Origin of the sequence: Actinocatenispora rupis (assembly GCF_016861975.1) — a bacterium.
GTDB lineage: Bacteria > Actinomycetota > Actinomycetes > Mycobacteriales > Micromonosporaceae > Actinocatenispora > Actinocatenispora rupis.
The window spans coordinates 115,343-163,847 of record NZ_BOMB01000026.1; the positions used below are offsets into that span (position 1 = coordinate 115,343).

General features: G+C 73.7%; 45 protein-coding genes (1 of these 45 only partly in view). 30 read left to right on the forward strand and 15 right to left on the reverse strand.

The annotated features are described in order from the left end of the window. Together Aru02nite_RS23075 and Aru02nite_RS23080 are read right to left on the reverse strand one after the other, a co-directional pair. Positions 1-1,189, reverse strand: the 5' portion of a protein-coding gene (locus tag Aru02nite_RS23075; protein ID WP_203661080.1) for a DNA repair helicase XPB. Its footprint begins 482 nt before the window's first position; only the first 1,189 of its 1,671 coding nucleotides appear in the window; the start codon lies at positions 1,187-1,189; its stop codon lies beyond the left edge, outside the window. 437 nt (positions 1,190-1,626) lie between these two features. Further along, positions 1,627-4,044, reverse strand: coding sequence for a M28 family peptidase (locus Aru02nite_RS23080; RefSeq protein ID WP_203661082.1), 2,418 nt, complete (start codon positions 4,042-4,044; stop codon positions 1,627-1,629). Positions 4,045-4,239: 195 nt separating this feature from the next. Between Aru02nite_RS23080 and Aru02nite_RS23085 the strand changes: the two genes are divergently transcribed. Further along, on the forward strand, positions 4,240-4,551 hold the full coding sequence (locus Aru02nite_RS23085) for a hypothetical protein (protein ID WP_203661084.1): 312 nt from the start codon (positions 4,240-4,242) through the stop codon (positions 4,549-4,551). Between the two features lie 87 nt (positions 4,552-4,638). Continuing rightward, positions 4,639-6,090 carry a cation:proton antiporter domain-containing protein gene (locus Aru02nite_RS23090; protein ID WP_203661086.1) on the forward strand — a complete coding sequence of 484 codons (1,452 nt, stop codon included), beginning with the start codon at positions 4,639-4,641 and terminating at the stop codon, positions 6,088-6,090. 525 nt (positions 6,091-6,615) lie between these two features. On the opposite strand, the gene Aru02nite_RS23095 is transcribed toward Aru02nite_RS23090, so the two are convergent. Next, entirely contained in the window at positions 6,616-8,913 is a 2,298-nt protein-coding gene (locus Aru02nite_RS23095; RefSeq protein ID WP_203661088.1) for a helicase-associated domain-containing protein, read from the reverse strand. A gap of 108 nt (positions 8,914-9,021) precedes the next feature. Between Aru02nite_RS23095 and Aru02nite_RS23100 the strand changes: the two genes are divergently transcribed. From Aru02nite_RS23100 to Aru02nite_RS37295, 4 genes are all read left to right on the forward strand, one after another. Then, complete coding sequence (locus Aru02nite_RS23100; RefSeq protein ID WP_203661090.1) at positions 9,022-9,207, forward strand: hypothetical protein; 186 nt, start codon at positions 9,022-9,024, stop codon at positions 9,205-9,207. Positions 9,208-9,351: 144 nt separating this feature from the next. Then, on the forward strand, positions 9,352-10,149 hold the full coding sequence (locus tag Aru02nite_RS23105; protein ID WP_203661092.1) for a glycerophosphodiester phosphodiesterase: 798 nt from the start codon (positions 9,352-9,354) through the stop codon (positions 10,147-10,149). A gap of 32 nt (positions 10,150-10,181) precedes the next feature. Then, entirely contained in the window at positions 10,182-11,675 is a 1,494-nt protein-coding gene (larE, locus tag Aru02nite_RS37480) for an ATP-dependent sacrificial sulfur transferase LarE (protein WP_203661094.1), read from the forward strand. 141 nt (positions 11,676-11,816) lie between these two features. Beyond that, positions 11,817-12,203 carry a cold-shock protein gene (locus Aru02nite_RS37295; RefSeq protein ID WP_203661096.1) on the forward strand — a complete coding sequence of 129 codons (387 nt, stop codon included), beginning with the start codon at positions 11,817-11,819 and terminating at the stop codon, positions 12,201-12,203. A gap of 287 nt (positions 12,204-12,490) precedes the next feature. On the opposite strand, the gene Aru02nite_RS23120 is transcribed toward Aru02nite_RS37295, so the two are convergent. The 3 genes from Aru02nite_RS23120 to Aru02nite_RS23130 all read right to left on the reverse strand — a co-directional run bounded on the left by Aru02nite_RS23120 (position 12,491) and on the right by Aru02nite_RS23130 (position 15,778). Further along, a complete protein-coding gene (locus Aru02nite_RS23120) occupies positions 12,491-13,309 on the reverse strand; it encodes a 1,4-dihydroxy-6-naphtoate synthase (RefSeq protein WP_203661098.1) in 819 nt (272 codons plus the stop codon). Positions 13,310-13,334: 25 nt separating this feature from the next. Beyond that, positions 13,335-13,997, reverse strand: coding sequence for a futalosine hydrolase (locus tag Aru02nite_RS23125; RefSeq protein WP_203661193.1), 663 nt, complete (start codon positions 13,995-13,997; stop codon positions 13,335-13,337). Between the two features lie 140 nt (positions 13,998-14,137). After that, the gene (locus Aru02nite_RS23130) at positions 14,138-15,778 is read right to left on the reverse strand and encodes an MFS transporter (RefSeq protein ID WP_239076886.1); all 1,641 of its coding nucleotides are present in this window, start codon (positions 15,776-15,778) and stop codon (positions 14,138-14,140) included. Positions 15,779-15,867: 89 nt separating this feature from the next. Between Aru02nite_RS23130 and Aru02nite_RS23135 the strand changes: the two genes are divergently transcribed. Together Aru02nite_RS23135 and Aru02nite_RS23140 are read left to right on the forward strand one after the other, a co-directional pair. Continuing rightward, positions 15,868-16,650: a DUF3027 domain-containing protein gene (locus tag Aru02nite_RS23135; protein WP_203661102.1), complete on the forward strand. Its 783-nt coding sequence runs from the start codon at positions 15,868-15,870 to the stop codon at positions 16,648-16,650. Then, positions 16,643-19,423, forward strand: a complete 2,781-nt coding sequence (locus Aru02nite_RS23140) for a sacsin N-terminal ATP-binding-like domain-containing protein (protein ID WP_203661104.1) — start codon at positions 16,643-16,645, stop codon at positions 19,421-19,423. Before Aru02nite_RS23135 ends, Aru02nite_RS23140 begins: the two co-directional genes overlap by 8 nt. A gap of 6 nt (positions 19,424-19,429) precedes the next feature. Here the strand turns inward: Aru02nite_RS23140 and Aru02nite_RS23145 are convergent, their stop codons facing one another. Continuing rightward, positions 19,430-19,696 carry a DUF2530 domain-containing protein gene (locus Aru02nite_RS23145; protein WP_203661106.1) on the reverse strand — a complete coding sequence of 89 codons (267 nt, stop codon included), beginning with the start codon at positions 19,694-19,696 and terminating at the stop codon, positions 19,430-19,432. A 165-nt stretch (positions 19,697-19,861) separates the two neighbouring features. After that, positions 19,862-20,065, reverse strand: a complete 204-nt coding sequence (locus Aru02nite_RS23150; protein ID WP_203661108.1) for a hypothetical protein — start codon at positions 20,063-20,065, stop codon at positions 19,862-19,864. Between the two features lie 35 nt (positions 20,066-20,100). On the opposite strand from Aru02nite_RS23150, the gene Aru02nite_RS23155 reads away from it, so the two are divergent. Then, a complete protein-coding gene (locus Aru02nite_RS23155) occupies positions 20,101-20,784 on the forward strand; it encodes a response regulator transcription factor (protein WP_203661110.1) in 684 nt (227 codons plus the stop codon). Positions 20,785-20,997: 213 nt separating this feature from the next. On the opposite strand, the gene Aru02nite_RS23160 is transcribed toward Aru02nite_RS23155, so the two are convergent. After that, on the reverse strand, positions 20,998-22,287 hold the full coding sequence (locus Aru02nite_RS23160; RefSeq protein WP_203661112.1) for a sensor histidine kinase: 1,290 nt from the start codon (positions 22,285-22,287) through the stop codon (positions 20,998-21,000). 97 nt (positions 22,288-22,384) lie between these two features. On the opposite strand from Aru02nite_RS23160, the gene Aru02nite_RS23165 reads away from it, so the two are divergent. The 13 genes from Aru02nite_RS23165 (at position 22,385) to Aru02nite_RS23225 (ending at position 33,778) form a co-directional block, all read left to right on the forward strand. After that, entirely contained in the window at positions 22,385-23,833 is a 1,449-nt protein-coding gene (locus Aru02nite_RS23165; RefSeq protein WP_203661114.1) for an NCS2 family permease, read from the forward strand. Beyond that, on the forward strand, positions 23,833-24,318 hold the full coding sequence (locus tag Aru02nite_RS23170; protein ID WP_203661116.1) for a GNAT family N-acetyltransferase: 486 nt from the start codon (positions 23,833-23,835) through the stop codon (positions 24,316-24,318). Before Aru02nite_RS23165 ends, Aru02nite_RS23170 begins: the two co-directional genes overlap by 1 nt. A 78-nt stretch (positions 24,319-24,396) precedes the next feature. Beyond that, positions 24,397-25,686, forward strand: a complete 1,290-nt coding sequence (locus tag Aru02nite_RS23175) for an ABC transporter substrate-binding protein (protein WP_203661117.1) — start codon at positions 24,397-24,399, stop codon at positions 25,684-25,686. Continuing rightward, positions 25,679-27,142 (forward strand): sulfatase family protein, encoded by a 1,464-nt coding sequence (locus tag Aru02nite_RS23180; RefSeq protein ID WP_203661119.1) that lies wholly within the window; start codon positions 25,679-25,681, stop codon positions 27,140-27,142. The genes Aru02nite_RS23175 and Aru02nite_RS23180 overlap by 8 nt, the downstream gene beginning before the upstream one ends. Positions 27,143-27,498: 356 nt before the next feature. After that, positions 27,499-27,753 (forward strand): hypothetical protein, encoded by a 255-nt coding sequence (locus Aru02nite_RS23185; protein ID WP_203661122.1) that lies wholly within the window; start codon positions 27,499-27,501, stop codon positions 27,751-27,753. A 340-nt stretch (positions 27,754-28,093) separates the two neighbouring features. Then, entirely contained in the window at positions 28,094-28,552 is a 459-nt protein-coding gene (locus Aru02nite_RS23190; RefSeq protein ID WP_203661124.1) for a MarR family transcriptional regulator, read from the forward strand. Between the two features lie 73 nt (positions 28,553-28,625). Then, positions 28,626-29,939 (forward strand): MFS transporter, encoded by a 1,314-nt coding sequence (locus Aru02nite_RS23195; RefSeq protein ID WP_203661126.1) that lies wholly within the window; start codon positions 28,626-28,628, stop codon positions 29,937-29,939. A 30-nt stretch (positions 29,940-29,969) separates the two neighbouring features. Continuing rightward, positions 29,970-30,719, forward strand: coding sequence for a maleylpyruvate isomerase family mycothiol-dependent enzyme (locus Aru02nite_RS23200; protein WP_203661128.1), 750 nt, complete (start codon positions 29,970-29,972; stop codon positions 30,717-30,719). 143 nt (positions 30,720-30,862) lie between these two features. Beyond that, positions 30,863-31,186 (forward strand): hypothetical protein, encoded by a 324-nt coding sequence (locus tag Aru02nite_RS23205; protein ID WP_203661130.1) that lies wholly within the window; start codon positions 30,863-30,865, stop codon positions 31,184-31,186. Then, a complete protein-coding gene (gene thpR / locus Aru02nite_RS23210) occupies positions 31,183-31,842 on the forward strand; it encodes an RNA 2',3'-cyclic phosphodiesterase (RefSeq protein ID WP_203661132.1) in 660 nt (219 codons plus the stop codon). The genes Aru02nite_RS23205 and thpR overlap by 4 nt, the downstream gene beginning before the upstream one ends. Positions 31,843-31,932: 90 nt before the next feature. Next, positions 31,933-32,268 (forward strand): PadR family transcriptional regulator, encoded by a 336-nt coding sequence (locus tag Aru02nite_RS23215; protein WP_203661134.1) that lies wholly within the window; start codon positions 31,933-31,935, stop codon positions 32,266-32,268. Beyond that, positions 32,265-33,089, forward strand: coding sequence for an ATP-binding cassette domain-containing protein (locus Aru02nite_RS23220; RefSeq protein ID WP_203661136.1), 825 nt, complete (start codon positions 32,265-32,267; stop codon positions 33,087-33,089). The genes Aru02nite_RS23215 and Aru02nite_RS23220 overlap by 4 nt, the downstream gene beginning before the upstream one ends. After that, positions 33,086-33,778: an ABC transporter permease gene (locus Aru02nite_RS23225; protein ID WP_239076887.1), complete on the forward strand. Its 693-nt coding sequence runs from the start codon at positions 33,086-33,088 to the stop codon at positions 33,776-33,778. The genes Aru02nite_RS23220 and Aru02nite_RS23225 overlap by 4 nt, the downstream gene beginning before the upstream one ends. A gap of 89 nt (positions 33,779-33,867) precedes the next feature. Here the strand turns inward: Aru02nite_RS23225 and sepH are convergent, their stop codons facing one another. From sepH to Aru02nite_RS23240, 3 genes are all read right to left on the reverse strand, one after another. After that, on the reverse strand, positions 33,868-35,106 hold the full coding sequence (sepH, locus tag Aru02nite_RS23230) for a septation protein SepH (RefSeq protein ID WP_203661138.1): 1,239 nt from the start codon (positions 35,104-35,106) through the stop codon (positions 33,868-33,870). Positions 35,107-35,247: 141 nt separating this feature from the next. Further along, positions 35,248-36,363 carry a phosphoserine transaminase gene (gene serC, locus Aru02nite_RS23235; RefSeq protein ID WP_203661141.1) on the reverse strand — a complete coding sequence of 372 codons (1,116 nt, stop codon included), beginning with the start codon at positions 36,361-36,363 and terminating at the stop codon, positions 35,248-35,250. A gap of 94 nt (positions 36,364-36,457) precedes the next feature. Next, a complete protein-coding gene (locus Aru02nite_RS23240) occupies positions 36,458-37,561 on the reverse strand; it encodes a citrate synthase 2 (protein ID WP_203661143.1) in 1,104 nt (367 codons plus the stop codon). Between the two features lie 229 nt (positions 37,562-37,790). On the opposite strand from Aru02nite_RS23240, the gene pdxH reads away from it, so the two are divergent. The 4 genes from pdxH (at position 37,791) to Aru02nite_RS23260 (ending at position 41,501) form a co-directional block, all read left to right on the forward strand. After that, on the forward strand, positions 37,791-38,468 hold the full coding sequence (gene pdxH, locus Aru02nite_RS23245; RefSeq protein ID WP_373324953.1) for a pyridoxamine 5'-phosphate oxidase: 678 nt from the start codon (positions 37,791-37,793) through the stop codon (positions 38,466-38,468). After that, positions 38,465-39,748, forward strand: coding sequence for an MFS transporter (locus tag Aru02nite_RS23250; protein WP_239076888.1), 1,284 nt, complete (start codon positions 38,465-38,467; stop codon positions 39,746-39,748). The genes pdxH and Aru02nite_RS23250 overlap by 4 nt, the downstream gene beginning before the upstream one ends. Before the next feature lie 93 nt (positions 39,749-39,841). After that, a complete protein-coding gene (locus Aru02nite_RS23255) occupies positions 39,842-40,741 on the forward strand; it encodes an aldose 1-epimerase family protein (protein WP_203661198.1) in 900 nt (299 codons plus the stop codon). Between the two features lie 469 nt (positions 40,742-41,210). After that, positions 41,211-41,501, forward strand: coding sequence for a type II toxin-antitoxin system VapB family antitoxin (locus Aru02nite_RS23260; RefSeq protein WP_203661145.1), 291 nt, complete (start codon positions 41,211-41,213; stop codon positions 41,499-41,501). A 12-nt stretch (positions 41,502-41,513) separates the two neighbouring features. Here Aru02nite_RS23260 and Aru02nite_RS23265 read toward each other — a convergent pair whose 3' ends face one another. Beyond that, positions 41,514-42,404, reverse strand: a complete 891-nt coding sequence (locus Aru02nite_RS23265; RefSeq protein WP_203661147.1) for an alpha/beta fold hydrolase — start codon at positions 42,402-42,404, stop codon at positions 41,514-41,516. Between the two features lie 195 nt (positions 42,405-42,599). Here Aru02nite_RS23265 and Aru02nite_RS23270 point away from each other — a divergent pair, with 195 nt between their 5' ends. Next, positions 42,600-43,247, forward strand: a complete 648-nt coding sequence (locus Aru02nite_RS23270) for a DUF4230 domain-containing protein (RefSeq protein ID WP_203661149.1) — start codon at positions 42,600-42,602, stop codon at positions 43,245-43,247. On the opposite strand, the gene Aru02nite_RS23275 is transcribed toward Aru02nite_RS23270, so the two are convergent. Together Aru02nite_RS23275 and Aru02nite_RS23280 are read right to left on the reverse strand one after the other, a co-directional pair. After that, on the reverse strand, positions 43,228-43,719 hold the full coding sequence (locus Aru02nite_RS23275) for a MarR family winged helix-turn-helix transcriptional regulator (RefSeq protein WP_203661151.1): 492 nt from the start codon (positions 43,717-43,719) through the stop codon (positions 43,228-43,230). The genes Aru02nite_RS23270 and Aru02nite_RS23275 overlap by 20 nt on opposite strands. Then, on the reverse strand, positions 43,697-45,136 hold the full coding sequence (locus Aru02nite_RS23280; RefSeq protein WP_203661153.1) for an MFS transporter: 1,440 nt from the start codon (positions 45,134-45,136) through the stop codon (positions 43,697-43,699). Before Aru02nite_RS23280 ends, Aru02nite_RS23275 begins: the two co-directional genes overlap by 23 nt. Before the next feature lie 189 nt (positions 45,137-45,325). Between Aru02nite_RS23280 and Aru02nite_RS23285 the strand changes: the two genes are divergently transcribed. The 3 genes from Aru02nite_RS23285 (at position 45,326) to Aru02nite_RS23295 (ending at position 47,931) form a co-directional block, all read left to right on the forward strand. Next, positions 45,326-46,696 (forward strand): L-serine ammonia-lyase, encoded by a 1,371-nt coding sequence (locus Aru02nite_RS23285; RefSeq protein ID WP_203661200.1) that lies wholly within the window; start codon positions 45,326-45,328, stop codon positions 46,694-46,696. Between the two features lie 50 nt (positions 46,697-46,746). Continuing rightward, positions 46,747-47,427, forward strand: coding sequence for a PAQR family membrane homeostasis protein TrhA (gene trhA / locus Aru02nite_RS23290; protein ID WP_239076889.1), 681 nt, complete (start codon positions 46,747-46,749; stop codon positions 47,425-47,427). 84 nt (positions 47,428-47,511) lie between these two features. Next, a complete protein-coding gene (locus tag Aru02nite_RS23295) occupies positions 47,512-47,931 on the forward strand; it encodes a hypothetical protein (protein WP_203661155.1) in 420 nt (139 codons plus the stop codon). Positions 47,932-48,505: the final 574 nt, after the last annotated feature.

Below are 48,505 nucleotides of genomic sequence, written 5' to 3' on the forward strand. Positions count from 1 at the left end.
CCTTGGTACGGGCGGTGGCGGCCATCCGGTAACGCTCGTCGGGCTCGGCCGTCGCGTACGCCATGCGCTCGGCGTCGGTGAGGGTCACCCGCACCTCGACGCACTCGGCCGGCGCGATCCAGCCCTGCGCCTCGATGTCCTTCCACGGCGCGTCGTACCGCTTGGGGCCGATGAGGGAGAAGACGTCGCCCTCCCGGCCGTCCTCGCGTACGAGGGTGGCGGTGAGGCCGAGGCGGCGGCGGGCCTGGAGGTCGGCGGTGAACCGGAAGATCGGCGCCGGCAGCAGGTGCACCTCGTCGTAGATGACGAGGCCCCAGTCGCGCGCGCCGAACAGGTCGAGGTGCGGGTAGGCGCCCTTCCGCCGTGCCGTGAGCACCTGGTACGTGGCGATCGTGACGGGGCGGATCTCCTTGCGCTCGCCTGAGTACTCGCCGATCTCGTCCTCGGTGAGCGACGTGCGGGCGACCAGCTCGCGCTTCCACTGCCGGCCGGCGACCGTGTTCGTGACCAGGATCAGCGTGGTGGCCTGCGCCTCCGCCATCGCGGCCGCGCCGACCAGCGTCTTGCCCGCGCCGCACGGCAGCACCACCACGCCGGAACCGCCCGCCCAGAACGACTCGGCCGCCTGCCGCTGGTACGGCCGCAGCTCCCAGCTGGACTCGTCGAGCGCGATCGGGTGCTGCTCGCCGTCCACGTACCCGGCGAGGTCCTCGGCCGGCCAGCCCAGCTTGAGCAGGGCCTGCTTGAGCCGGCCGCGCTCGGACGGGTGCACCAGGATCGTGTCGTCGGCGACGCTGCCGCCGAGCATCCCGGCGAGCTTCTTCGACTTGGACACCTCGACCAGGACGGCCCGGTCCAGACCACGGAGTACGAGACCGTGCGCGGGGTCGTTGAGCAGCTGGAGCCGACCGTACCGGTCCATGGTCTCGGCGACGTCGACGAGCAGCGCGTGCGGCACGGGGTAGCGCGAGAAGCGGATGAGGGCGTCGACCACGCTCTCCGCGTCGTGCCCGGCGGCCCGCGCGTTCCACAACCCGAGCGGCGTGATCCGGTACGTGTGGACGTGCTCGGGCGAGCGCTCCAGCTCGGCGAACGGCGCGATCGCCATCCGGCAGGCGTGCGCGTCGGGGTGCTCGACCTCCAACAGCAGGGTCTTGTCGGACTGCACGATCAGCGGGCCATCGGACACGCGGAGCCTCCTGCGAATGACGCGGACTCTCCATAGTGCCTCGCGCGCCGGTGAACGTCCGCCGCCGGACGCGGGCAGCCGCCGCCGGCCTGGTACGAGCCATTGGGAGGAAGAAACGGTCCGTCCGGACCGGCGGCCACCGACCGGGCCGACCTTGTGGCCAGGCCGACCTGGTCAAGAGGTGCTGGCAGCCAGGCTGTCAGGCCCTCAACAGCCGGCCGCCGGTGCCACCGCAATCCTCGCGCCCCTGCGGTGGCACCGGCTCGAAGCGCCCCTGGATCCCCATCAGGGACGCGGCCGTCACCGTGTGGAATCGCTACCCCCAGCGACCCATCCGGTTGTTCGTGCCGGCTGACTTACACGTATGACTCTGGCCCCCGTTCCTGCACTGAAGCTGGCCCACACCTAGGAGTTCGCTGAAAAGGGCAAGAGGACGGTTAGGGGCCGGCGGGTAGCGTCACGGTGCGTGCCACCACCGCCTCGTCCGCGTCGTGGGCGGGCGCGACGCCCACCCCGGCCGGGCGCGGCCGGTACCCGGGGAGGTCGGTGAGACCGTCGCTCTCGTCCAGGATCCGGGCCCGCGCCGGCCCGCGCAGCGTCACCGTCACCGCGACACCCTCCGCCGGTACGGCGAAGACGGTGGCCGCGACCGCCCACCGCTCGCCGTGGAGTACCGGGACGGGTTGGCCGGCGACGGTGGCGGCGCGGACGTTGACGCCGCGCGGCAGGTACAAGCCGAGGATCGGGGCGTGCCGCGGCGACGCCAGCCACAACCGCACCGTCCGGTACCCGTCGGCGTCCGGTGCGCCGGTGGAGCGCACGGTCAGCGTCGGCGCGGGCAGGTCCGCCGCGGTGGCCCGCCCGGTACGCATCCGGCCGCCGGATCGGTTGCCCAGTACCGGAAAGCGGTTGTCCACAGTGGACCGTGTGGCCCCCACGTACCGGGCCAGCCAGGTCTGCGCGGCGCCGTGCCCGCCGGTCGGCTGCGAGCTGGCCCAGATCGCCCGCCCGCTGTCCGCGTCCAGCGCGTACGTCAGGTGCGCCGGCTCGGGGTGCGCCGCGTCGAACCCGGACCGCGCGTACCCGACCGCGCCCGCGACGAGCGCCAGGACGAGCAGCCCGGCCGGGACCGCCGCCGCCCACCGCGCCGGTACGCCCTGCCCGCCCGCGCCGCCCGCGCCGCCCGCGGAAACGGCATTCGCGGCCGGATCCGCGACGGACGGGGCGGCCGGGGTTGGCAGGAGGTCGTGCAGGAGGGGCAGGAGCGCGAGGCCGGCGAACAGGACGAGCAGCGCGCCGGCCGCGGCGAGCGTCAGCCCGAGCGCGGGGAACAGCAGCGCAACGGTGGGTGCCAGGAGCACCGCCGCGGGCACCGCGCCGACCGCGTACGCGAGGGGCGACCAGCGCGGCCACCGCAGCGCCGCGAGGCAGCCGGCCGCGCCGAACAGTGCCGGCAGGACCGTCAGGTACGCGCCGCCGGGGACGGTCGCGGCGAGCAGCACGCCGAGCAGCGCCAGCCACACCAGCCCCGCGTACGCGCAGGCGAGGCCGAACCGGCGGCGCAGCGGCACGTACCAGGCGGTGAGGACGGCGAGGGTGAGCAGCACGACGGCGATCCGGTACCAGCCGGGGTGGTAGGGGTCGCCGGTCATCATCCCCGCGTACCCGGGGCGCAACGCGGTGAGCAGCGCCCAGCCGCCCTGCGCGAGGCCGGCGGCGACGGCGACCGGGAGTACGAGGAGGGCGGTGGCGGCGGCGACCCGGCGGACCGGAACCCGCCGGCGGGCGAGCAGCACGAGGGCGGCGACGAGCAGGACGGCGAGGACCGCGAGCGGCCAGGTGAGCGCGCCCGGGTAGCGGACCAGCAGGCCGAAGACCGAGAAGTACGTGGCGTCCGGGCCGGACCGCGGCGCGCGCAGGTCCTTCCCGCCGAACGCGCGGGTCAGCGCGAGCGCGTTCGCGCCGTGCTGCTGGAGGCTGCCGCGGTCCATCGCGGCGGGCGTGTCCAGCGGCGTGTGGTAGACGGCCGACCCGTCCAGGTACGCGGAGTTCAGCCCGGCGAAGCCGGCCTCGCGGAACATCGTGAAGTCCGTGTCGTTCGGCAGTTTCCGGTAGATCTCGACCGCGACGGACGTACCCAGCGGGTACGGCGCGGACGCGAACGTGGACACCAGGTCGGCGTTGCCGCGGGACGTCTCGAACATGACGACAGGGCCGCCGCTGCCGCGCGCCTCCAGGTTCAGTACGACGGAGTCCCGGGCCTGCGCGCGGTGCTGCGCCACGTACGCGGCGGCGCCGCACAGGCACGCCTCCTCCGCGTCGGTGAACACCAGGACCACGTCGTTGCGGGGGCGCGGGCCGTGCAGCAGCGCCCGGGCGGTCTCCAACAGCGCCGCGCTGCCCGCGCCGTCGTCCGAGCCACCCGGCCCGACGCGTACCGAGTCGGTGTGGGCGACGAGGATGACGCGTCCGGTCGGCGCGCGCCCCGGGATCGTCGCCACCACGTCGTGTACGTCCGCGAGCAGCGTGCCGGTCGCGTCGTCGGTGTTGCGGCCGACGGCGTGCTCCACGTGCGCGGCGATCCCGTACGACGCCAGCGTGTCCACCAGGTACCGCCGGTTGCGGGCCGCGGCGGCCGAGCCGGTCGGGTGCGTCGCCGACCCCAGCCGCTGCACGTGCCGGTACGCCCGCGCCGCGCTGAACGTGTCCGCGGGGGCGTCCGCCGCCGCGGGGCGGGGCGGGGCGAGCTGCGCGACGGCGCCGACCGCCAGCGCGAGTACCGCGACGAGTCCGAGCAGGCCGCGTACGATGCCGCCGCCGTGAACCGTGCCGCCCCCGTCGTGCACACCGCGCATCGTGCCGCCTCCGTCGTGAGCCGCACCGGGTACGCCCGGCGGGTGGCAAACCAGACACCCGCGGATCCCCGGCCGACCCGTCCGGCCGGCGACGATCCGCACGGACGGACCCTAGCGGGCCTCGTACGGTCCGTGTGGCCGTCGAAATCCGCAACGGGTGGGACGCGGACCGGCGCGGCGGACGATACTGCGAGCGTGGCGTATCCGGGAGAGGGCGAGTCGGTCCCGGCCACGTACGTGCCGGCGGCTTCCGCCGCAGCCGTGCCGCACGAGGCCGCGTCCGACGATCTGTCCTGGGATCCGCCGCGGTGGGTGCTACCGGTCGCGGGGCTCGCGGTCGCCGCGTTGCTGCTGACGTGCTTCCTGGTGTTCTGGCAGGGGATGGGCACCGCGCCGCGGGAATCGGCGGTCGAGGCGTTCGGTGTGGTGTTCGGGCTGCTGGTGGCGGTGTCGGCGGTCGGCGCGTTCCGGCTGGGGGCGCGGCGACAGCGGCCGGGGCGACAGTGATCCGTTAGGATTGCGACCGGTGTGCCGGGAAGTCTGGTCGGCGGTCCGTCCCCGTTCGTTGCCCCGGAGTTGCGCCGTGATGATCCGATGAACGACGCCGAGCGGTTCGGTGCCGTGGTCCTGCTGGTGGCCCTGGCCCTCCTCGCCGCCGTGCTGTCCAACCGCCTCACCGAACGGATCCGCGTACCGGCGCCGGCGCTGTTCCTGATCGGCGCGGCGGTCGTGGCGGACCTGTTCCCGTGGCTGGGCCGGATGCCGGTCGACACGGTCGAGCAGATCGTCACCGTCGCCCTCGTACTGCTGCTGTTCGACGGCGGCATGAACATGGGCTGGGGCGCGCTGCGGCGTACCGCGGGGGCGGTGGTGTGGCTGGGCGTCGTCGGCACGCTCGTCACCGCGGCCGCGGCGGCCGCCGCCGCGCACTACCTGCTGGGGCTGGACTGGCGGATGGCGCTGCTGATCGGTACCGCCCTGGCGCCCACCGACCCGGCCGTCGTCTTCTCCGTACTCGGCAAGCGCGAGGTGCTGGGGCGGTCCGGCACGCTGCTGGAGGGCGAGTCCGGCGCGAACGACCCCGTCGGCATCGCGCTGATGGTCAGCATTCTCGCCGCGACGAGCAGCGGCGGCTGGTCCGCCGTGGGTACCGGGGTGCTGACGTTCGTCGAGCAGATGGTCATCGGCGGCGCGATCGGTGTACTCGGCGGGCTCGGCCTCGTGTGGTTCTGCCGCCGGGTGTCGCTGCCGTCCGCCGCGCTCTACCCGGTGCGTACGCTCGCCTCCGCCCTCGCCCTGTACGGCCTCGCCACCGTCGCGCACGGGTCCGGCTTCCTCGCCGTGTTCGTCGCGGGGATCATGCTCGGCGACGCGCGCATCCCGTTCCGCGGGGACGTACAGCGGGTGCACGGCGCGCTGGCCAGCCTCGGCGAGATCGTCGCGTTCGTGATCCTCGGGCTCACCGTGCAGCTGCGTACCCTCGGCGACGGCGACGCGTGGCTCGTCGGCCTGGTGCTCGCCGTCCTGCTCGCCCTCGTCATCCGCCCGGTACTCGTCGGCCTCGTCCTCCTCCCGGTACGGCTCACCCGTGGCGAACGCGGATTCGTGCTGTGGGCCGGGTTGAAGGGCGCGGTGCCCATCCTGCTCGGCACGTTCATCGTCGGCGCCGGACTCCCCGACACCACCCGCGTGTACGACGTGATCTTCGTGGTGGTGGCCTTCTCCGTGATCGTGCAGGGCGGGCTGGTACCGCTCGTCGGGCGCTGGGGCCGGGTGCCGATGCGCTCCGTACCGCCGGAACCGTGGGTCGCCGGGATGCGGTTCCGCCAGGAACCCGCCGCGCTGACCACCCACACCGTCGAGGTCGGATCGCCCGCCGAAGGCGCCACCGTCGCCGAACTCGCCCGCGAGGAAGGGGTGTGGGTGACGTTCGTCCGGCGCGACGGCGGGTTGGTGCCGCTGCGGCCGGAGACGGTGCTGCGGGAGGGGGACGACGTGCTCGTCGACCGCGAGTCCTGGGAGCGGGATCCGTTCGTGTCCACCTGATGGTGTACGCGCCGGGCGGTGTCCTCGGCCCGGCGTCCCGGCCCCGGCCCCGGGCCCTGACCCGGCACTGGTCCCGGCCTGGCGCTGTCCCGCGCCCGGCCCCGGCGTCCGGCCCGGGCCTCCGAACCCGACCCACCGACCCGGACCCCGGGCTCGGCACTAGCCCCGACCCCGGCGGTGGGCGGGCCTCCGGCCGGGGGTTTGGCGCTCGTTCGGGTGGATGTGGTGCCGTGCAACGGCTGTGCTGCTTCTACCCCGGTGTTGGTTGCCCCGTGCCGGGGCATGGGGATGCGAGAGAGGACGCTGTCCTCTCTCGCGCTCTCTCCTGCCAAAGGGGGCGGAGCCCCCTTTGGAAACCCCCACGAAGTAGGCGGATGCTTTCGCGTTCGCCTCTCGTCACCGACCCAAGTCCCGTACGCCGATCCGACTTGGCTCCGCCGCCCAGATCCTTGTGTACCAACGGGTTTGGGGTCAGTGGGCGGGGACCAGGATCCGGTCGTACGAACGGCCGTGGCGCGTAACGGATCAGGGGCGGGTGGTGGAGGTGATGCGGGCCAGGGAGAAGGTGTGCAGGGTCTCGGTGCGGTCGTCGGCGGCGCGGAGGTAGCCGGCGCCGATGGAGATGGGGCGTACGAGACGGGACGCGCTGCCGCCGTGCGAGTCGACGTACGTGACCCAGACGGTGGTCTTGTCGCGGATGGCGAGGCGCAGGGTGGCGAGGGCGTCGGTGGTGGTGCGCGGGTCGGGCGTCGGCGCCCGCCGGGTCGTACGGGCGAGGTGGTCGCCGTGCCGGACGGTGGCGACGACCTGGTCGATCTGGTCCGCGCTGAGGGTGGTGGGCAGCTCGCGCGGGGTGGGGCGCAGCCGGGTGGTGGCCGCGGCGCGGAGCTGGTCGGGCCGGTGGGTGAGCACGACCCCGGTGGCATCCTCCGGTACGGGCGCGAATCCCGCCGAGCGCAGCAGATCGAGCAGCCGGTGCGGCGCGAACGGGGTGACGAGTACGGTCGGCGCGATCTCGCGCAGCGCGAGCGGGGCGAGCCGCCGGTCGGCGCGGAGTTCGGCGATCAGCGCGGTGTCGTCGCTCCGCACGTACGCCGCGCAGCCGCCGGTGCGCAGGCCGCCGTGCCGCCGCGCCACGTCGTCCACCAGGTACGTGAGGGACTGCGGGACGGGGGTGGTGGAGCGCTGGGCGAACAGGGCGTGCAGGTCCGCGGCGGCCATGCCGGCGTCGAGGGCGCGCCGGACGCTGTCGGCGGTGACCCGGTAGACGGTGGCGTGGCCGGCGGACTCGGTGTCCGCGACGAGGTCGAGTTCGGCGGCGAGGGCCGGATCCGGCGGCCCCGGTACGACGACGGTCAGGTCGGCCTGGACGAGGACGTGGTCGACGGGCGCGGGCAGCAGCGCGTCGAGGATCGCGGCGGGCCCGTCGGCCGGGTCGGTGACGTCGATGCCGAGCGGGTCGGGTTCGGCCGGCTCGTCGGCGAGCAGCAGCCGGCCGTAGCTGGTGAGCGCGTCGCGGCCGGTGACGCCGAGGGTGGCGGCCTCCTGCAGCGCGGCGCGGGTGGCGCGGCCGGCCTGCGGACCACCCCGCCGGGGCGTACGCCAGGCGAGCAGGTCGACGAGGTCGTCCTGGCCGGGTGCGCTGCCGGCGGGCAGGTCGGCGAGGGCGGCGAGCGGGGCGCGCCGGAGTACCGGGGCGGACATCCGCGCGACCTCGCCGGACAGCGCGTTGACCGGCCTGTCCTTGTCGTCCCGGGTACCGATCAGGCTGGGTTGCCGGGCCATGCCGAGCCAGCAGGTGGCGAGCCGCAGCCAGCGGGCGGACGGCGTGCTGAGCCGCCAGTCGTCGTACCCGCGGGTCGGCAGCCAGACGGGGCCGTCGGCGGTCTCCGCGTCGGTGACGAGCTGCGTCTCGCGGGCGAGTTCGAGCAGCAGCGCGGCGACGGGTTCGGCGCAGTCCACGGCGCGCGCCAACCGCCGCAGGTCGCGGACGCCGATGCCGCCGGCCTTGAGTACGGGTGCGGGTTCGGCGGCGAGCGCGTCGCACAGCGCCGCGGTGAGCCGTACGGCCTCCATGACCTGGCCGGCGCCGGCGGCGTCGACCGCGTCGGCCGGCCGTACCGTCGCGTCGGGGGTCGGCGGGTCGGGGTGCAGGACGCCGAGCGGGCCGACGTCGCGGCGCAGCAGCAGGCCGATCTCGCGGGGCAGCTGGACGGTGTCGAGCCGTTCGGCGACGAGCAGGTGGTGGTCGAGCAGCCAGCCGACCGGCGTGTCCGGCCCCGCCTCGCGGACGGTACCGACGGGCGGGCCGGCGGCGAGCCGGTCGAGTACGGCGCGGGACTCGGGCGGCGCGGCGAGCAGCTCGCGCCGCAGCCGGGCCGGATCCGCGGCGAGCATGGCCGTCTCCGGGTCGAGTTCGAGCGCGGGCCGACCCAGCCCCGCCGGGTACGGCGAGCAGAGTTCGGTGACGCCGCGGGCGACGGCCACCGCGTCGTCCTCCCCGTACGCCACGGCGAGGCCGCGCAGGGTGTCCACGGCGGCGTGCACCCGGTCCGCCGGTACGGACGCGGCCAGGTCGAGTACGGCGGCCAGCGGTGTGGTGCCGGTCTCCTCGGTGGCCAGCCGGAGCGCGTCGAGGATCTCCAGGGTGAACCGGTCGAGCCCCTCCAGGGCACGCGCCAGCGACAGCCGGGACTGCATCCGGGACGCCAGCGCGGACAGGTCGCCCGGCACCGGTACGGCCAGGTCCGGGCGGGCGGCGAGCAGCGCGCCGAGGTCGTTGTCGGACATCCGGCGCAGGTGGTCGACGAGTGTGGTGGGCATCGCCTGCCAACGGTAGAGCCTCACACCGCCGGACGTCCTGGGCCGGCGGACTTCCCGGGTAGCGTCGTGTGCGAGACTTTGCCGCGTCGTGCGGTGTGAGGAGGAGACATGGCGCTGCAGACCGACGTCGATCCGGAGCAGGGTGGCCAGCCGGTCAAGCCGGGCCACCTGCCGGTTTCGGAGATGTTCTCGGACCGGGCCGGTGCCGGCTCGCCGTTCGGGGAGGACCTCGCGTTCCCGCTCCCGGTCGACCAGATCGTGTACCAGCTGCCCGCCGAGCACGACGCAGTCTGACCTCCTGTCCCGCTGTCCGGCGGGTCCGGTCCGGGGTCGGTGCGGACCCCACCGGTTCACCCACCCTCGGTCGTGTCGTAACTGTCCGTACACCGAGTGGGCGCACTCTTCATGCACGGTCAGCGTTCTGGTGAGGAGCGGGCGATGCCCGGTACGGTCCTGGCGCCCGAGGCGCTGCGGGTGGTCAACTACGCGCACCGCGGTGCGTCCGGCCTGGCCCCGGAGAACACCATGGCCGCCTTCGAGGCGGCCGCGACACACGGGGCGCACGTCGTGGAGCTGGACGTCCGGCGTACGGCCGACGGCCATCTCGTGGTGATGCACGACCCGTCGCCCGCGCGTACGACGAACGTGGCGGAGCTGTTCCCGGAGCGCGCCGAGGCGCCGGTGAGCGACTTCACGCTCGCCGAGCTGCGCCGGCTCGACGCGGGCGGCTGGCGCGACCCGCGCCACGCGGGCGAGCGGATCCCCACGTTCGACGAGGCGATGGACCTGTTCGCCCAGCGCGACCTCCGCGTACTGCTGGAGGTCAAGGCACCCGGCGAGTACCCGGGGATCGCGGAGCAGATCGTCGCGGAGCTGCGCTCGGCGTACGCGGGATGGTTGTCGGGTCGGATGATCGTGCAGAGCTTCGACTGGGAGTTCATGCGCGCGCTGCGGTCGCTGCTGCCGCGGATCCCGGTGGGCCTGCTCGGCGCGCCCGACGTGGCGCAGCTCTCCGCGTACGCGGGGTTCGTGGACCACGTGAACCCGCCGCGCTCGGCCGCCACCGCGGAGTACGTGGAGTCGGTGCACCAGTGGGGCATGGCGGTCAACGTGTGGACCGTCGACGACCCCGCGGAGATGTCCCGGCTGATCGCCAACGGCGTCGACGGCATCATCACCAACCGCCCCGACCTGCTGCACGCCACGTTCGCCGTGGCCCCCGACACAGCGGGCTAGGCGTACCGCCGGCCGTGCGTAGGCTCGTTCCCATGAACGCAGCCGATCGGCACGGGCCGCACCAGGGGACCACCGCTCCGGCGGCGCCGCACGCGTTGCCGCCGCTCGTGGTCGGGTTCGATCTGGACATGACGCTGCTGGACACCCGACCGGTGATCGGCGCGGCGTACCGGGTGCTGGCGGCGGAGAGCGGCGTCGACATCGACGTCGACCTGGTGGTGAGCCGGCTCGGCCCGCCCCTGCCGGACGAGCTGGGCAACTGGTTCCCCGCCGAGCAGGTGCCGGCGATCGTCGACCGCTACCGCGAGATCTACCCGCGGTTCGTCGCGGAGCAGCAGGTGCTGCCCGGCGTCGTCGAGTCCCTCGCCGCGGTACGCGCGCAGCACGGCCGGTCCATCGTGGTCACCGCGAAGCACCCGGACGGTGCGCGCCGTCACCTCGACGCGGCCGGCTTCGACGTGGCCGAACTGATCGGCTCGGCGTGGGCCGGCGGCAAGGCGACCGCGCTCACCGAGCACGCCGCCAGCGTGTACGTCGGGGACCACACCGCGGACATCGCCGCAGGTAGGCAGGCCGGCGTGTACACGGTCGGGGTCGCCACCGGCGGCATCACCGCCGAGGAACTGGCCGCGGCCGGCGCCGACGTCGTCCTCGACGACCTGACCGCCTTCCCCGCCGTACTCGACGAGTACCTGCGGGGGCGGCGGCTGGCCGCGCTGCGCGACCACCTGGCCGGGCTGGGCACGCTGCTGGTGGCGTTCTCCGGCGGCGCCGACTCGGCGTTCCTGCTCGCCGAGGCCGCCCGCGTACTCGGCCCCGACAACGTGGTCGCCGCGACCGCCGTGTCCCCGAGCCTGCCCGACAGCGAGCTGACCGCGGCGGCCGAGTTCGCCGCCGGCCTCGGCGTACGGCACCTGACCCCGCGTACCGACGAGATGGCCCGCGACGGCTACCGGGCGAACGCCGGCGACCGGTGCTACTTCTGCAAGGCCGAACTGCTCGACACGCTCGGCCCGCTCGCCGCCGAACTCGGCATGCCGCACGTCGCCACCGGTACCAACGCCGACGACGCCGTCGCCGGGTTCCGGCCCGGCATCCGCGCGGCGCACGAGCGCGGCGCCGTCACCCCGCTGCGCGACGCCGGCCTCACCAAGGCCCAGATCCGGCACGCGTCACGCGAACTCGGCCTGTCCACCTGGGACAAGCCGGCCGCCGCGTGCCTGTCCAGCCGCATCGCGTACGGGATCCAGATCAGCCCGGACCGGCTCCGCCGCGTCGAACGCGCCGAGGCCACCCTCCGCGCGGCGCTCACCGACGCCGGCATCCCCGTCCGCAACCTGCGCGTACGCGACCTCGGCGACGCCGGCGCGCGCGTCGAGGTCGACCGGGAACTCGTGCCGGCAGTGGCCGCGCGTACCGACCTGCTCGCCGCGCTCGACGACTTCGGCACCGTCACCGTCGACGACCGCGGATTCCGCTCCGGCGCGATGAACGAGCTGCTCACGGAGCCGTCCCGGTACCGCTGACGTTCCGCCGGAAGCTCGGTCGCCAGCAGGTGTGTCCGGCGGATAATCTTGACGTCCCGGGCGGCGCGCGTGCCGCCCGCGAGAGGCACCGGCGACACCCGTCCGGGCCTCTCCCGTCGCAGACGAGATATGAGGTGCGCGGTGCCCACCGGGCGTGTCAAGTGGTACGACGAGGCCAAGGGCTTCGGCTTCCTGACCCAGGACGACGGCGGCGACGTCTTCGTGCACAAGGCCGCGCTGCCGGCCGGCACGGCGGCGCTCAAGCCCGGTCAGAAGGTCGAGTTCGGCGTCGTCGAGAGCCGCCGCGGCAACCAGGCCCTCTCGGTACGGCTGCTCGACGCGCCGCCGTCCCTCGCCGAACTCCGCCGCCGCCCGCCCGAGGAGCTGCACGGTCTCGTCGAGGACATGATCAAGGTACTGGAGGCCAAGGTCCAGCCGGAGCTGCGCCGCGGCCGCTACCCCGACCGCAAGTCCTCCGCCAAGATCGCGGAGCTGGTCCACGCCGTCGCGCGCGAGCTCGAAGCCTAGCTTCGAGCTCGGGGGCGCTGCGGCGGCTCCGTTCGTCCGCTGGACTGCGTCGGACCGGGACTTGTGTGCTGACGCACACGGCGCCCCGTCCCGCCTTGCCCGCGAACGAACGGAGCTCGCCTCGCTCACGTCCCCCCACATCACCGTTGAACCTGGCATGGCATCAGTCCCGCCGGCTCCGGCCCTTCGGGCGGAGCCGGGTGGTGGCGGATTCGCTTGGTGCTGCGCGCTTTGCGGGCGGTGGCCCCGGCACTTCGGGCGGGGCCGGCGACGGGCGGAGCGGGGGCTCAGCGGAGGGGGCGGGGGAGGGCGGGGACGAAGCCGGCGTCGGCGGCTCGGGTGAGGAGGGCGTCGGCGGCGGCGTAGCCCTGGTCGCCGAGGTCGGCGGTGAACTCGTTGACGTACAGGTCGATGTGCTGGCGCGCGACGGCGGGGTCCATCTCCTGCGCGTGCGCGAGGACGTACTCGGCGCTCGCGCCGGGGTGGTCCCAGGCGTACCGCACGGAGGCGCGGATCCAGTCGGTGGCGGCGGCCGGGTCGACGGTGCCGCGGCGGGCGAGGATGGCGCCGAGGGGGATCGGCAGGCCGGTGCTGGCCTCCCACCATTCGCCGAGGTCGGCGAGCTTGGTGAGGCCGTGCCGCTGGTACGTGAAGCGCGCCTCGTGGATGACGAGGCCCGCGTCGTACGTGCCGTCGGCGACGCCCGGCATGATCGTGTCGAACGGGACGACCTTGATCGCGGCGGGCGTCACGTCCACCGCCCACAGCCGGAACAGCAGGTACGCGGTGGACCGGTCGCTCGGCACCGCCACCGTGGCGCCGCGCAGTACGCCGGGGTCGGTGGCGTCGCGGGTGAGCACGAGCGGTCCGCACCCGCGGCCGAGCGCCCCGCCGCACGGCAGCAGCTCGTACCTGTCGAGGAGCCAGGGCAGCGCCGCGTAGCTCACCTTGACCAGGTCGTACGCGCCCTGTTCGGCGGACCGGTTGGTCACGTCGATGTCCGCGTACGTGACGTCGAAGTCCGGCGCGCCCGGCACGAGGCCGTGCGTCAGCGCGTGGAACACGAACGTGTCGTTCGGGCAGGGGGAGAACGCCAGCGACGTCATGCTGTTCCGACCTCCGGGTGGGGTGTCATACCGATTCGCGGATGGCGAAGACCTCGGTGAGGGCGCCGAGCGCGAGGTCCATCCGCCAGGCGCTCGTGTCGCGCGGGCCGATCATGTTCGAGATGGCCCGGATCTCCGAGTACGGCAGGCCCGCCTGGTGCGCCGCGCTGGCCACGCCGTACCCCTCCATGGCCTCGGCGAGCGCGTCGGGGTGCCGGGCGGCGAGTTCCGCGGCCCGCTCGGCGGTGCCCGTACCGGTGGTCACGGTCAACACCTTCCCGGTACGGAACTTGGGCAGGTGTACGAGGTTAGGGTCGGCGGGCAGCGTCGCCGTACCGAAGCCGAGGGTGTCGACGGACAGGAACCCGTCCGGCGAGTCCACCCCCAGGTCGGCGGCGACGGCCGCGGTACCGAGCACCACGTCGCCGATCTCGATCCGGCCGGGGAAGCCGCCGGCGACGCCGACACTCAGGACCGCCGAGTACGGCGCGCCCTCGGACTCGGCGAGCACGATCCGCCGGGCGGTGGCGGCCGCCGCCGCGGCCGGTCCGACGCCGACGACGACCAGGTCCAGGTCGGTGGCGTCCGGGGAGAGCGGATCCGGGTACACGGTCCCCTCGCCGAGCCCGGCCCGGACCGCGTCCCGCTCGGCGGGAACCGCCGTCGCGATGAGGAGGCGTGGGAGCATGTCCCTCATTCAAGCGCACCCTCGGTGCCCCCTCACCGGCTCCCCCCACCAACCGGTCGAACTGGTACTTCCGGCGCCGTCCGCCCGATATCTGTCACCCGCCACGCCCCCGCCCGGCTCGTCGCCCCGGTACGTGGCGGTCAGGGCGGCGGGGTGCGGCGGCCCGGACGGTACAGGTGGTAGCCGGGCGGGACGATCGGCTCGGTGGTCCGGTCGTCCGCGGGTTCGTCGGCGGTACCGGGCATCCGCCGGGTCGGGTCCGGCGCCGTACCCGCGGGCTCCGCGGGCATCGGTCGGGTCGTCTCGGCGGGCATCGGGCGGGTCCGGTCGGCAGCCATGGGGCGGGTCTTGTCGGCGGTGGGGTCGGGGCGGGTGCCGTCGGGCACCGGTGACCGCGGCGCGACCCGTACGGTGGGCTGTTCGTCGGGGCCGATCACGCCGCGGAGCCGCTGGGCCCGGAGCTGCCAGGCCCACCAGCCGACCCGGACCGCCGCGGCGACCACGCCGGCCGCGAGTATCGCGGTACCGACCCGGCCGGGCAGCGGCAGCAGCCCGATCGCCCCGCCGAGGACGAACGCCAGCATCAGCAGCGTCTCCGAGTGCGAGAACGCCGACGCCCGCAGCTTCTCCGGCATCCGTTCCTGGATGACCGCGTCGACCGACAGCTTCGCCACCCCGCTCGCGAACGCCGTGACCAGGCACAACGCGGCGACCGTCCAGACACCGTAGAGGAGGGCGGCGCCGATGCCGGCGAGCGCGGTCGCCGCCAGCCCGACGGACTGGATCAGCAGCGGGCGGCGGATGGTGAGCCGCGTGCACACCGCGGTCGCCAGGAACGACCCGACACCGAGCCCACCCACCACCAACCCCAGCATCGCGTACTGCGGGACGTGGTACGAGCCTATGCGCAGCGCGAAGTCGCCGTCGCGTACCCGGAAGGCGAGGAACAGGGTGAGGAACCCGTACCCGGCGCGGAGGGTGGCGCTGCCGGCGAGCGCGGCCCACAGCAGCTTGCCGGACAGCACCTTGACCCCGTGTGTACGGAAGACCTGGAAGACGCGGGGCGGCGTCTCGGGCGGCTCGGAGTCGGCGCGCGGTGGCAGCCGCAGCGCCACGATCATGCCCAGCACGAACACCACCGTCGCCAGGCGCAGCGGCCACTGCGGACCGAACCACGCGGCGACCAACCCGACCCCACCGAGTACGGCGCCGGCGACGGTGCCGAACAGCGACGCGCGGGCACCGGCCTCGACCAGCCCGAGCCCGGGTGGCAGCAGCCGGGGCACCGCCGCCGACCGGGCCACCCCGTACGACCGGGAGAGGACCAGGACGCCGAACGCCGCCGGGTAGAGCGCGAACGTGTGCATCTGGTCGGAGATCACCCAGGCCAGGAACGCGCGGCCGAGCATCGTCACCGCCAACGCGTACCGCCGGCCGTGGCGGAAGCGGTCCAGCACCGGGCCGACGACCGGCGCCAGCAACGCGAACGGCGCCATCGTGACCAGCAGGTACAGCGCGACCTTGGCGCGGGCGTCGCTGGTCGCGCCGGCGAAGAAGATCGTGCCGGCGAGCCCGATCGCGACGAGCGCGTCACCCGCGCAGGACGCGGCGTGCAGGTCGAGCAGCCGGATCATGCCGACGTCGCCGGCGCCGCCCTTGTCCCGCGCCGTACGGACATGTCCGACGGCGAACCGGCCGAGCCGCTCCGTACCGTCGAGGGCGGCCCGACCGCCGCGCAGGACGACCCGCGCGGCGGTGGCGACAGGACTCAGCGCGGGCATGACACCCATCCTGACGCATCACCGCGCCGAACCACAGCATCGGCGGGGGCCGGCGTACGCGGGGGCGTGGCGCGCGGGACAATACCGGAGTGACGAGTGAGTCCGAACCCCAGAGCCCCGCACCCCGGCGCCGATCCGTCCGGCTGGACGCCACCTGCGCCGACGCGGTGGATCTGGCCCGGGCCGCGCTCGTCGAGACCGACCTCGCCGACGACGCGTCCGTCGGCGACCACCTCGGCGCCCGCGCCGAGGGCGAGCGGCTCGTGACGCACCTGTTCGAGTGCCTGCTCCCCGGCTACCGCGGCTGGCGGTACGCGGTGACCGTGACGCGCATCGCCCGCAGCAAGATCGTCACCGTCTGCGAGACGAACCTGCTGCCCGGCCCGGACGCGATCCTCGCGCCGTCCTGGGTTCCGTGGCAGGAGCGGGTGCGCCCCGGAGACCTCGGCGTCGGCGACCTGATGCCGACCGAGGCGGACGACGACCGCCTCGCCCCGGCGTACCTGGAGTCGGACGATCCGGCCGTCGAGGAGACCGCCACCGAGCTCGGCCTCGGCCGCCTGCGCGTGATGAGCCGGCCGGGCCGCCTCGACACCGCCGAGCGCTGGTACGAGGGGGACGCCGGGCCGTCCGCCGCCATCGCCAAGGCCGCCCCCGCCGACGCCCGCTGCGGCACCTGCGGGTTCTACCTGCCGGTCGCCGGCTCGCTGCGCGCCATCTTCGGCGTCTGCGGCAACCTGTTCGCCCCCGACGACGGCCGCGTCGTCAGCGCCGACCACGGCTGCGGCGCGCACTCCGAGGTGGTCGCCGAGGCCGCCACCGTCGACGCCCTCACCACCGTGTACGACGACGCGTCCGTGGAACGTGTCTGACCCGTACGGGACCGACGCGCGGCGCGCCGCGATCCTGACCGCCTGGTCGTCGTCGCCGACCCGGTTCCGTGAGGACGCGAACGCCGAAGAGGACCTGTACCTCGGCGGTTACGCCGACCGCCTCCTCGTCGAACTCGCCCAGAACGCCGCGGACGCCGCCACCCGCGCTGGCGTACCGGGGCGGATGCGGGTGGCCCTGGTGTCCACATCGGACGGTGCGGGGGCGCTGTCCGCCGCCAACACCGGCGCCCCGCTCGACACCGCCGGCGTCGACTCCCTCACCTCGCTGCGCGCCTCCGCCAAACGCGACGAGGCCACCGTCGGCCGCTTCGGCGTCGGCTTCTCCGCCGTCCTCGCCGTCACCGACGCACCCGAACTCCGCTCCACCACCGGCGGCGTACGGTTCTCCGCCGGCGACACCCGCGCCGTGGTGCGGGACGTACCGCACCTCGCGGACGAGGTGGCACGACGCGACGGGCAGGTGCCCGTGCTGCGCCTGCCCTGGCCCGCCGCCACACCACCACCCGACGGGTACGACAGCGAGGTGTACCTGCCGCTGCGGGACGCCGCCGCGCTCGCCGCGGTACGTGCCGCGCTGGCCGGGTTCGACCCGGCGTTGCTGCTCGGGCTGGCCGGACTGTCCACTGTGGACATCGACGGGCGGGTGGTACGGCGGGCCGACGACGGCGACGACGTACTGGTGACCGACGGTGACGGGGTCGTGCGGTGGCGGGTGGCCTCGGCGTACGGGGACGTGCCGGGTGGGTTGATGGAAGGCCGGCCGCTGGAGGAACGGGGTCGTCCACAGTGGAGTGTGACGGTGGCTGTTCCGACGCGCTCTGTCACATTGTCCGACGGTGTCATTGTTCAACAGTTGAACAATGAGACAGTTGAACAATTGGACAATGACACAATTGAACAGTTGCAAAGCACAACTGAGCCACCGGCCCCCACGGCAGCCCCCGTCCCCCTCACCGACCAGTTCATCCACGCCCCCACCCCGTCGGACGAACCGCTCGGCCTCCCCGTCCGCCTGATCGGTACGTTCCCGCTGGACACGGCCCGCCGCCGCATCCCCGAGGGCCCGCTCACCGACTTCCTGGTCGCCCGAGCCGCCGAGTCGTCCGCAGACCTGATCGCCAGCCTCGCCGACACCCCCGCGGTCCTGGATCTGCTTCCCCGCCCCGGTTTCGCGCCGGCCAAGCTGTCGGCAGCCCTCCGCGACGCCCTGTCCGAGGAACTGCGGACCCGCGCATTCCTCCCGACCGCCGACGGCCGCCGCGTACGCCCGTCCCGCGCGGTGGTCGTGCCGGACGCGCTCGTGGCCCCGCTGGCGGGAGTACTGGACGGGTTGTTGCCGGCGGGTTGGTGGTCCGTGGCGTTGCCGCCGTTGGGTGTCCGCCGGCTCGGGATGCCGGAGATCGTGGCGGCGTTGACCGGGGTGGAGCGTCCGCCGGCGTGGTGGCGCGCCCTGTACGAGGGGCTCGCCGCGGCGCCGTTGGACGTGGGTGAGCGGGAGGCGCTCGCCGCCCTGCCGGTACCGCTGGCGGATGGTCGGACGGTGACGGGCCCGTCCCGGGTGCTGCTGCCGGACGAGGTGCCGTTGCCGGCGAGCCTGGGCGGGCTGGGGTTGCTGGTGGCGCACGCCGATGCGGTGCATCCGCTGTTGGCGCGGTTGGGTGCGATGCCGGCGTCGCCGTCGACGGTCCTGTCCGACGACCGGGTACGTGCCGCGGTGGTCGACTCGGTGGACGCGGAGGATCCGGCGCCGGTGGCGGACGCGGTGTTGGATCTGGTGGCCGCGGCGGGTCCGGCGCCGGGGAGCGTGCCGTGGCTGGCGGATCTGGCGTTGCCGGGGCGCGCGCTGGACGGTACCGATCCGGGCTGGTACCCGGCGGGGGAGTTGCTGCTGCCGGGTGGCCGGCTGGACGGCGTGCTCGCCGAGGACGCCCCGTACGGTCGGCTCGACGCGGATCTGGACCGCGCCGCCGTACTCGCGGTCGGTGTGCTGGACACGTTCCCGGTGCTGGACGAGGCGGACGTGGATCTGGTGGACGTCGCGGGCCTCGATCTCGACGACGCCGCGGGCTGGGCCGCCGCGGTACGTGAGCTGGCCGGCGACGTCGATCCGGCCGGGCTGCGGATCGAGCGGGTGCGCGCCGTGTGCGACCTCGATCTGGTACGCGACGACGCGTGGCCGGCGGCGCTCGCGGCGCTGTCGGCGGAGCCGCTGCGTACGGTGCTGGCCGCCGACTGCCTGCTGCGTACGGCGGACGGGGAGCGGATCGCGGTGCCCGGGTACACGCGCTGGTGGCTGTCCCGCCGTCCGGTGCTGGGTGGCCGGCGCCCGGCCGAGTGCCGGGTCGGCGACAGCGAACTGACCGGCCTGTACGACGAGGCGCCCGGCGACCCCGACATCGCCGTACTCCTGGGTGCGCACCGGGGTCTGGCGGACCTGCTGGCCGCGGCGGCCGGGGATCCGGCGGTGGCGGAGGACCTGCTGCGCCGGCTCGGCGACCCGTCCCGTACGGCTGTGCCCGAACTGCTGTCGGTCGTCTACCCGCGGCTGGCGCAGGCGCTCGCCGGCCGTGACATTCCCCCGCCCGACCGGGTACGCGTCGCGCCCGGCACCGTGGTGGACGCCGCCGACGCGGTCGTACTCGACCAGCCGTGGTTGCTGGACCGGCTGGGTGACCGGCGTCCGGTGGCCGGCGGTGACGTGCCGGTGGCGGTGGCCGACCTGCTCGACGTGCCGCTGCTCAGCGAACTCTGAGCGGCGTCAGCGCGCGCTCGCCGGCTCGGCGGGCTTCTCGGCGGACCGGCGGCGGGCGCGCCGGTGCACCTCGTACCCGATGAGGGCGAAGCCGATGACGATGCCGGCGACGCAGGTCCACAGCCACCAGCCGTGGCCGGCGCGGGCGAACTGGGCGTGCCGTAGCAGCAGGATCAGGCCGGCGACCACCCACAGCGCGATGCCGGTCAGCACCACCGGCACCGAGTTGGTGTCGAGCGGCTCCGGTACGGGTCGGTGGGGATAGCGGCGCACACCCAGAAGCTTATGCGGTACGGCCGACCGGACCGGCCGATCTGGGACGGGCGTTACAGCGCTGGGGGGTGGGGCGGCGCGGGCCCGCCGCCCCACCCGGGTGCGCCACGCAGGGTGGGCACCCTGGAGGAATGTCGTGTCACCACGTCGTGGTGTCCGGACACTCTATGGAGCGGACGGCATTCCGGACAAGGCGGGGTCGGCCGACGGCGGTGCGTACATGGGCGGTTCGTGAGTGGCGGGATCGACGGTCGTGACCACGCCGTACCAGATGGCGGCGGTGCCGGCGACCAGCGCGACGCCGACGAGGACGAGCACCGCGATCCGCACGACCCGGTCGGTCGGGAGTACTGGCGCGACGCGACGCATGTCGCCATTGTCGCCACGACGGTAGGTTGTCCGCCATGGCCCGGGTACTGCTGGTCGAGGACGACACCGAGATCCGTTCCGCGTTGGTACGCGCGATGTCGTCGCTCGGCCACCGGGTGTCGGAGTGCGGGGACGCCCGCGGCGCGTTGCGTGCCGTCGCCGAGCAGGATCCCGAGGTCGTCGTGCTCGACCTCGGCCTGCCCGACCTGGACGGTACGGCCGCGCTGCGGATGATCCGCTCGCGCTCGACCGTCCCGGTGCTCATCGCGACCGCCCGCGACCGGGAGGCCGACATCGTCCGGCTGCTCAACGCCGGCGCCGACGACTACCTCACCAAGCCGTACTCGGCGGCCCACCTCGCCGCGCGCATCTCCGCCGTGCTCCGGCGTACGACACCGTCGGCGGCGACGGCGCTGGCGGTCGGCGGGCTGCGCCTCGACGTACCGGCGCGCGAGGTGTCGCTGGACGGTCGGCCGCTGCAACTGTCCCGCCGCGAGTTCGACCTGCTGGCGTACCTGGCGGCCCGGCCGGGAACGGTGGTGACCCGGCGCGAGCTGATCACCGAGGTGTGGCACCAGCCGGACGGGCGCGACGACGCGACGATCGACGTACACGTGTCGTGGCTGCGCCGGAAGCTCGGCGAGACCGCCGCCCGCCCGCGGTACCTCCAGACGATCCGCGGCGTCGGCGTCAAGCTCGTCGCCCCCGAGACCGACTGACCTGCGCCGCCTCGGATCGGCCAGCGCGGGCGAACCTCCGCGTCACGCTCGTGACCCGAGGTGTACCGGCCACGTCTCGGGCCGGCCGACGCGGGCGAACGTCCGCTCGATTACCTGCGAGGCCCCGGCCGCGGGGCGCCGGCGAACGTCCGCTCGGTTCCGTGCGAGCGCGGGCGCGGCCGTACTTCCGCGCCGCGCGCGGGACTCGGCTGCTCAGTCGGGGCGGCCGGTGGTGCGGGCGAACGTGAGGGTCACGCGGGCGCCGCCGAGCGGGGAGCTTTCGACGGTGAGGTGGCCGCCGGCGGCGCCGGTGACCCGGTGGGCGATGGACAGCCCGAGTCCGGTGGACGATGCGGAGCTGCCGCGCGGGCCGATCTCGGGGATGCCGGGGCCGGCGTCGTCGACGGTCACCCGGGCCTCGGTCGCCTCCGCCACGACCCGTACGGCGAACTTGGTGCCCTCCGGCGTGTGCCGGAAGATGTTGCCCAGTACGGAATCCAGCGCGGACTCCAGGTCGTCCGCCGGTACGCCGACGATCACCGGGCGGCGTGCCGGGGACATCGCCCAGTCGCGGCCCTGGTCCTCGGCGAGCGCGGCCCAGAACGCGACGCGTTCGCTGACCACGGACCGCAGGTCGCAGTGCCCGGCCGGGGTCGTACCGAGGGGTTCGCGGGCGCGCCGGATGATCGTGTCGACCTCGCGCTCGACGTTGGCGGTGGCGGTGGCGAGCCGGTCCCGGTCGGTACCGTCGGGCAGCGCGTCGACGCCGAGCCGCAGCGCGGTCAGCGGCGTACGCAGGCGGTGGGAGAGGTCGGCGACGAGTTCGCGCTCGTTGGCGAGCAGCGCGGCGAACCGTCCGGCGAGCGCGTTGAACGCGGCGCCGACGCTGGCGATCTCCGGCGGTCCGTCGGGGCGTACCCGGACGGTCAGGTCGCCGTCGCCGAGCCGTCCGGCGGCGCCGGCCAGGTCGCGGGTGGCGCGGACGGCGCCGGCGGCGAGCCGGTCGGCGAGGAGCGCGGATCCGGCCAGCAGCAGCAGACTCACCGCGGCGAGCCCGGCCCACGCCGTCGGTACGCCCCGGGTCAGCAGCGCGTCGGGTACGAGGATCTCGATGACCGCGACGTCGCCGGTCACCGTACGGGTCGGGTGCAGGTGTACGACGCCGCCGGCGACCCGTACCGTCGCGGCCTGCCCGGTCCGGCCGGCCCGGGCGCACTCGGCGTCGACCTCCCAGCCGGCGTCGTTGCCCACCTCCGACCCGTCCGGCAGATGTACGGTGAGCCGGTCCGCCCGCCCCGCCCGCGTACTGCCGACCGCGCGCCGGATCTCGCCGGCGTCCCCGGTCACCGCCAGTACGGTGGTCATCGCGACCACCTCGCGCTCGGCCGCGCTCAGCGCACGGTCGTACGCGAACTGGTGCACCATCCACGCGAGCGGTGCGGCGAACGCGCCGACCACCACGCCCGTGACCACCAGCGACACCAGTACGAACCTGCGCCGCACCGAGCCTCCCCTGTCGGTACCCCCGAGGGCCCCTGCAACACTGCGGACATCGGGATCTGGCACGCTACGCCACGTCGACGATTCCGGAAGGACAGCGATGGCTCAGCAGACCGCAGTGACGGGCGCCCCGGGAGGACCCGGGAACGTCGTCGACCGGTTCTTCCAGATCACCCGGCGCGGTTCGACCGTGCCGCGCGAGATCCGGGGCGGGCTCGCCACGTTCTTCACGATGGCGTACATCCTGGTGCTGAACCCGCTGATCCTGAGCGGCGCGACCGACAAGTTCGGCCATCACCTCGACAAGGGCGCGCTGATCACGTCGACCGCGCTGGTCGCGTGCGTGATGACGCTGATCATGGGCGTCGGCGGCAACCTGCCGCTCGCGATCGCCGCCGGCCTCGGCCTGAACGGTGTGGTCGCGTTCCAACTGGCGCCGCACATGACGTGGCCGCAGGCGATGGGCCTGGTGGTCATCGAGGGCCTGGCGATCTGCCTGCTGGTGGTGACCGGCCTGCGCGAGGCCATCATGAACGCGATCCCGCTGGCGCTGAAGCAGGCGATCAGCGTGGGCATCGGCCTGTTCGTGGCGTTCATCGGCTTCGTGGACGCCGGCTTCATCACCCGCCTGCCCGACAAGGCCGGCTCGACGGTACCGGTGCAGCTCGGTGCGACGGGCACGCTGACCGGCTGGCCGACGATCGTCTTCTGCCTCGGCGTACTGCTGACGATCGTGCTGCTGGTCCGGAAGGTACGCGGGGCGATCCTGATCAGCATCATCGCGATGACGCTGCTGTCGGTGGTCATCAACGCGGTCGCCGGGCTGCCGGAGGGTGCCTGGGGGCTGTCCGACCCGTCGCTGCACGGCGGCCCGGTCGCCCTGCCGAACTTCGAGCTGATCGGCAAGTTCGATCTGTTCGGCGGGTTCGCCTCGGCCGGCGCGCTGACCGCGGTGCTGTTCGTGTTCACGCTGATCCTGTCGGACTTCTTCGATGCGATGGGCACGATCATCGGCGTCAGTTCGGAGGCCGGCCTGGTCGACGAGAAGGGCAAGCTGCCCGGGATCGGCCGGGTGCTGTTCATCGACGGGGTCGCCGCGGTCGCCGGTGGTGCCGCGTCCGCCTCCTCGAACACCTGCTTCGTGGAGTCGACCGCCGGCGTCGGCGAGGGCGCCCGTACCGGCCTGGCGAACGTGGTGACCGGCGTGCTGTTCGCCGCCGCGATGTTCTTCTCGCCGCTGGCGAAGGTGGTGCCGTCGCAGGCCGCGACGCCGGCTCTGGTGGCCGTCGGCTTCCTGCTGATGACGCAGGCGCGCAACATCCCGTGGCTGAAGTTCGAGATCGCGATCCCGGCGTTCCTGACGATCATCCTGATGCCCTTCACGTACTCGATCACGAACGGCATCGGCGCCGGCTTCATCGCGTACGTGGTGCTGCAGGTGGCGATCGGCAAGATCCGTCAGATCCACTGGCTGCTGTGGATCGTCGCGGCGCTGTTCGCGGTGTACTTCGCGATCAACCCGATCGAGTCCTGGCTCGGCATCCGCTGATGTCCGGCGCGCTGCGGGTCGTCGCCATGACCCCGGCGTACGCGGGGGACCTGGTCGGGTGGCGCTACCCGCCGCCGTACGCGCGGTACGACCTGGCCGGCGCGGACCCGGCGTACTTCGTCGACCCGGCGAACGGGTTCGTGGCGCTGGTGGACGACGACGGCCTGGTGGGGTACCGGTCGTTCGGGCCGGACGGCCGCGTGCCGGGCGGCGCGTACGACGACGGGGCGCTGGACACCGGGGGCGGGCTGCGCCCGTCGCTGACCGGGCGCGGGCTGGGCAGGTCGGCGCTGGCGGTGGGCCTGGCGTACGGGCGGGAGCGGTTCGCGCCGCGGGCGTTCCGGGTGACGGTGGCGGCGGACAACGCGCGGGCGCTGCGGGTGGTGACGGCGTCGGGTTTCGTACCGGTGGGCCGGTTCGCCGCGACGACCGACGGCCGTGAGTACGGGATTCTCGTCCGGCCGGAGCCCGGCCCGACCTCTTGACCTCTGCGAACGTCAGCCGATAAAGTTCTGTGACCGAATTTTTTGGGTCCGAATTAATTAGCTGAGCTGGAGGGCGTCGTGCGCAGAGCACTCGCGGTGGGCATCGCGGCGGTCGGGGCGGCGGCCCTGCTCGCCACGGCCGGATGTGGCAACTCGACGGCCGCGGCCGGTGGCAGCAAGGGGTCCGACGGCACCGTCACGCTGCAGTGGCAGATGTGGTCGTCCGGCTCGGACGAGGCCGCGCAGCTCAAGCACCTGGCCGACCTGGTGCACCGGAAGTACCCGAAGATCCGGATCCAGCTCCAGACGACGCCCTTCAAGGACTACTTCACGAAGCTCCAGACCCAGCTCTCCGCGAACCAGGCGCCCTGCCTGGTGTCCATGCAGAGCCTGCGGCTCGGCGCGTTCACCGACAGCCTGGTACCGCTGGACGACCTCATGAAGCAGCAGGGCTTCAAGGCCGGCGAGTGGGATGCCGGCGCGCTGAAGGCGTTGCAGGACAACGGAAAGCAGCTCTCCCTGCCGATGGGCGTCGGCTCCATGCTCATGTACTACAACAAGGACGCGTTCGCCGCCGCGGGCGTACCGGAGCCGAAGCCGGGGTGGACGGTCGCCGACTTCGAGCGCGACGCGAAGGCCCTCACCTCGGGCACCAGGAAGGGCTTCGCGCTGTCGATCTCCGACCAGCACTGGCTCAGCATGGCCCTCACGTACGACGGGGCGCGGCCGGTGGACGGCAAGGGGCAGCCCACCCTCGACACCCCCGCCATGCAGAAGGCCCTCACCTGGTACTCGGGCCTCGCGAAGCGGAAGGTCGCGAGCGTGCCGGCGAGTTCGGCGGACCTGGACTGGGGTGAGAACCAGTTCGTCAGCGGCAACGCGGCGATGGCCGCCGACGGCTTCTGGAACCTGGGTACGCACACCGGGCAGGCGAAGTTCCGGGTCGGCGTGACGACCCTGCCCGCCGGCCCCGGCGGCTCGCACACCTACAGCGCCAACTCCGGGTACGGCATCGCCAGGTCCTGCTCGTACCAGAAGGAGGCGTACCAGGCGTTGTCGGTGATCACCGGCCCGCAGGCGGCGCAGTACCTGGCGGAGCACGGGCGGGCGCTGCCGGCGCGACTGGCGCAGCAGCCGGCGTACGAGACGTTCCTGACGAAGCAGTTCCCGAAGGGCGCGGACACGATCCGGTCCGGGCTGGCGGCGCTGCGCGACAGCGAGCAGCAGTCCGTGCCGCTGCGTACGACGAAGAACTGGGACGAGGTCACGAAGCTGTTCGGGCAGTACCTGATCCAGGCGTACACGGGGGCGCAGGACCCGAAGTCGACGCTCACCACGATCCAGCAGCAGGCGAAGCGCGGTGCCTGACCGGGACCGGCCGAACGTCGTCGTCATCGTCGCCGACGACCTCGGCTGGGGCGACCTCGGCTGCTACGGCGCCGAACGGATCCCCACGCCGAACGTCGACCGGCTCGCCGCCGAGGGTGTCCGGCTGACCGACTGCCACACCTCGTCCGCGGTCTGCACCCCCAGCCGGTACTCGATCCTCACCGGCCGGTACGCCTGGCGCGGCCCGCTCAAGCGGGAGGTACTGATGGGGCACGGTCCGGCGCTCATCGAGCCGGACCGCCCCACGCTCGCCTCCGTCCTCAAGGCCGACGGGTACGCGACGGCCGCGGTCGGCAAGTGGCACCTCGGGCTCGGCTGGCGGTGGCGGGACGGTTCGGTGCTCGACGCGTTCGCGCCCGGTACCGAGCTGGTCGCGCCGCCGGAGGTGGACTTCGGGGCCGACGTGGACTACACCGCGCCGTTCGCCGGCGGGCCCACCGAACTCGGCTTCGACCGGTTCTTCGGCATCGCAGGTTCGCTCGACATGCCGCCGTACTGCTTCCTCGACCAGGACCGTACGGTTGGCGTCCCGGACCGCGCGAAGCCCGAGTACGTGACGTCGCAGCGGCCGGGGCTGACCGTCGACGGCTGGCGGGACGACGAGGTCGACGTCCGCTTCACCCGCGAGGCGTGCGGCTGGCTGCGCGAGGTCGCCGACCGCCCCTTCCTCCTGTACCTGACGCCCGCGGCGCCGCACCGGCCGTGCGTACCGCCGGAGTTCGTGCGGGGGCGGACCGGGCTCGGTGACCGGGCCGACGCGGTCTGCCTGGTCGACTGGATGGTCGGCGAGGTCGTCCGCACCCTCGCCGAGACCGGCGTACTCGACCGCACGCTCGTCATGGTGACCAGCGACAACGGTGCCCCGACCTGCTTCCCCGAGGACGGCGACGTGGTCACGCACCGGCCGAACGGACCGTGGCGCGGCCAGAAGGCCGACATCTGGGAGGGCGGCCACCGCGCCCCGTTCGTCGCCCGCTGGCCCGGCCACATCCCCGCCGGTACGCGGGCCGGCGGCGCGGTCTGCCTCACCGACCTGCTGCCGACCGTGGCCGCGGCGACCGGCGCGCCCGTACCGGCGGGTGCGGCCGAGGACGGCATCGACCTGCTGCCGCTGCTCACCGGTACGGGCGGGGTACCGGCGGACCGGCCGGTGGTGCACCACAGCTGGCTCGGCTGGTTCGCCGTCCGGTACGGGCCGTGGAAGGCGGTGTTCGGCCGCGGCTCCGGCGGGTTCACCGACCCGGTCGGGACACCGAGTACGGCCGACGCCCCGGACGGCCAGCTCTACGACGTGACCGCCGACCCGGCCGAGTCGTACGACCTGTGGGCGGAGCGGCCGGACGTGGTGGCCGAGCTGTACCGGGTGCTGCGCGACACCGTGGCCGACCCGGCGCACGGCCTACCGTTCGACCTGCCCCTCGCCGTACCGCGGTAGCCGGGTACGGGAGGGTGCCGGGCCGGGCGGGTCCGTGGCCGGGGTGCCGGCCGGCGGCGGGTGGCGGATTCGCCCGGCGGAAATGAACCGGACTCGTGTCCGGGTGCGCCGGGAAAGAATTCACGAAACGCGGTCCGGAGTGTCCACCCGCGCTGTCGTGAATCATATTCGTCCGCCATCACCAGGCATGATCACGGCATGTCCCCGGCGCTTCACCGATGCTCGTCGATAGGCCGCTGACCTGGGCATTCCATGGTCCGACGGGGACTCTTGACGGCACCAACGCCGCTCGGCACACTGGCCCGATCGGGCGCCCGATCCGTTTGCACGCAGGGAAATCAGAGGAGTACTCAGACATGAGTCTTGGTGGAATTCTTCCGCTCGACAACCTCGGTGACGCGACGCACGCGTCGGTCGCCGTCGACGGTCCGGTACAGGGGGCGGGCGGGCTCGACCTGGCCGGCGTGTCGGGCGGTGCCGTTCATGCGGGTCCGTTGACGGTCGGGGGCGGCGCGTCCCTGGCCGACCCGGGCGCGTCGGTCGGCGTCTCCGGTGTGCACGGCCTGGTCCCCGACAGCGTCGGTGGCAACACCGGCCTGACCCTCGGGTAGATCGGCCCTGCCTGCCGCCTCGACCGGCCGGTTCCGCGACCCCCGCGCGCCCGGCCGGTCGGGGCCCGGCCGTCAGGTGGCTCCTGCGGTCCGGATCCCGTACGAGGCGGCCCCGGGCACGGTACGGGTCTCTGCCCCGACCGTGTCCCGGTCCGTACGACCCCGCAAGGCCCGCCGCACCCCGGCGGGCCTTCGTACTGTCCGGAGTGGACGGTGGTGACGCTGCGGGTGACGGTGCCCACGACTCGTGGTCGTTAGCCAAGGTAATGAGCTAGGCTAACGAACCGTGACGGCCCGGCCGACCACTCCGATTCCGCCCGGCACGTGTCATCCTGGGGGCATGACACGTGGAGGGGCGGGATCCGCCGCCAAGCGCGTTTCCTCGGCGCAGCTCGCCGCGACCATGCGGGGAGCGATCACCCGGCTCAACCGCCGGCTGCGTCGGGCCCGCCCGGTCAGCGAGCTCACCCAGAGCCAGTTGTCCGCCCTGACCAGCCTGGAGCTGGCCGGTGCGCTGACTCCGAAGGAGCTCGCCGACGCCGAGCGGGTGCAACCGCCGTCCGTGACCCGGACGGTCGCGGCGTTGGAGGGGCGTGGCCTGGTGCAGCGCACACCACACCCGACCGACGGGCGGCAGGTCATCCTGGCCCCGACGGAGCAGGGACGGGAGATCGTCCTCACGGACCGCAAGGCCCGGGACGCCTGGCTGGCCCAACGGCTGGCCGAGCTGAGCCCGGACGATCGCGACACCCTCCGTCGCGCCGCGTCGATCCTGGAGCGCATCGCCCGCGCCGAATAGCGGTGGCGTCGCCGGTCGGACCGTCCACGGGACCGTACGACCGACGACGAGCCAGGAGGCGACCCCCCGCCGTATGAGCGGATCATTAGCGCGCACCTTCCGATCCCTGCACGTCCGCAACTACCGGCTCTTCGCCACCGGCCAGGTGGTGTCGCTGGTCGGCAACTGGATGCAGTTCACCGCCCAGGACTGGACGGTGCTGCACCTGTCGAACAACTCCGGCAGCGCGCTGGGCTGGGTCACCGCCCTCCAGTTCCTGCCGGTCGTCCTCCTCACCCTGTACGGCGGGAAGCTCGCCGACCGGTACGACAAGCGCACCCTGCTGCTGTGCACGAACGTCGGCGCCGGGCTCGTCGCGGCCTCGCTCGGCCTGCTCACCGTCACCGGGCAGATCCAGCTCTGGCACGTGTTCGTGCTGTCCGCCTGCCTCGGTACGGTGAACGCGATCGACAACCCGGCGCGGCAGGCGTTCGTGTCCGAGATGGTCGGCCCGGACCTGCTGCCGAACGCGATCTCGCTCAACGGAGCCATCTTCAACGCCGCGCGGATCATCGGCCCGGCGGTCGCGGGTGTCGCCCTGTCGCTCATCGGTACGGGTCCGGTGTTCCTGCTCAACTGCGTCACGTACGCGGCGACGTTCGTGGCGCTGACCCTGATGGACCCGGCCGACCTGCACCGCTCCGTGGTACGCCGGGGCCGGGACGCCCGGATCGTCGACGGCGTCCGGTACGCGACGCGCCGGCCGGACCTGTTGCTGCCGATGGCGGTGATGCTGGTGATCGGCGCGCTCGGGTTCAACTTCCAGCTCACGCTGGCGCTGGTGTCGAAGACGGTGTTCCACCGCGGCGCGGCGTCGTTCGGGCTGCTCACCACGATGCTGGCGGTGGGTGCGCTGGCCGGTGCGCTGGCGTCGAGCCGGCGCGCGGGGCGGCCCTCGGCGTACACGGTGATCGTGGCGGCGTTCGGTTTCGGGGTGTTCGAGACGCTGGCGGCGTTCGCGCCGAGCTACGTCGCGGAGGCCGGTCTGCTCGTCCTGACCGGGTTCTTCATGATCTTCCTGGCCCAGGCGGCGAACCAGCGGATCCAGCTCGGCGTCGGCGAGGCGTACCGGGGCCGGGTGATGGCGCTGTACGTGCTGGTCTTCCAGGGCTCGACGCCGGTGTTCGCGCCGCTGCTCGGCTGGCTGGCCCAGCACCTGGGCGCCCGGTCGAGCCTGTGGATCGGCGGTGTCGCGTCGATCCTGGCGGCCGGCGCGGTGCTGGCGTACCGCTCGTACCGGCGGGACGTGCGGGTGCGGGTGCACGCGCGACCGCGGCCGCACGTACACCTGGTCGAGTCGGCGGGCGATCTGCGCATCCCCGCCGGCCGGGCCCGGATCGCGCGCTGACTGTCGGTGGCGTGTGCCAGGGTGGTCGCCATGGAGACGAGTCGATTTCGGGAGTGTCTGGCCGCGGACGCCGCCCGGCTGCGTGCGGTCGCGGCCGGGCGGCTCGACGCCGCGGTGCCGAGCTGCCCCGGCTGGACGGTGCAGGACCTGGTGCGTCACGTCGCGCAGGTGTACCTGCACAAGGTGCGGTGCATGGAGCTGGGCCGGGCGCCGGAGGACTGGCCGCCGGACCACTCGCGGGTGGAGCCGCTGGCGCTGTTCGACGGTGCGCTGGCCGAGCTGACGGCCGCGTTCGACGCGCGGTCCACCACCGACCCCACCTTCACCTGGTACGGGCCGGATCAGACGGTCGGGTTCTGGCTGCGGCGGATGGCGCAGGAGACGGCGGTGCACCGGGTCGACGCGGAGCTGGCGGCCGGCGCGGTCACCCCGGTCGCCGACGACCTGGCCCTGGACGGCATCGACGAGGTGCTGCGGATCTTCCTCGGCTGGGGCACCCGGGAGTACGTGCACGTGCCGGAGGTTGCCGCGCTGCTCGCCGAGGCCGACGGGCGTGCCGTCGAGGTGCGGTCGGGGGCGGTGTCGTTCCTGCTCCGGCCGGGGCCGGACGGGGTGGCGGTGTCCGACGGGGGCGGTTCGGCGGCCGCGACGGTCAGCGGTGACCCGTCCCCGCTGCTGCTCTGGCTGTGGAACCGCGCCGACGCCGACGCCGTGCGTACGGCGGGGGATCCGGCGTTGGTGGGGTACCTGCGGCGGCTGATGGCCGACGCGACCGAGTAATCCGTGGCCATGGCCGCCGCCCGCTCACTAGGCTGGAACGCGACTCCCCAACGTGCTGGTGATTGCTCCGACCCGGCCATTCCGCCGGTTCGACCACGGACCAGCGGCCCGTGGCACCGCGGTCGGAGCGGTGGGCGGATTCGATGGGACTGCTGTCCAGATGGTTCGCACGGGCGGGGCGCCGTCGCCCCGACGTTCCCGCACGTCCGTCGATCGAGCGGCTGGCCGCCGACCTGCGACGGCTGTCCGCCGATCTGCAGTCGACCGTGCCCCGGTCCGCGATCCGGCAGCGAGCCGTCGTCTGGGCGTACGAGCAGACCCTGCGCGACGCGTGCGACGCTCTGTCCGTGGCGTACGAGTTGGAGGGTTTGGGCGGGTTGACGCGTGAGCTGGAGTGCGCCCGGATGGAAGCCGAGCTGCAGGCCGCCGGGCTGTGCACGCGCCACCCCGCCGGGCGGCGGCGGTGAGCCGTCGGCGGCGCCCGGCGTCGCGCCGTCCGGCCGACGTACGCCCGTCCGCGGACGCCGGTCGCGCGGGCTCCGACGGGCCGACCGCCCGGCTGTTCGTCGCGGTCGTACCGCCGGCGGAGGCGTTGGCGGAGCTGGGCGCCGTGGTCGACGGGCTCGCCACGTACCGGTCGGGTGCGCGGCCGACGGCGCGGTCCCGCTGGCACATCACCGTCGCGTTCCTCGGCGAGGTGGCCCAGGAACGCATCCCGGACGCGACCGACGCGCTGGCCGACGCCGCCGCCCGCGCCCTTCCGGTACGGCTGCGTCTCGCCGGCGGCGGCCGCTTCGGGCGCGGCCGCTTCGCCGTACTGTGGGCCGGCGTGGACGGTGCCGGCGACGGCGATCTCGCGTCGTTCGGTGGGCTGGCCCGGTCGGTACGGCGGGAGCTGCGCCGGGCGCGCCTGCCGTACGACGACAAGCCGTTCCGGCCACACCTGACGCTGGCCCGGCCGGGTGACCGGATCGACCGCGGGGAGCTGGCGGACGACGTCGACCGGCTCCGGTCGTACGCGGGGACGCCGTTCCCGGTGGACCAGGTCTGGCTCTACCGCAGCCAACTGGGCCCGCATCCGGTGCACACGCCGCTGGCGCACTGGCCGCTCGGCCCCGCCTGATCCCGCCGTACGTCGCGCGCCCGGCTGTCCGTTGTCGTGGGCGCACTAGGTTGTGGTGCGATCTAGATCGTGGTGCTAGCGTACCGGGGCATGGACGCGGACCGGCGGGCGCAGTGGCTGCGCGGGGTGCTCGACCTGTGCGTGCTCGGCCTGCTCGACAGCGGCGAGTCGTACGGGTACGAGCTGGCTCAGGCGCTCGGCGACGCCGGGCTCGGGCAGATCCGCGGCGGCACGCTCTATCCCGTACTGCTGCGGTTGCAGCGCGCCGGCCTGGTCACGACCCGCTGGCACGGCGGCGACACCGGCCCGGCCCGCAAGTACTACCGGCTCAGCGCGGCGGGGCGCGCGGCGCTCACCCAGGCGTCCGCCGACTGGTCGGCGTTCACGGGTTCGGTGCGGACGACTCTGCGACAGGAGGAGCGGTGACGGACGACGCCTGGTTGGCGGCCCTGACCGGCGAGCTGCGCCGGCACCAGGTGGGGCCGGACCTGACGGCACACGTGGTGGCCGAGACCGCCGCGCACCTGCGGGACAGCGGCGAGCCGGCGGTGCGCGCCTTCGGCACCCCGCGGGAGTACGCGGCGGCGGTGGCGGACAGCGTCGGCGGCCCGGACCCGAGTCGGGCGGCGCGACCGGTCGGCCCGGTCCGGCTGGAGGTCCGCGGCGTCACCAAGCGGTACCGGCGGCGCCCGGTCCTCACCGGCGTCGACCTCACCGTACGGGCGGGTCAGGTGGCGGCGGTCGTCGGCGCGAACGGCGCCGGGAAGAGTACGTTCCTGCGGGTCTGCGCGGGGCTCACCCGGCCCGACCGCGGCACCGTCCGGGTGTACGGCCGGCTCGGCTACTGCCCGCAGGACGGCGGGACCAGCGAGTTCCTGTTCCCCGACGAGCACTTCGCGCTGGTCGGCGCGGGCCGCGGCCTGTCCCGCCCGGACGCGCGGCGCGAGGGCCGGGCGTACGCGGCGGCCCTGGACTGGACGCCGCCCCGCTCGACGCAGGCGCGGCACCTGTCCGGCGGCACCCGCCAGAAGCTCAACCTGGTACTCGCCCGGCTCGGCGCGCCCGACGTGCTGCTCCTCGACGAGCCGTACCAGGGGTTCGACCGCGGCACGTACCTGGACTTCTGGCACGAGGTGTGGCGCTGGCGCGACGCGGGCACGGCGATCGTCGTCGTCACCCACCTGCTCAACCAGCTCGACCGCGTCGACCAGGTACTCGATCTCACCCGGGCGGAGGCGGCGGCATGAGGCGCACGTACGCGGTGGCGGAGGCGGCGCTGCGGGAGATGGCCCGGCGCCGCGTCGTCCTCGCCATCCTTCTGCTGCTGCCGCTGGCGTTCTACCTGAGCCGGCGCGGCGACCATCTCGGCCAGTCGATCCGGTTCGTCTGCCTCGGCCTCGGCTGGGCGCTCAGCACGGCGGCGCTGTTCTCCGGCAGCGCCGGGCGCGCGATCGAACCGCGCCTGCGCCTCAGCGGGTACTCGGGGCGGCACCTCGTCGGCGGCCGGCTCCTCGCCCTGTGGACCATCGGCCTGCTCCTCAGCACGCCCTACTTCCTGCTCGTACGCTTCGACCAGCACGACGTCCGGTACGGCGCGATCGCGCTCATCATGGCGCTGACCGTGGCCGTGTCCGCGCCGTTCGGCCTGGCCCTCAGCGCGATCCTGCCCCGCGAACTCGAAGGCACCCTCGTGCTGCTCGTCGTCGTCGGCCTGCAGATGATGGTCGACCCCGCCGACACCGCGGCCCGCGCGCTGCCGTACTGGTTCACCCGCGAGATCGGCACCTACGCCATCGACCACACCGACCGCGGATACCTCGACCGCGGCCTTCTCCACGGAGTACTCGCCGCGCTCGTCCTCACCGCCGTCGTCACCGTCGCCTGGCGGGTACGCCAGGGCCCCCGCTCGCACCTGGAGTTCGTACCGCTCCGCTGACGTACCGGCGACCCACCCGTACGACGAGAGCGGGCCCGCCGAAACGGCGGGCCCGCGCTGTGTCCGTGGGTCAGCGCTGTGTCCGTGGGTCAGCGGCCGCCCTGCTGGGTGCTGCCGTTGCCGAAGAGGACGTCGTCCCAGCTCGGCAGGCGGGACCGGTCGCCCGTGGCGCCCTGCTCGGTACGCCGGGGCCGCAGCACCGCGAGCGACGGTACGGCCGGGAGTTCCTTGGCGTCCGCCTCCTCGTCGGCGTACGCGCCGGGGCGCTCCCGGGAGTCGGTCGTGGACCGGCGCGGCTCGGCGAGCCCGGCCGGGCGCAGCGGCTCCGCGGCGCGACGCTCGCCGGCCGGACGCAACGGTTCGGCCGCCGGGCGCCGTACGGGCTCGGCCTGGTCCGCACCGGGACGCGCGGTCAGCGGCTCCGCCGGCCGCGGCGTGAACGGCTCCGCCTCGCGCGGCGCGGCCGTCTCGCCGGTGTCGGCGGTACGCCGCTCCGGGGTCGGGAACAGCGGCTCGGCGGCGGGCCGGGTCGGCTCGGCCATCGGCCGGTCCAGCGTCGTACGCGCGGTGTCGGCGAGCCGGCGCACCGGCTCGTGCTTCGTCGACTTGCCGGGCAGGCCGTGCCCGGAGCCGCCACCGGGCCGGGTGGTCTCGGGCCGCGGCCGACCGCCCTCGGGCCGGGTCAGTGCGTGCCCGCCGCGGGCCGGCTGCGGCTCGGGCGCCGGCTCCTGGCCGAGCAGCGGCGCGGGCCGCTCCGTCGACAGGAACTGCGCCATGTCGTCGTCCGGCGTGACCACCTGCCGCGCCTTGTCCAGCGCCCAGATCGCCTGCGCGGTCGCCTTTCCGCTGGCCCAGCTCGCGGAGATCCGCCAGGTGCCGTCCTCCCGCCGGTACGCGTCCCACGACACGCCCTCGGCGTCGACGCCGTGCTGTGCCAGCCGGGTGTCGACGATCTCGGCGAGGGTCGCGCCACGCTCCGACGACCGCAGCCGGGTACGCCGGGCGTGCTGCGCGAGCATCGCGCGCTCCTGCAGCACGGGCCCCGCGTACCGCAGGACGCGGTCGACGGGGACGCCGGCGATGCGCGCGACCTCCTCGGCGGACTCGCCGGAGCGGATACGGGACTGGATGTCGCGCGGGGACAGCGCGGCGTCGCCGGTGGCCGGGTCGGTGGCACCGGCGAACTGGCCGCGTGGCGCGCTGCGGTCCTGCCGGACCGCGGCGCCGATCCGATCATCGATCGGAAGTGTGAGCAGGCGCCCGACCTCGTCCGCGAGTACGAGGGCCTGACCGTCCTCGGAGAGGGCGACGAAGCGTACCGGCCGCATCGCTGTCCTCCGTCCCATCGACACGCCGTCAAGCCACGGTACGCCGAACCCTAGCCGGTACGTGCCAGGCCACGCCGCATGTTGGTCAGATACTCGTCGATCTCCGCGGGGCCCCGTCACCGGCCGGTGACCGGGGGCTGATCAGGCCAACTGGCCGACGACGTGGTCGACGCACCGGGTCAGCGCCGCGACGTCGGCCGGCTCGATCGACGGGAACAGCGCCACCCGGAGCTGGTTGCGTCCCAGCTTGCGGTACGGCTCGGTGTCGAGCACGCCGTTTTCCCGCAGTACGCCGGAGACGGCGGCCGCGTCGACGTGGTCGGCGAGGTCGACGGTGCCGACGACGGTGGACCGCGACGCCGGTTCGGCCACGAACGGCGTGGTGTAGTCGGTGCGGTCGGCCCAGTCGTACAGCACGGCGGCGCTCTCGGCGCAGCGCGCGACCGACCAGTCCAGCCCGCCGTTGCCGAGGATCCAGTCCACCTGCTCGGCCGCCAGCAGGATCGTGGCCAGCGACGGCGTGTTGTACGTCTGGTCCTTGCGCGAGTTGTCGATCGCCGTCGTCAGGTCGAGGAACGCCGGCACGTACCGGCCCGAGGCGGTGATCTCGGCGGCCCGGTCCAGCGCCGCCGGCGACAGCAGCGCGATCCACAGCCCGCCCTCGGACCCGAGGCACTTCTGCGGCGCGAAGTAGTAGACGTCGGTCTCGGTCAGGTCGACGGGCAGCCCTCCGGCACCGCTCGTCGCGTCGTGCAGCATCAGCCCGTCCCCGACCCGCCGCACCGGTACGGCCGCGCCGGTGGACGTCTCGTTCTGCGGCGTGCCGTACGTGTCGACGCCGTCCTCGGCGACCAGCGTGGCCACCGTGCCGGCGGGCGCGCTGCGTACCGAGGGGTCGGCGAGGAAGGGGGCGGCCGTCACCGAGTCGACGAGCTTCTGCCCGAACTCGCCGAACGACGCCAGCTGCGCCCGCTCGCGCACCAGCCCGAACGTGGCGACCTCCCAGAACGCGGTCGTGCCACCGTTCCCGAGCACCACCTCGTACCCGTCGGGTGCGCGGAACAGCTCGGCGATGCCGCGCCGCAGCCGGGCGACCTGGTCGCGGACGGTGCGCTGGCGGTGCGAGGTGCCGAGGTAGCCGGCGGCGACGGCGGACAGCGCGTCGAGCTGCGCCGGCCGGATCTTGGACGGCCCACAGTTGAACCGCCCGTCGCCCGGAAGCAGCTCGGCCGGAATGCGGATGTCGGGCAGGCCCACGTCAGAACTCCTGTGTACGCGCGGTCGGGTGCGGCGCCGCTGCCGTACCGGGATTCTGTCACCGCGGTACGTGACCGTTTCGTCCTACCCCGGGTCAGGCGCGCTGGACGGTGGCGAAGCCGGGGATGTCCTCGGGGCGGCGCGGGCCGGGGCCGACGTACCGGGCGGAGGGGCGGACCAGCCGGCCGAGCTTCTTCTGCTCCAGGATGTGCGCGGACCAGCCGCCGACCCGGGCGCACGTGAACATGGACGTGAACATGTCCGCCGGTACCTCCGCGAAGTCCAGCACGATCGCCGCCCAGAACTCGACGTTCGTGGCCAGTACCCGGTCGGGGCGGCGGGCGGAGAGTTCGGCGAGGGCGGCGCGTTCGAGGGCCTCGGCCACCTCGTACCGGGGGGCGCCGAGTTCCTGCGCGGTACGGCGCAGGGCGCGGGCGCGCGGGTCCTCCGCGCGGTACACCCGGTGGCCGAAGCCCATCAGCCGCTCGCCCCGGTCCAGCACCCCCTTGACGTACGACTCGGCGTCGCCGGTGCGCTCGACCTCCTCGATCATGTGCAGTACGCGGGTGGGTGCGCCGCCGTGCAGCGGGCCGGACAGTGCGCCGATGGCGCCGGAGATCGCGGCCGCGACGTCGGCGCCGGTGGAGGCGATGACCCGGGCGGTGAACGTGGAGGCGTTCATGCCGTGCTCGGCGGCGGACGTGAAGTACGCGTCGACGGCGCGGACGTGGCGCGGGTCCGGGGTGCCGCGCCAGCGGGTCATGAACCGTTCGACGATGGTCTCGGCCCGGTCGATCTCCCGCTGCGGTACGGCGGGGAGGCCGACGCCGCGCGCCGACTGGGCGATGAACGACAGCGCCGTCACCGACACCCGGGACAGGTCCTCGCGGGCCCGCTCGTCCGAGATGTCGAGGAGCTGGCCGAGGCCCCAGTGCGGCGCCAGCAGGGTGACCGCGCTCTGCACGTCGACGCGTACGTCACCGGAGTGCACCGGTACCGGGAACGGCTCGGCCGGCGGCAGCCCGTGCCCGAACTCCCCGTCCACCAGCAGACCCCACACGTCGCCGTACGAGACGCGGCCGATCAGGTCCTCGATGTCGACGCCCCGGTAGCGCAGCGAGCCGCCGGCCTTGTCGGGTTCGGCGATCTCGGTCTCGAAGGCGATCACGCCTTCCAGGCCCGGTTTGAACTCGGACATGCCGCTTTCTCCCAGATCTCGGTGGTACGTGCCGGTCGGTCGGGCGGTACCGGCCCACTCTTCCATCCTCACCCGGCGTGGCGACCCGCGATCGCCGCCGCGTGTCCCGCACACCCGTTCGGGTCGTACCAGAGGGTCGTGCCAGCGGTGGGTCGCGGGTCGTCGCAGCGGTGGGTGGCGGGTCCGTGTGGCTGACACGACAGGCCCCGGGGCACGCCGGCGAGGCAGGATGTTGATCGTGCCCGAGACACCGTCACCGCTGGACCCCACCCTGGTCGCGCTGATGCGCAACGAGTACGCGACGACCGGCATCGCGCCGGGCGACCTCGCCGCGGACTGGTACACGCAGCTCGGCCGGTGGCTCGCCGACGCGACCGCGGCCGGCCTGCCCGAGCCGAACGCGATGGTACTGGCCACCGCGGACGCCGCGGGCCGCCCCGCCAGCCGTACGGTGCTGCTCAAGGGGTACGACGCGGCCGGGCTGGTGTTCTTCACGAACTACCGCTCGGCGAAGGGCACCCAGCTCACCGCCAACCCGTACGCGAGCGTCACGTTCCCCTGGTACGGGCTGCACCGGCAGGCGCACGCGGCGGGCCGGGTGGCGCCCGTGCCGGCGGACGAGTCCGACGCGTACTTCGCGTCCCGGCCGCGTGGCGCGCAGCTCGGCGCCTGGTCCAGCCCGCAGTCGACGGTGATCACCGGGCGGGACGTGCTCGACGACTCGTTCGCGGCGTACGCGGAGCGCTGGCCGGAGGGCACGCCGGTGCCGCGGCCGCCGCACTGGGGCGGTTTCCGGCTGGTACCGGAGACGGTGGAGTTCTGGCAGGGGCGGGAGAACAGGGTGCACGACCGGCTGCGGTACCGGCGGGACGGCGGGAGCTGGGTGCTGGAGCGGTTGGCCCCGTGAGCGGCTCGTTACTCGGGCGCATCGCGATCGATCACCGTCCGCTGCGGCACGCCGCGTACCGGCGGATGTGGGTGGGCAACGGCGTCGCGTTCATCGGCGTGCAGGTGACGACGGTGGCGGTCGCGGTGCAGATGGACGCGATCACGCACTCCCCGGCGTGGAACGGCTGGCTCGGGCTGGCGGGTCTGGTGCCGCTGGTGGTGTTCGCGCTGTGGGGCGGCGCGGTGGCCGACGCGGTCGACCGGCGCCGGGTGATCCTGGTCGGCTCGGTCCTCGCCTGGGTGGTGACGCTGGCGCTGGTCGGCCAGGCGCTCGCCGGCGTCCGCAGCCCCGTCCTCCTCCTCGTACTCGTGGCCGTGCAGTCGGCGGCGTTCGCGGTGGTGTCGCCGACCCGGGGCGCGATCATCCCGCGGCTGGTGCCGGTCGGGCTGGTACCGGCGGCGAACACGCTGAACTTCACGGCCGGCAGCGTCGCCTCGGTGGCGGGCCCGATCGCGGCCGGCGCGGTCCTCGGCAGCGGTGGCTACGCCGCGGCGTACGGGGTGGACGCGGTGCTGTTCACGGTGTCGCTGTGGGCGGCGTTCACGCTGCCACCGCTGCCGCCGGGCGAGCGTACGGTCCGGCCGGACCTGCGGTCGGTGCTCGCCGGGCTGGCGTTCATGGCGCGCCGGCCGCTGCTGTGGCTGTCGTTCGTGCTCGACCTGGTCGCCATGCAGGCCATGCCCCGCGCCCTCTTCCCGGTACTGGCCCGCACCGAGTTCGGTGGCGGCGGCGCGGCCGGCTGGCTGTACAGCGCGATCGCGTTGGGCGCGGCGGTCGGCGGGCTGTGCTCCGGCTGGGTCGCCCGGGTACGCCGGCAGGGCGTGGCGCTGGTCGTCGCCATCGCCTGCTGGGGGCTGTCGGTGGCGGCGGCGGGGCTGGCCCACCAGCTTTGGCTCGCCGTCGTGCTGCTGGCCGTGGGTGGGGTCGCCGACCTGGTCAGCGGCGTGTACCGGCAGACGATCCTGCAACTGACCGCGCCGGACGAGCTGCGCGGCCGGTTGCAGGGGGTGTTCACCGCGGTCGTGGCCGGCGGTCCGCGCCTCGGCGATCTGCGCGCCGGGCTGATGGCCACCGCGTTCACGCCGCGGATCTCGTGGGTCGGCGGCGGGCTCGCGGTCGCGGCGGCGGTCGTCGTACTCGGGCTGGCGTTCCCGGTGCTGCGCCGGTACCGGCCGTCCGGCCACGACGACCGGCCCGTCGACGCGCAACCGGCCGCCGTACCCGACGCGTCGGGGTGAGCGCGGCGTCGTCCGGTAGGCCGGTCGCGCCGGCCGCCGCTCGGTAGAGTCCGCACCGGGACCGTCGAGGGGGGAGCCACGGTGGGCGTCGCGATGTCGGGCGAGCAGTGGGGGATCGAGGCCGGCGGGCACCGGGCCACGATCGTCGAGGTCGGCGGCGGCATCCGGGAGTACGCGGTGGACGGTGTCGACGTCCTCGACGGCTACTCCGCGGACCAGATCTGTCCTGGCGGGGCCGGCGCGCAGCTCGCGCCGTGGCCGAACCGTACGGGGGACGGGCGTTACGCGTTCGGCGGCGCCGAGTACCAGTTGGCGTTGAGCGAACCGGCGAAGGGCAACGCGATCCACGGGCTGGTGCGGTGGCTGCCGTGGCGCCGCATCGCCGGTACGCCGGACTCGGTGACGGTCGCGTGCGCGCTGCCCGCCCACCCCGGGTACCCGTGGCCGCTGTCGCTGACGGCCCGCTGGACGGTGTCCGCGCACGGCCTGCGGGTCGAGCACACCGCGACGAACCTCGGCGACACGCCCGCGCCGTACGGGCTGGGCTGCCATCCGTACCTGACGCTGCCGGGCCGGCCCGACGACTGGACGCTGCACGTACCGGCGCGGACGGTGCTGCGTACCGACGAGCGGTCGCTGCCGGTGGGCGAGGACCCGGTCGCCGGCACCGACCTCGACTTCGGCTCGCCCCGGCCGATCGGCGCCACCGTGCTCGACACCGCCTACACCGACCTGGTACGTGGCGACGCCGGCACCGCCGACGTCATACTGTCCACAGTGGACGGTCGGTGGGTGACGCTGTGGGCCGACGAAACGTTCCGCTGGGTGCAGGTGTTCACCGCCGACACCGCCAAGGCCCCGCGTACCCGCCGGTCCGTGGCGGTCGAGCCGATGACGTGCCCGCCGGACGCGCTGCGTACCGGACGGGATCTGATCACGGTGGAGCCGGGCGAGACCTGGCGCGGTGCCTGGGGCCTGCGCGTGGCGCCCTGAGTCCCGCACCCGGAAACCGTTGCCACCACAGGGATCCGGCCGTGTCGTACCCGGCGGACCGGTGCGCTGGTGGGGCAGGGCCGTCAGCGCCCGTGACCGGGCGTCGCGTTCGGCAGGTACCGGCGCACCTGTCCGGTCGGGGTGCCGGTGTCCTCCCGATACCGGACGGCGAGGCGGTACCGGTCACCGCACACGAGGTGGCCGAACCGACGCGGAGTGTCGTACCGGGCGGTCCCGAACGCGCCGCAGCGCGTGACTCGTCGCGGCCGGGATCCCGTCGCCCCACCCACGTGTCCCCGCGCACAAAAGGTTGCCTGGCCGGCCCGGAATCGGCGGATCATGTCCGTCGGGCACCCCGCGTACGGATGGGTTCCCACCCGCGGTCGCTAGGCTGTGAGCGGTCGGCGGGGCGCGCGGGACCGCGGTGGACGGTCCTCGCCGCGACCCCGACAAGGAAGGGACGTGAGTCGTGATCTTCAAGGCGGTACGGGAGGGCAAGCCGTACCCCGACCACGGCATGTCCACGAAGCAGTGGGCGGACATCCCGCCCCGTCCCGTGCGGCTCGACCAGCTCGTCACCACCAAGCGCGAGCTGGCGCTGGACCGGCTGCTCGCCGAGGACTCCACGTTCTACGGCGACCTGTTCCCGCACGTCGTCGAGTGGTCCGGCGCGCTCTACCTGGAGGACGGCCTGCACCGCGCGCTGCGCGCGGCGCTCCAGCAGCGCACCTCGATCCACGCCCGCGTCCTCGTCATCTGAGCCGCCGCCGGGTCACCGGTGCGCCAGGACGAACCCCCGCACGCTCGTCGCGTACCGGTCGGGCTCCTCGAACTGGGCGAAGTGTGCGGACGAGTCGAACACCTCGATCCGCCCGGTCGGTACGTGCCGGCGGAACCCGTCGATCTGCTCCGGCCCGGTGGTCAGGTCGTACCGGCCCTTGATGAGCAGCGCCGGTACGGACAGGCCGGCGAGCAGCGGCACCATCGAGGCCATCACGTCCGGCGCGTCCGGCAGCCGGTGGCCGTACTCGTCGGCACGGTCGCGCTGGTCGGTCGGCACCGGGTTGTCGGCCAGCGTCCGCGTCAGCTCGACCCGCGCCTCCGGCTTGTGCACGTACAGGTCGACGTAGCGGTCGCCGAGGGCGGCGACGACGCTGCGCGCCTCCCACCGGTCGGTGAGGTCCTCGGTGGCGAGCTGCCGGCAGCGGGCCGCGGACACCGCGTCGCCGAGTTCCTCGAACAGTCCGGCGGCGGCCGGCAGGCGCAGTCGTTCGGCCTCGGCCATGTCCCAGCCGGGGTTCTCGAAGATGACGGCACTGATCGCCTCCGGGTGCTGGTGCGCGTACCGGAGGGCGAACCGGCCGCCGAACGAGTGTCCGAGCACCGCCCAGCGTTCCAGCCCGAGCGACGCGCGCAGCGACTCGCAGTCGGCGACCAGGTCGCTCTCGTCGAGCGGCTCGTCCGGGGCGAGCGGATCGGTCTCCAGGGGCCCCCGCCGGTCGAGCCCGATCACCCGCAGGTCCGCGGCCAGCCGGTCGCCCTGCCAGAGCATGAACTCGTGGCAGCCCATCCCGGGTCCGCCGTGCAGGTACAGCAGCGGCGGCGCGTCCGGTGCACCACGTACGTCCAGGAACAGGCGGCGGTCCGCCGTGGTCGCGCGCATCGGGCGACTCCCTCCCGTCGGTACGTCGGAAGCCTAACCAGCGGTGACTGTGTCGTACCGGTCGTTCGCGGTGGACGTGCCCGGATCGGGGAGTGACGCTGCCTGCACCGACTGGCCGGTACGCCGCGGTCCCTCTAGGGTCTGACGGGATGATGGTTCTTCTCATCCGAGGACATACCGGGTGGTGAGGTGTTGATGGCGGACACGTCGCGACGCGCCCGGCGCTGGCCACTGGTCGTCGCCGCCGCGCTCGTCCTCGTCCTCGCGGCGGCGCTCGTCCGGTCGCTGCACGTGGTCGACTGGCCGCCCAACCCGTTCGCCGAGCGCACCACCGACCGCAGCGGCCCGGTGCTCCTCCAGTCCATCCAGGACCTCTCCCGGTACGAGGGGGCCGCCGGCTCGTTCCAGGTGATCGTGGACCTGGCGCACGAGGCGCGGTTCCTGTCGCCGGTGGTGAAGGGCGACCGCACGCTGTTCGTCGCCGTCGGCACCGTCGACGCGTACGTGGACTTCGGTGGCGTGGGCGCGAAGGCGGTCACCACGAACAAGGCGCGTACGACCGCGACGATCACGCTGCCGCACGCCAGGCTGGAACGGGCGAACCTGGACCAGAAGCACAGCCACGTGGTCGCCGAACAGCGCGGCCTGCTCGACCGGGTGCAGTCGTTCCTCGGCGACGACCCGGACCGCCAGCACCAGCTCTACACGTTGGCGCAGCAGAAGATCGGCGACGCCGCCAAGTCCAGCAAGCTCGCCGCCCAGTGCGAGCGCAACACCCGGGTCATGCTGACCGGCATGCTCCGCTCCCTCGGGTACACCAGCGTCACCGTCCGGTACGCCTGACCGGCTCCGCCGTCTCGGTACCCTCGTCGATCTCGGCGACGAGCGCCGCGAGCGCGGGCAGTGCCGTACGCAGGGCGGCGCGTTGGTCGGCGGTGAGCCGGTCCTGCGCCGTACGCAGGATCCGCTCGTTGCCGTCCTCCCAGCCGGCGAGCGCGGCCGTGCCCGTCGACGTCAACGCGAGCCGCACCGTACGACGGTCGGCGGGGTCGTCGCTGCGGTTCACCATGCCGAGCCGGACCAGGCCGTTGACCAGGGTGGTGACGGTGTTGGGGGCGAGCCGCAGCAGCCGGGCGACCTCGCTGGGGCGGGCGCCGGGCCGCTCGGCGAGGCACGCCATCAGCTCCAGCTGGGCCACCGCGAGCGGGTTGTCGGGGCCGCTCGCGCGCGCCGCCCGGCGCATCGCGCGCCGCAGCCGGGCGACGGTGTCGGCGAGCCGCCGACCTACCTGTTCATCCGTGCCGACCCCGGTCATGTGCCCCCGAACCCCCGCTGATGCGCGTGACGATACCGGCCGCCACGGCGACAATCCCCAGCAGCCCACTGGAGAATCTCACGCCGTCGGCCGGTCCCGCCAGGTGCAGCACGAGCGTCACGAGGGCCACGCCGAGCGCGGTACCGAGCGCCCGCGTCATGTTCACCATCCCGCCGGCCGTACCAGCGGCCCGCGCGGGTGCGGCGGCCATCACCGCGGCGTTGTTCGCCGGCGTGAACAGCCCCAACCCCAGCCCGGTCACCGCGAACGCCGCGCACAGCAGCGCCGGCGTCGCCGGCAGTACGGCGAGCACGGCCATCCCGGCCGCCGCGACCAGCAGCCCCGCCGTACCCCGGGCCCGGTTGCCCCAGGTCCGCGGGACGAGCCGGCCGCCGGCGACCGCGGCGACCGCGAACCCGGCCGGCAGCGCCGTCAGGTACAGCCCGGTCAACCCGCCCGGTACGCCCAGCCGGTCCAGCGCGATCGGCCCGAGTACCAGCGGCCCGAACAGCACCAGGTATCCCAGGCACGCGGTGGCGAGGCCGCCCGCGATGACCCGGTCGCGGAGTACGGCGAGCGACACCAGCGGTTCCGCGGCCCGCCCCTCCCGCCGTACGAACCCCACCGCACCCAGTACGGCGAGCGCCACCAGCCCCAGCATCAGCGGCGCCGGTACGGAGAGGCCGGAGCCGGCGGAGATCGCCAGCAGCCCGGCCGTCGTCGTACCGGCGAGGAGCAGCAGCCCGCCGGTGTCGAAGCGCCCGACGGGGGTGCGCTGCCGGGTCCGCGGCAGCAGGTACCGCCCGGCGACCAGGCCGAGGATCCCCACCGGAACGTTGATCATGAACACCCAGCGCCAGCCGAGGCCGTGCACGAGCAGCCCGCCCGCGGTCGGCCCGAGCGCCAGCCCGATCGCCTGAGCCGCCGCCTGCACGCCCAGCCCCGCGCGCAGCCGCCCCGCCGGCATGCTCGTCGTGATCAGCGCGACGCTGTTGGCCTGCATCATCGCCGCGCCGGCCGCCTGCGCCACCCGCGCCAGCACCAGTACCGGCAGCGACGGCGCCAGCCCGCACCCGACCGACGCCACCGTGAACAGCAGGAAACCCAGCAGGTACACGGCTTTGCGGCCGACCGCGTCGGACAGCCGCCCGATCGGTACGAGCAGCGCCACCAGCACCACCAGGTACGCCAGCGACACCCACTCGACCGCCGCCAGCGACGTACGGAAGGTGTGTCCGAGCGCCGGGAAGGTCAGGGTCACGATGCTCGCGTCGAGCTGACCCATGAACGCGCCGAGGCAGACGGTCGCGACGGCCAGCCACGGTGCCCGCGGCGACCGCCGTACGACATCGGGTCGGGCCCGTTCGGTGAGCAGTCCGGCGAGCCCTCCGGCGGGGGCGTCGGTGGCGGTCGGCATCGGCACCTTCGTTCTGCGGCAGAACAGTTCTGTGTCAGAAACTTATCCCGCCCCACATCCCCCTGACCAGGTACGTCGTCCGGTTGTGCGCCGCCTCACCGAATCCTCGCGACCCCCACCCCCAGGAAGTACGCTCGCAGTCGGCGCCGCGACGACGCGGGCGCCAACCAGCCCGAGGCGGGGATGTCCGTGATCAGCGTCTTCGATCTGTTCTCCATCGGGATCGGCCCGTCCAGCTCGCACACGGTCGGCCCGATGCGGGCCGCCGCCCGCTTCGCCAACGGCCTCAAGGCCGACGGCCAGCTCGCGCACACCGCCCGCATCCGCTCCGAACTCTTCGGTTCGCTCGGCGCCACCGGCCACGGTCACGGCAGCGAGGCGGCCGTCCTGCTCGGCCTGTCCGGCGAGTCGCCCGAGACCGTCGACACCGACTCCGTCGACACCCGCGTCGCCGCGATCCGCGCGACCGGCCGGCTCACCGTCCTCGGCACCCACGACATGGCGTACGACGACCGGGCCGACCTCGTCCTGCACCGCCGTCGTTCGCTGCCGTCCCACCCCAACGGCATGACCTTCACCGCGTACGACACGGCCGGCTCCGTCCTGCGCGCCCGCACGTACTACTCGGTCGGTGGCGGTTTCGTCGTCGACGAGGCGGCGACCGGCGCCGACCGCATCAAGCCCGACGACACACCCGTGCGGTACCCGTTCGCGACCGGCGCGGAGTTGCTCGCGCAGGCGACCGCGGCGGGCCTGCCGGTCAGCCAGATCATGCTGGCGAACGAGCGCTCCTGGCGCTCCGAGGCCGACGTACGCGACCAGTTGCTGCGGATCTGGACCGTCATGCAGGAGTGCGTACGGCACGGCTGCGAGACCGAGGGCACCCTGCCGGGAGGTCTGCGGGTGCACCGCCGCGCCGCCGAGATGCACCGCACCCTGACCGGCGAACACTTCGCGACGGACCCGCTCCGGGTGATGGACTGGGTGACGCTGTTCGCCCTCGCCGTCAACGAGGAGAACGCGTCGGGCGGCCGGGTCGTCACCGCCCCGACGAACGGTGCCGCCGGCATCGTCCCCGCCGTCCTGCACTACTACTGGCGCTTCGTACCGGGGTCCAGCGACGAGGGCGTGATCCGCTTCCTGCTGACCGCCGCCGCGATCGGCGTCCTCTTCAAGGAGAACGCGTCGATCTCCGGCGCGGAGGTCGGCTGCCAGGGCGAGGTCGGCTCCGCGTGCTCGATGGCGGCCGGCGGCCTCGCCGAGGTCCTCGGCGGTACTCCCGAGCAGGTGGAGAACGCCGCGGAGATCGCGATGGAGCACAACCTCGGCCTCACCTGCGACCCGGTCGGCGGCCTGGTCCAGATCCCCTGCATCGAGCGGAACGCGGTGGCCTCGATCAAGGCGATCACCGCGGCCCGGATGGCGCTGCGCGGCGACGGCCGGCACCACGTGTCGCTCGACAAGGTCATCAAGACCATGCGCGAGACCGGCGCGGACATGAAGGTCAAGTACAAGGAGACGGCCCGGGGTGGGCTCGCGGTGAACGTCATCGAGTGCTGACGCGCACATTCGCTACGCCACCGTAGGCTACCGACGGGTAGGATTCGTGGATGGCCGCAACCACGCTCGGCGGCACCGCCGCCAAGGACCCGCACGCCCGCCCGCGGATGCGCGGCTGGCTGCATGCGTACGCCGTCGGGGTCGCCGCGGTCTGCGGCGTCGTCCTCTGTTCCGTGGCCGCCAGCCGCCCCGGCTGGATCCCCTTCGCCGCCTGCCTGGTCTACTCGGTGACCATCTGCGGCCTGTTCGGCATCAGCGCGCTCTACCACCGCCACGTCTGGGGCCCCCGGGGGTACGCGGTGATGAAGCGCCTCGACCACTCGATGATCTTCCTGTTCATCGCCGGGACGTACACGCCGTTCAGCCTCCTGCTGATGCCCCGGCACACGGCGCTGATCGTGCTCGCCGTGGTGTGGGGCGGTGCGCTCGCCGGTGTCGCGCTCAAGATGGCCTGGCCGCGTGCCCCACGCTGGCTGTCCGTCCCGCTGTACATCGCGCTCGGCTGGGTCGCCGTCTTCGTACTGCCCGACATCCTGCACATCGGGGGGCCGGCCGCGCTCGCGCTGCTGCTCGCCGGCGGTGTCGTGTACAGCCTCGGTGCCGTCTGCTACGCGGTGAAGCGCCCGAACCCGTGGCCGCGCACCTTCGGCCACCACGAGTTCTTCCACGCCGCGACCCTCATCGCCGCCGCCTGCCATCACATAGGGGTGTACTTCGCGGTCCTTGCGTAGCGGCGCAACCGGACCCCGGGGACGGCTTGTCGTCATTCGCCCGGCGGGGATGCGCAGTTTGCGCCGACCGGCTAGCTTCCGCACGTGCACCCGAACCAGATGCCGCCCCAGGGGGGCGCAGTCCTCAACATCACGACCACCAAGCCGTTCCTCGCCTGGATGCTGGCGTTCACGCCGCCGCGTCTCACTCTCAACGGCCAGGAATCCAAGCTGACCTGGGGCCAGAACCAGGTGCCGGTCCCGCCGGGCCGCTACGACCTGCAGGTCCACGTGCCGTACCTGTGGAAGATCGGCCAGGCCGGCATGCAGGTCGACGTACACCCCGGAGCCCAGGTGCCCGTCTTCTACGCCGCGCCCTGGTGGAACTTCCAGCCCGGCGCGATCGCCCACCAGCCTGTCGAGTCGCCCGGCAAGACCGCGGCCATCGCGGTGAACATCGCGGCCGCGGTGCTCCTCCTCCTGATCATCATCTGCGGCTGCGCCGGCGCTCTCAGCGGCAACTGACCCTTCCGCGTACTCCCGGGGCGGGTTCCGGCATCGTCCGGAGCCCGCCCCGACCGCGTACGGGAGGCTTGTGAGCGCCGACACGGGACCCCGGTTTGACGCACCGTTCGGCCATCGCGTAACTTTCTCTCTGCCCGCGGGGAACCGGACGGAAACCGGGCCGCCAAGGCGGCCGGTTGGGACGGCCTGCGGGACACTCCGAGGTAAGGGCGAGCACATCGGCCTGCGCGGGGTGCGGCGAGCCGGATCGTTCGGTGGGCCACCGAGGGGGACACCCCGGGTCGGACCGCCAAAACGGACCAGGTAAGCTTGGACGAGCAAGGCGCCGAACAGGGCGGCCGATGCGAAATCTCCAGGACAATGGTTCCGAGATTCCGCTGCGGCAAATCTGGCCGGTTTTGCGAAATCCTTCCTGATAGTTTCAGAGTATAAAGACTCTGCGACTTGATGGTGCCCAATTGATTGAGCCGGGGCGGATTTGACCGGCAGAGATCGACGGGGTAAGCTAAACGAGCAAGACAAGAAAGACCGAAAGACAAAGCCCCGGGGTGGCGGGCCGAAAGGCCAAGATCTC

Excerpts from the sequence above, each read along its gene's own strand:
- Aru02nite_RS23080 (WP_203661082.1), bottom strand. The coding sequence starts at position 4,044 with ATGCGCGGTGTGCACGACGGGGGCGGCACGGTTCACGGCGGCGGCATC.
- Aru02nite_RS23090 (WP_203661086.1), top strand. The coding sequence starts at position 4,639 with ATGAACGACGCCGAGCGGTTCGGTGCCGTGGTCCTGCTGGTGGCCCTG.
- Aru02nite_RS23095 (WP_203661088.1), bottom strand. The coding sequence starts at position 8,913 with ATGCCCACCACACTCGTCGACCACCTGCGCCGGATGTCCGACAACGAC.
- Aru02nite_RS23100 (WP_203661090.1), top strand. The coding sequence starts at position 9,022 with ATGGCGCTGCAGACCGACGTCGATCCGGAGCAGGGTGGCCAGCCGGTC.
- Aru02nite_RS23105 (WP_203661092.1), top strand. The coding sequence starts at position 9,352 with ATGCCCGGTACGGTCCTGGCGCCCGAGGCGCTGCGGGTGGTCAACTAC.
- larE (WP_203661094.1), top strand. The coding sequence starts at position 10,182 with ATGAACGCAGCCGATCGGCACGGGCCGCACCAGGGGACCACCGCTCCG.
- Aru02nite_RS23120 (WP_203661098.1), bottom strand. The coding sequence starts at position 13,309 with ATGACGTCGCTGGCGTTCTCCCCCTGCCCGAACGACACGTTCGTGTTC.
- Aru02nite_RS23125 (WP_203661193.1), bottom strand. The coding sequence starts at position 13,997 with ATGCTCCCACGCCTCCTCATCGCGACGGCGGTTCCCGCCGAGCGGGAC.
- Aru02nite_RS23130 (WP_239076886.1), bottom strand. The coding sequence starts at position 15,778 with ATGCCCGCGCTGAGTCCTGTCGCCACCGCCGCGCGGGTCGTCCTGCGC.
- Aru02nite_RS23150 (WP_203661108.1), bottom strand. The coding sequence starts at position 20,065 with ATGCGTCGCGTCGCGCCAGTACTCCCGACCGACCGGGTCGTGCGGATC.
- Aru02nite_RS23155 (WP_203661110.1), top strand. The coding sequence starts at position 20,101 with ATGGCCCGGGTACTGCTGGTCGAGGACGACACCGAGATCCGTTCCGCG.
- Aru02nite_RS23165 (WP_203661114.1), top strand. The coding sequence starts at position 22,385 with ATGGCTCAGCAGACCGCAGTGACGGGCGCCCCGGGAGGACCCGGGAAC.
- Aru02nite_RS23170 (WP_203661116.1), top strand. The coding sequence starts at position 23,833 with ATGTCCGGCGCGCTGCGGGTCGTCGCCATGACCCCGGCGTACGCGGGG.
- Aru02nite_RS23185 (WP_203661122.1), top strand. The coding sequence starts at position 27,499 with ATGAGTCTTGGTGGAATTCTTCCGCTCGACAACCTCGGTGACGCGACG.
- Aru02nite_RS23190 (WP_203661124.1), top strand. The coding sequence starts at position 28,094 with ATGACACGTGGAGGGGCGGGATCCGCCGCCAAGCGCGTTTCCTCGGCG.
- Aru02nite_RS23195 (WP_203661126.1), top strand. The coding sequence starts at position 28,626 with ATGAGCGGATCATTAGCGCGCACCTTCCGATCCCTGCACGTCCGCAAC.
- Aru02nite_RS23200 (WP_203661128.1), top strand. The coding sequence starts at position 29,970 with ATGGAGACGAGTCGATTTCGGGAGTGTCTGGCCGCGGACGCCGCCCGG.
- Aru02nite_RS23205 (WP_203661130.1), top strand. The coding sequence starts at position 30,863 with ATGGGACTGCTGTCCAGATGGTTCGCACGGGCGGGGCGCCGTCGCCCC.
- Aru02nite_RS23215 (WP_203661134.1), top strand. The coding sequence starts at position 31,933 with ATGGACGCGGACCGGCGGGCGCAGTGGCTGCGCGGGGTGCTCGACCTG.
- Aru02nite_RS23225 (WP_239076887.1), top strand. The coding sequence starts at position 33,086 with ATGAGGCGCACGTACGCGGTGGCGGAGGCGGCGCTGCGGGAGATGGCC.
- sepH (WP_203661138.1), bottom strand. The coding sequence starts at position 35,106 with ATGCGGCCGGTACGCTTCGTCGCCCTCTCCGAGGACGGTCAGGCCCTC.
- Aru02nite_RS23240 (WP_203661143.1), bottom strand. The coding sequence starts at position 37,561 with ATGTCCGAGTTCAAACCGGGCCTGGAAGGCGTGATCGCCTTCGAGACC.
- pdxH (WP_373324953.1), top strand. The coding sequence starts at position 37,791 with ATGTTGATCGTGCCCGAGACACCGTCACCGCTGGACCCCACCCTGGTC.
- Aru02nite_RS23255 (WP_203661198.1), top strand. The coding sequence starts at position 39,842 with ATGTCGGGCGAGCAGTGGGGGATCGAGGCCGGCGGGCACCGGGCCACG.
- Aru02nite_RS23265 (WP_203661147.1), bottom strand. The coding sequence starts at position 42,404 with ATGCGCGCGACCACGGCGGACCGCCGCCTGTTCCTGGACGTACGTGGT.
- Aru02nite_RS23270 (WP_203661149.1), top strand. The coding sequence starts at position 42,600 with ATGGCGGACACGTCGCGACGCGCCCGGCGCTGGCCACTGGTCGTCGCC.
- Aru02nite_RS23275 (WP_203661151.1), bottom strand. The coding sequence starts at position 43,719 with ATGACCGGGGTCGGCACGGATGAACAGGTAGGTCGGCGGCTCGCCGAC.
- Aru02nite_RS23280 (WP_203661153.1), bottom strand. The coding sequence starts at position 45,136 with ATGCCGACCGCCACCGACGCCCCCGCCGGAGGGCTCGCCGGACTGCTC.
- trhA (WP_239076889.1), top strand. The coding sequence starts at position 46,747 with ATGGCCGCAACCACGCTCGGCGGCACCGCCGCCAAGGACCCGCACGCC.